Raw genomic sequence first — 40739 nt, forward strand, 5'->3', positions numbered from 1 at the left:
ACGATCGTCCGATTCGGGATAGCGGTTTGCCCCATCTTGTCGAGCACGACATCGGTTTTGTTCAGTGGGCTGAGAAACACGGTGACGATGTCAGCTACGCCACCAGCGAGGATCTGGATAACGGCCGGGTCGACCCGGGCCATTACCGGGCGGTGATTTTCTGCGGCCACGACGAATACTGGACCGTCGCGATGCGGCGGGCCGTGGTGGCGGCCCGGAATGGGGGGACCAGCGTTGTCTTTCTGAGCGCCAACAATTGCTACTGGCGGGTCCGGTACGGAGTCTCGGCGAAGCGGCCCGATGATCGGGTCATCAGCTGCACCAAGGACAGGCCGCGGCCTGGAAAACCCGTTCCGCTGATGACCCAGTGGCGGATGGCGGGGAGCCCCGAGCAGGAGCTGATCGGTGCGCAGTACGTCAGTGTCGTCGACGGTCGCGCCCCGCTGGTGGTGCGGGACAGTGCCCACTGGTTCTGGGCTGGCACGGGTTCGCAGGACGGTGACGAGATTCCCGACGTGGTGTGGGGCGAGGCCGACCAGGTCGTGCCGGATGTCCCGTTGCCGGAAGCGACCCAGAGCGCGATCCTGGCCAGCTCGCCATACCACCGCAAAGGTGAGGTGCGACAGCACCACACCACCCTCTACCAGGCGCCGTCCGGCGCGTGGGTCTTCGCCGCCGGCTCGCTCGGCTGGTCAGCCACACTCCACGCCACGCAGCTGCGCTCTCCCCGCATCCAGCAAGCCACCCGGAATCTCCTCAACCACGTACTCGCCAAGCGGGCTGACCCGCCTAGCCCCGCAGCTCCTTGAGCACCTCGCGGGCGGCCTCCAGGGTGCGGTCGACCTCCTCCTGGGTGTGCGAGCCCGAGATGTGGTTGCGCTTCAGGGCCATCGGGAGCATGAGGAAGCCCCGGTCGGTCATGCCGCGGTGGAAGGCCACGTACGCCTCGTTGTCGTTGCGCAGCAGGTCGCGGTAGCCGAGGGCCGGGCCGGCCAGGAAGTAGACGGCGAACACGCCGCCGAAGCCCACGACCGTGGCCTCGATGCCCAGTTCCGCGACGATGCCCCGCAGGCCGGCGCGCATCCGCTCGCCCAGGGCGTGTGTACGCGTGTAGAAGTCCGGATGCCCGGCCAGGTAGTCGATGGTGGCCAGGGCGGCGGCGCAACCGAGCGCGTTGCCGTTGAACGTGCCGGCCAGCAGCACGTCGCCGGTCTGGCCGTTGAAGTGCTCCATCAGGTTTCGGCGCCCGGCGACGCCGCCGACCGGGAAGCCGTTGGCCATCCCCTTGCCGAACGTGGTCAGGTCCGGGCTCACGCCGATCACCTGCTGGTAGCCGCCCAGAGCGTGCCGGAAGCCCGTGATCACCTCGTCGAAGATGAGCAGCGCGCCCTGCTGCTCGGTCAGCTTGCGCAGGCCCTCGACGAACTCCTGGGTCGGCAGCAGCGCGCCGACGTTGTGCGGGATCGGTTCGAGGATGACGGCGGCGATCCGGTCCCGGTGCGCGTCGAACAGCGCGACGACCGAGTCCAGGTCGTTGAACTCGGCGATCAGGGTGGCGTCGACCGCCTGGTCCAGGATGCCCTTCGAGAGCGGGTCCCGGCCGTACGCGCGCTCGGGGCTGGAGATGACGTTGCGGGCCACCGCGTCGTGCCAGCCGTGGAACCCGCCCTGGAACTTGATGATCAGGTCGCGGTCGGTGACGGCGCGGGCCAGCCGGATCGCCTGCGCGGTCGCCTCCGAGCCGCTCATCGTGGCGATCATCGACTCGGCGGACGGGATGACCTCGACGATCCGCTGCGCCAGCCGCACCTCGCCTTCGGTGACGCCAATGCCGGTCAGGTCGACGCCGTCGAGCGCGCCGCGGATCGCGTCGTTGACGACCGGTGCGTTGTGTCCGAGCAGGATCGCGCCGAACGCGGCGTGGTAATCCAGGTACCGCCGGCCGTCGGCGTCGGTGAGGTAGGCGCCGTCGGCGTCGACGAAGGCGTAGGGCGAGCCGATGTAGCGCGTCGAGGAGTTGACGCCGCCGGGGATGACCGCGGCGGCGGCGTCGGCGATGGCCTTCCCGCGCGGGGATTCGGGGGACGACGGAGCGGTTGGCATGAGCGACCTCGTATCCAGTTGGGCTGGCGGAGCCGACGCTAGAACAACCCTCATCAACATGGCAAGGCGTTCCATGTTTTCCCCGGGCGACCTTGACACGGCTCCACGCCGACCACAGGATGACCGAACATGAAACATCGTTCCGTGCCTGGGGAGGTCACGCCGATGGATCGCACCGGCATCGTGCTCGTGGGCGCCGGGTTCATCGCCGACGCGCACAGCGGTGCGATCGACGCCGACCCGCGGGCCGAACTCGTCGGCATCGTCGACGCCGATCCCGCCCGCGCGTCGTCGTTCGCCCGCAAGCAGGGCGGCATCCGGCACGCGCCCGACCTGGACACCGCGCTCGAATGGCCGGGCGTCGACGCGGTCATCCTCTGCACCCCCAACGACACGCACGCACCGCTCGGCCTCGCGGTCGCCGCCGCCGGCAAGCACCTGCTCGTGGAGAAGCCGCTGGCCACCACGCTGGCCGACGCGCGCCGGCTGGCGGACGCGTTCGACGCGGCCGGCCGGGTGCTGGTCGCGGCGCACACGCACCGCTTCTACGACTACGGCCGGGCGGTCAAACAGACCATCGAGTCCGGCGCGATCGGGCAACCGAAGCTGGTCCGGCTGGCGATCCTCGGCGGCTGGATCTGGCCGGACTGGAGCGCCTGGGTCGGCGACCCGGTCCGCTCCGGCGGGCACGCGCTGCACAACGGCGTACACCTGCTGGATCTGGCCACCTGGTGGCTCGGCGGCGAACCGACCGGCGTGTACGCCCGCGGCCGCAAGCAGACCGCCGCGGAACTGCGCATCTACGACTACCTGGAGATGGTGGTGACCTACGCCGACGGAGCGACGGCGATCTGCGAGATGAGCCGGGCGCACCGGCCCGGCTCGATCGCCCAGCGCGAACTGCTGGTCGCCGGCACCGCCGGGATCGTCGAGCAGGGCTGGGACGGCGAGTCCGCCCTGGTCTTCGGCGAGGCCGGCACGGCGACCCTGCCGGCGGCGGGCGGCAACGGGTTCGCCGCCCAGCTCGGCGCCTGGCTCGACGCGATCGGCGGGGCACCGGCGGCGATGCCGGTGGCCGACGCGGTTCGGGCCGTGGCCCTCGGTGTCGCGGTCGAGGAGTCGATCGCGACCGGTCAGCCGGTGGCGGTGACGGCATGACGCGCGTGGCGCTGGTCGGCAACGGCGGCATCGGCACCCAGGACCACCAGAGCTCCATGTACGCGCCGGCGTTCGCGCGGCACCCGAGGTTCGAGCTGGTCGACGACCCCGACCAGGCCGAGGTGCTGAGCATCGCGGTGCCGCTCGCCGAGCGCGGCAAGGTGATCGCCGACGCGATCCGGGCCGGCAAGCACGTGCTGGCCGACAAGCCGCTCGCGGCGACGCTGGCCGAGGCGACCGAGATCGACCGGCTCGCCGCCGAGCACGGCGTGGTCGTCGTGCCCGCACACCACCAGCGGTTCAACGCGGCCCTGCGGTCGGTGATCGGCGCGGTCCGGGCGGGCCGGGTCGGCCTGCCGTGGAACGTCCAGTGCGACTTCGTCGTCGCGGGCGGCGACCCGGCGCCGACCGGTGAGCTGGTCAACTTCGGCCTCTACCCGGTCGATGTCCTGCACGCCCTGCTGGGCCTGGAGGTCCGCCGGGTGCACGCCACCGGCGCGGCCGACCTGGTCACCCTGCTGCTCGACCACGAGCACGGCGTGACCAGCACGGTGGTCTGCGGTCGGGTGCCGGCGCTGCGCGACCTGCCGCCCGGCGGGTTGGCCGTGCACCGCTACCGGATCAGCGGCTCGCACGGTGTGCTCGCGGTCGACGCGCTCAAGCCGGCGCTGCGGGTCCGCACGACGGACAGCAACGGTCCGGTGTGGACCGGGCCGGGCACCGTCGACGCGCTGCTCGACGTGCTCGCGGCGGGCATCGCGACCGGCCGCGCGGCGCTGGGCCCGGCCGACGCCGTGCGGGCTCAGCGGGTGATCGAGGCCGCGCAGCGGTCGATGGAGACCGGCCAGCCGGTCGAGACAGGGGAGTGAACGGCGATGCGACTCGTCACCTACCGCCGCGCCGGCGCGGTGCGGCACGGCCGGCTGACGCAGGACGACCGGGTGGTCGAGCTCGGCGACAGTGACCTGGAGGGCTACCTCAACGGGCACCGCGGTCCCGAGCGGCTCGAGGTGGCGCTCGCCGACGTCGAGCTGTTGGCACCGCTGCTGCGCCCGGGCAAGCTGCTTGCCGCTGCGGCGAACTACCAGGACCACGTGACCGAGACCGGCGGCGAGCCCTTGGACAAGTCGCGGCTGAGCCCGCGGCTGTTCCTCAAGCCGTCGACCTCGATCGTCGGACCGGACGCCGACATCCCGATGCCGGCGGTCAGCTCCGAGGTCGACTGGGAGGCCGAGCTCGCGGTGGTGATCGGCCGCCGCTGCCGTGACGTCGCCGACGCGGACGCGCTCGACGTCGTCGCGGGTTACATGACCTCCAACGACGTGTCGGCACGGACGGTCGACTACGGCTTCCCGCGCGACACCGAGGACAAGGCGGTCTGGTTCTTCGACTGGCTGGCCGGCAAGTGGCTCGACGGCTTCGCGCCGATCGGCCCCTGGCTGGTCACCGCTGACGAGGTGCCGGATCCGCAGGCCCTTTCCATTCACCTCGACGTCAACGGGGTGACGAAGCAATCCGGATCTACAAAGGACATGATCTTCAGCGTGGCGGAGCTGATCGCGCACTCCTCACGACTGATGACCCTTGAACCCGGTGACGTGATCCTCACCGGTACGCCGTCCGGCGTGGGCGCCGCGACGGGTGATTTCCTGACGGCCGGCGACGTGATCACCGTCGTCGTCGGTCAGCTGGGCCAACTCCGCAACACGGTCGCTTAGCAGGCGACCGCCCCCACTGAGAGGTCCACTATGTTCAGAAACCGGATACGGACGGCGCTCGTCGGGTTGACGGTCGCCACTCTCGCGGTCGCCGGGTGCACGGGGCCGTCGACCGACTCCAGCGGCGGAACCGGCACGGCCGCCAACAAGGCCCTCAACATCTACCTCTACCAGGAGCCCGCCGGGGTGTTCAGCCCCATGGCTCCGATCAGCGGCGCCGACGGCCAGGTCATGTCCTTCATCTACGAGGGCCTGCTGGGCGTCGACCCGAGCTACAAGCTGCAGACCCGGCTGGCCGAGAGCTACGACGTCTCGCCGGACGCGACGACGTTCACCTTCAAGCTCCGCTCGGGTCTCAAGTGGAGTGACGGCACGCCGTTCACGTCCAAGGACGTGCTGTTCACCTACAGTCGGATGGCTGACCCGAAGACGACGAGCTCCACCGCCGGCAACTACGCGGCCGTCGCGGGAGTCAAGGACTTCGTCGACGGCAAGGCCACGAGCATCTCCGGCTTCTCCGCGCCCGACGACAACACGTTCGTCATCAAGGCCGCGAAGCCGAACTTCGGCCTGTTGGCGCTGATCGGCACCGTGTGGATCCTGCCGGAGCACATCCTCGGCAAGGACAGCCCGGAGGCGGTCGCGAAGAACGAGTTCTTCCGCAAGCCGACCGTCGGCATGGGCCCGTACAACTTCGTCGAGTACAAGACGAACCAGTACGTGCACGTCACGGCGAACCCGAACTACCGCAACCCGGCGAAGATCAAGGACGTCTACCTCAAGCCGATGACGTCCGACAACGCCACGGCGCAGCTCGGCAACGGCGGCATCGACATCGCGTCGTACTCGCCGACCGACCTCGAGACCGTCGCGGGCTTCCAGAACGTGACCACGCAGGAGAAGCCGGGCGCCGGCTTCGTGCGGATCGCGCTCAACCAGTCGAAGCCCTACTTCAAGGACGCCAAGGTCCGCCAGGCGTTCCTGTACGCGCTCGACCGCAAGCAGGTCGTGCAGACCGTACTCGCGGGCAAGGCCGAGGTCCGGCTCTCGAACTTCGCCAAGGCCAACGAGCCGGCGGGTCTCAACGAGTACGCCCAGGACGCCAACAAGGCCAAGCAGCTGCTGAGCGAGGCCGGCTGGGACCCGAACCGCGAGGTGCAGCTCCAGTGGGTGCACGGCCAGCGGGACCGGGACGCAACCGCGACCATCGTGCAGAACCAGCTCGGCGCCGTCGGCGTGAAGGTCAAGCTGGTCAACATCCAGGCCGCGGAGATTCCGAAGACGTACGCCGAGAAGACGTACGACATGGTGCTCTACGGCGGCGGCAACTACGCGGTCGACTCGTCGACGATCAACGCCATCACCTCGTGCGCCAACGCGTACCCGGCGGGTGGCAATATCAACTACTTCTGCAACGCGCAGCTCGACAAGCTGATGGCGGACGCCAACTCCACGGCCGACGAGGCGCAGCGCAAGTCGCTCTACGACCAGGCGGCGAAGCTGGAGAACGAGCAGGCCGACCTGATGTGGCTCTACTCGCCGTACGGTCTCTGGGGCGTCAACAAGAAGGTGCAGGGCTTCCAGGCACCGGGTTCGCAGGACACCTTGTTCTGGGACCCGGCTAGCTGGAGCATCACGGGCTGACCCACAGCACCGCGGTCGGGCAGGTCAACGGCGACCGGCCCGACCGCGGTCCGTGCCTACGAAGGGAGTGAGCGTTGGCCGCATTTCTGGTCCGGCGGTTGTCGATCAACGTGTTGGTGTTCTTCCTGATCACCATCGCGATCTTCGCGCTGGTGCACAAGTCGCCCGGCGATCCGATCGCCATGCAGATCCCGGCCGACCAGCTCAACTCCGGCAGCGCGGACTTCATCGCGCAGAAGCGGGCCGAGCTGGGGCTCGACCAGTCGCTGGTCGTGCAGTACTGGCACTGGCTGACCAACGCCCTGCAGGGCAACCTCGGCGTCTCGCTGCTCAACGGGCGCCCGGTGACCGAGGTGCTCGGCGAGCGGATCGGCCCGACCGTCGAGCTGATGGGCGTCGGGCTGCTGATCTCGCTGCTGATCGCGTTCCCGCTCGGCATCCTGGCCGCCCGGCGCCGCAACTCGTGGCTCGACTACGGTGCCGCGGTGGTCAGCCTCGGCTCCGTGTCCATCCCCGTGTTCTTCGTGGCGCTGATCGTGATCTACGTGTTCACGCTGAAGTTCCAGTGGTTCCCCTCGTCGGGCATCTCCGACCCGACGAACCCGAGCCTGCTGAACACCCTGCACCACCTGGTCCTGCCCGCGGTGATCCTCGGCTTCGGCAACTCGGGACCATTCATGCGGTACGTGCGCAGCAGCATGATCACCGAGCTCGGCGCCGACTACGTGCGCACCGCCAACGCGAAGGGCGCGCCACCGCGGCGCGTCGTGCTGCGGCACGCGTTCCGCAACTCGCTGATCCCGGTGCTCACCGTGATCGCCGCCAACCTGCCGCAGTTGCTGGCCGGCGCGGTGGTCATCGAGCAGGTGTTCGCCTGGCCGGGCATGGGCCAGCTCGCGGTCAGCTCGGTCAACCAGCACGACTACTCGGTGATCGTCGGCTTCGCGCTGCTGATCGCGATCCTCGTGCTGATCTCGAACCTGCTGGCCGACGTGCTCTACACCGTCGTCGACCCGAGAGTGAGGCTGCGATGACCGCTGTCGCCGCGCCGGCCGCCGCCGGCCGCTCGCCGGCCCGGGCCGCCCTGCGGCGGTTCCGCCGCCACCCCGCGGCCCTGGTCAGCCTGGTGTTCATCGCCCTGGTTGTGCTCGCCGCCATCTTCGCGCGGCCGCTGTCCGGGCACGACCCGAACGCGATCGACCTGCTCAACGCCCGCTCGGGCCCGTCGGGCGCCCACCTGCTGGGCACGGACTCGACCGGCCGCGACGTCCTCTCGCGGCTGCTGTTCGCGGGCCGCATCTCGCTGGGCGTCGGCATCGCCTCGGCGGCGATCGCGGTGGTCGTCGGCACGCTGCTGGGCAGCATCGCCGGCCTGCTGGGCGGCTGGGTCGACGGCCTGGTGATGCGCCTGGCCGACGTGTTCATGTCGTTCCCTTCGCTGGTCGTGATCGTCGTGGTGGCCGGCATCCTCGGCCCCAGTGTCCTCACGATGGTGATCGCGATCGGGTTGTTCCAGTGGCCGGTCTGCGGCCGGATCGTCCGGGGCGTGACGCTCTCGCTGCGGGAGCAGGAGTTCGTCCTGGCGGCCCGCGCGACCGGCGCGGGTCCACTGTGGCTGATGCGCAAGCACATCATCCCGGCGGCGCTGCCCCCGGTGAGCGTGGTGGCGACGCTGGCGGTGGCACAGGCGATCGCCCTGGAAGCGACGTTGTCGTTCCTTGGCCTGGGCGTGCAACCGCCGGCGGCGAGCTGGGGCAACATGCTGACGGACGCCCAGAGCCTCACGGTGATCCGCAGCGAGCCGTGGCTGTGGCTGTCACCTGGCATCGCGGTCGCCCTGACGGTCCTCGCGGTCAACTTCATCGGCGACGGCCTCCGCGACGCCGTGGACCCGAGGTCGGCGTCGTGACCGCGCGGATGGTGCACGAGCGAGGTGGGTGTCATGACTGAGCGGATGTTGACTCGCGAGCCTGCCGCCGGCGAAGGCGTGGGCCAGGGGCCGTTGTTGCGGATCGAGCGGTTGAGCGTCGACTTTCACACCGACGACGGGGTCGTGCACGCCGTCACCGATGTGAGTCTGGCCGTGCGGACCGGCGAGATTGTCGCGATCGTGGGCGAGTCCGGGTCCGGGAAGACCGTGACCGCGATGTCCGTGTTGCGGCTCCTGCCGACGTCGGCCGAGGTCAAGGCCGAGTCCATCGCGTTCCGCGGCACCGACCTGCAGGCGATGTCCGCCGCCCAGTTGCGCAAGGTCCGGGGCGGGCCGGTCGGGATGATCTTCCAGGATCCGATGACCGCGCTGAACCCCGTGATGACGGTCGGGGCCCAGGTCGCCGAGGCGGTGCTGCTGCATCAGCGCAAGCCTGACAAGAAGGCCGCCTGGGAGCGCGCGGTCGAGCTGCTCCGACTCGTCGGCGTGCCGGACCCGGCGCAGCGGGTCAAGCAGTACCCGCACGAGTTCTCCGGCGGCATGCGGCAGCGCGCGATGATCGCGATGGCCATCGCCAACGACCCCGACCTGATCATCGCGGACGAGCCGACCACGGCCCTGGACGTGACGATCCAGGCCCAGGTACTCGCGCTGCTCAAGAAGGCGCAGGCCGAGACCGGCGCGGCGACCATCCTGATCACGCACGACCTCGGCATCGTCGCCGAGCTGGCGGACCGGGTCGTCGTCATGTACGCCGGCCGCGTCGTCGAGACCGGCCGGGTGGACGAGCTGTTCGCGGTGCCGCGGCACCCGTACACGAAGGGCCTCCTGGCCAGCCTGCCCCGCATGGACGTCGACGTCGACCAGCTCGACCCGATCCCCGGCAACCCGCCCAACATGGCGGACCCGCCTGCGGGGTGCGCGTTCCATCCCCGTTGTCCCCTGGCCCGCGACCGCTGCGAGACGCAGCGCCCCCCGCTGATCGAGATCGGCCCCGGGCGGAGCAGCGCCTGTCACTTCCACGAGGAGCTGGCATGACGAGCCTGTTGAAGGTGGAGGGGCTCCACAAGCACTTCCCGATCCGGCGCGGGGTGTTCCGGCGGCAGGTCGGTGAGATCCGCGCGGTCGACGGCGTCGACCTCGAGCTGGACACCGGCGAGACGCTGAGCCTGGTCGGGGAGTCCGGCTGCGGCAAGTCGACCACCGGGCGGCTGCTGGTCCGACTGCTGGAACCGACTGCCGGGAAGATCCTTTTCGAGGGTGCTGACCTGGCCACGCTCTCCCAGCGCGACCTGCGGGCCAAGCGGCAGTCCTTCCAGATCATGTTCCAGGACCCGTACGCGTCGCTGTCGCCGCGGATGACCGTCCACGAGATCGTCGCGGAACCGCTGCGGGTGCAGGGCCGCTACGGCGACGGGGGCGCCGATCGCGTCCGTGAGCTGCTGGAGCTGGTCGGGTTGCGGCCGGAGCACGCGCGGCGCTACGCCCACGAGTTCTCCGGTGGCCAGCGGCAGCGGATCGGGCTCGCCCGGGCGCTCGCCCTCGACCCCCGGCTGCTGGTGCTCGACGAGCCGGTCAGCGCGCTCGACGTCTCCGTGCAGGCGCAGGTGATCAACCAGCTGCGTGCCCTGCAGGACCGGCTCGGGCTCGCGTACGTGTTCATCTCGCACAACCTCTCGGTCGTGCGGCACATCTCGCACCGGGTCGCGGTGATGTACCTGGGCTCCATCGTGGAGACCGGTACGCGCGCCGACATCTTCACCGCACCCACCCACCCGTACACCCAGGCGCTGCTGTCGGCGATCCCGGTCCCCGATCCGGCCGGCCGGGACGAGCGTGAACGGATCACGCTGGCCGGAGACGTACCCAGTCCGAGTAACCCACCGACCGGTTGTCGGTTCCGCACGCGGTGCTGGAAGGCTCAGGATGTGTGCGCGCAGGAAGCACCCGCGCTGATCGACCGGATCGGCGTCGGGCATGCCAGCGCATGCCACTTTCCCGAGGTTCCAGCCACCGTCGGCGGCGCGTAGGAGAGTCCACAATGCCGAGAGCACCCCGCACCTCCGTCGACGACGCCAAGCCGGCGTCGGCCAACTACCACGCCAACGCGCTCGCCCGCGGCCTCGCGCTGCTGGAGATGCTGGCCGCCGCGCCGGAGCCGCTGACGCTCACCGAGTTCAGCGACGCCACCGCGCTGCCGAAGAGCACACTCGTGCGACTCCTGGCGGTACTGTCCGAGATGGAATACCTCGTCCGGGTTGACGACCGGCCGTCGTACCGGCTCGGCCACAAGGTCCAACGGCTGGCCGCGGCGTACGTGTCCACCCTGGACCTCACCGTGGTGGCCGAGCGCTATCTCCAGCCGGTGGCCACGCGCACCGGGCAGACCGCCAACCTCGGCGTCCTCGACGGCGACCAGGTGCTGCACATCTGCGTCGCCGAGCCGGACCGGCCGCTGCGGTTCACCACGGCGCTCGGCGCCCGGGACCACACGTACGCCACCGGGCTGGGCAAGGTGCTCCTCTCGGAGCTGCCCGACGACCAGGTCCCCGCGACCGTGCCGGCTGAGCCGTTCCCGGCGTTCACCGAGAACACCCTGACCACGCTGGCCGACCTGCGCAAGGACCTGAAGAAGGTGGCCCGGCGGGGCTTCGCGCTCGACGACAACGAGCGCAGCGTCGGCCTGCGCTGCGTCGCGGTGCCGGTGCGGGTCGACGGCGACTGCCTGGCCGCGGTCAGCGTCTCCGGGCCCGCCGGTGAGTTCAGCGCCGCCAAGCAGCAGGCGTACGTGGCCGCCCTCGACGAGGTGGCCAAGGCGGTGACCGACGACCCGGACTTCGTCACGGCGCTGCGGATCGTGCACCGTTCCCTCCGGGTCGCCGGCCGGCCATGAGCCCGCTAGCCCACGTAGGCGATGGCCTCGATCTCGACGCGCACGTCGGGGTGGCCGAACGCGACCACCACGGTCGTACGCGCCGGCGGCGCCGACGGGAAGCGGCGGCGGTAGATCTCGTTGAACGGCGCGAACAGGGTGGCGTTGGACAGGAACGCGCCGATCTTGACGATCTGGTCGGGTCGGGCGCCGGCCGCGGCCAGGCACGCCTCGACGTTGTCCAATGTGTCCTCGACCTCACGGGCGAAGTCGCCGAGGAAGACCTTGCCGTCGCGGTCGGTGGCGACCTGACCGGAGACGAAGACGAAGCCGCCCGCCTTGGTGGCGGAGGAGAGCGGCACGGGCGGAGTGGGGAACCCCTCGGGGTGGAACCTCTCGATCATGCGCACATGGAACCACATTCCATGCGAGCTGCCCATGCCTGACGATCTGCTGCTCGCCGGCGGGCTGGTGGTCGACGGCTCGGGCGCGCCCGGGTTCCGCGCCGACGTGCTCGTGCGTGACGGCGTGATCGCGGCCGTCGGCACCGGCCTGTCCGCGCCGCGGGTGCGCGACGTCGCCGGCCGCGTGGTCTGCCCGGGCTTCGTCGACATCCACACCCACTCCGATCTCACCCTGCTCTCGGACCCGCGCGGGCTGAGCAAGGTGCACCAGGGCGTGACCACCGAGGTCGTCGGCAACTGCGGCCTGGGCGTGGCGCCGCTGGCCGCGGGCGCGCCGGTCGAGCCGATCCGGCAGGCGGTCGCCTACCTCGACCTCGACCCGGGGGTGTCCTGGAGCTGGGCGGACCTGGACGGCTATCTCGCGGCACTGGTCGCGGCGGGGCCAGGCGTCAACGTGGCGACCCTGGTCGGCCACCTGGCGCTGCACGCCTCGGTGGTCGGCTTCACCGACCGGCCGGCCGACTTCGCCGAGGTCGAGCTGATGTGCGGGCTGCTCGGCGACGCGCTCGACGCGGGCGCGGTCGGGCTGTCCACCGGGCTGGTCTACGCGCCGTTGCCGTATGTCCGCGAGGACGAGCTGATCGCGCTCGCCGAGGTGGTCGCCGGCCGGGACCGGATCTTCACCTGGCACGTCCGTAACTACGACGACGAGCTGCTGGACTCCGTGAGCCAGGCGGTCCGGGTGGCCCGGGCGACCGGTGCGCGTACCCAGATCTCCCACCTCGCCGCGGTCGGGCGCCGCAACTGGGGCGCGGTGCGCCGGGCCCTCGACCTGATCGGGGCGGCCAACGCGGACGGCTTCGACGTCGGCGTGGACATCTACCCCTACCTGCACGGCAACGCGCCGCTCTCGCAACTGCTGCCGGCGCACGTCCAGGAGGGCGGGCCCGCGGTCTGGGCGGGCCGGCTGGCCGACCCGGCCGTGCGGGCCGAGGTCCGGAAAGCCTGGGCCGACCGCCCGAACGGCTGGGACGAGATCACGGTGAGCTGGACCAGCCGGCCGGCGCCGGACCCGGTGGTCGGGCAGACGGTCGCCGACCTGGCGGCGGCAGCCGGCGTCGACGGGCCCGAGGTCGTCCTCGACCTGCTGGCCGCGCTCGGCAACGGGGTGCTGATGACCGCGGGCGGCCGCAGCGAGGACGATCTGCGCGCGGTGCTGACCCACCCGGCCGCCGTGGTGGCCTCCGACGGTCTCGCGCTCGACCCGGACGGCGTGACCGGTGCGGGCGTGCCGCATCCGCGCTGCTACGGCACCTTCCCGCGCTATCTGCGGTGGTACGGCGCCGACCTGCCGGACGCCGTGCGCCGCTGCACGTCGGCGCCGGCGGCCCGGGTCGGGCTGCGCGACCGCGGGTTGCTGCGGGTGGGCGCGCCGGCCGACGTCGTGGTCTTCGACCCGGACCGGCTGGCCGACCGGGCTACCTTCACCGCGCCGCACCAGTTCGCCGCGGGGATCGACCTGGTGCTCGTCAACGGCGCGGTCGCCGTCGACGGTGCCACGCACACGGGCGTCCGAGCAGGGCACGTTCTGAGAGGTAGCGCATGATCGACGTACACACCCACTGCCATCTCGCCGAGCACTGGGGCTGCGAGTGGCACCGCAACTGGCAGCCCGTCTACGGCCACGAGTACGCCGACCGCACGCCCGAGCAGTACGACGAGGCGATGGCGGCGGCCGGTGTCGACCTGGCCTTCGTGTTCGGCATGCGGGCCACCCGGGCCGGCGTGATCACGCCCAACGAGTACGTCGAGCGGTTCTGCGCCGAGACGTCGACCCACACGGTCGGCTTCATGGCCCTCGACCTCTCCGACGCCGACGTCATGGACCAGCTCGCCGACGGCATCGCCCGCGGCCTGCGCGGCATCAAGCTCTACCCGGTGCTGGCCCACTTCGACCCGCGGGACGAGGCGCACGACCCGTTCTTCAAGGCGGCGACCGAGGCCGGCCTGATCGTGCTCTGGCACATGGGCACCACCCCGAGCCCCGAAGGGCGGCTGGAGCTGACCAACCCGCTGCTGGTCGACGACGTCGCCCGCCGCCACCCGGAGCTGAAGCAGATCATCGCCCACCTCGGCCATCCGTGGCAGCGCGAGACGATCGTGGTGCTGCGCAAGAGCCGCAACGTGTTCGGTGACGTGTCGGCCTCGTGGGCCCGGCCGCTGGACGGGTTCATGGCGCTCGTCCGGGCGCAGGAGTGGGGCGTCACGCAGAAGCTGCTGTTCGGCTCGGACTTTCCGATGTGGACGCCCGCGGAAGCGGTCGCCGGACTCCGGTCACTGGCCGACATGCGCCCGGAGGGGTTGCCGGCCATCAAGCCCGAGACCATCGAGTGGCTGCTCGACGGCGACCCGCGTACCGCGTTGGGGTTGGCATGATCCCGCTGTCCGAGCTGCCGACCCCCGCGCTGCTGGTCGACCTCGACCGGCTGGAGCGGAACATCGCCGCCATGGCCGGCGCGTTCGCGGCGGCCGGCGTGGCGCTGCGCCCCCACGTGAAGACCTCGAAGTGCTGGGAGGTGGCCCGCCGCCAGCTCGACGCCGGCGCGATCGGCTTCACCTGCTCGACCGCGGCCGAGGTGGCCTGGCTGCAGAGTCACGGCGTCGCGGACCTGCTCTGGGCGCACATCCCGATCGGGCCACGCAAGGTGGCGTTCGTCGTCGACGCGATCGCCCAGCACGGCGGCGGGCTCACGGTCTCGCTCGACTCGGTCGAGGCGGCGCGGCCGCTGTCCGCAGCGGCGGCGGCGGCCGGCGTGACCGTGCCGTTCGTGCTCGAGGTCAACACCGGCCACGCCCGGCTCGGCGTGGAACCGTCGTCGGCGGTCGCCACGGCCGAAGCGATCGCGGCCCTGCCGGGCCTGCGCCTGCGTGGCGTGCTGACCCACGAGGGGCACGTCTCCGGGGAACCCGACCGCCCCGCGCTGGAACGGGCCGGCACCGCGGCGGGCACGCTGCTCGTGTCCGTCGCCGACGAGTTGCGCACCGCGGGCCATCAGGTCGACGTGGTCTCCGTCGGCTCGACCCCGGGTGCCACCTCCACGCCGTTCGTTCCCGGAATCACCGAAGGGCGACCGGGCACCTACGTGTACTTCGACGCCAACCAGACCAGGGTCGGCAGCTGCACTCTCGACCAATGCGCGCAGACCGTGCTCGCGCGGGTCGCGTCGGTGCAGCGGGCCGGGCGGCCGATCATCGACGCCGGCATCAAGGCGATGAGCTCCGACGCGATCGCGCTCGCGGGCTCCGTCGGCCTGGTGCTCGACCGGCCCGGCGTCACCTTCGTGGAGGCCAACGAGGAGCACGGTTTCCTGCACGACCCCGTCGGCGACCTGGCGGTCGGCGATCTCGTGCGGCTCGTGCCCAACCATGCGTGCGGCACCAGCAACATGTGGAGCCACCTGTACGCCGTGCGGGGCGACGTGGCCGTCGAACGGTGGGACATCTCAGCCCGCTACTGATTGACATGGAACGGCATTTCACGTTCGCTTGCTGCCATGAAGGTGATGACCATCTACGCCCACCCGGCGGACACGATCACGAACTGCGGCGGCACCCTGGCCCGGCACGCGGCCGCGGGCGACGAGGTGGTCGCGCTGATCCTCACGCACGGCGGGCGGATGCACGCCAACCGCTATGCGGAGGAATGGCGCAAGGACAACCCTGACGACGCGATTGTCTCCGCCGACCTCGACACGATCGCGGCGCACAAGAAAGGCGAGCTCGAGCGCGCCGCGGAGATCGTCGGCATCTCCCGCGTGATCACGCTCGGGCTCGACGACAACTACGCCGCCCTCCGCGAGGACGTGGTGGACAAGGTCGCGGAGCAGCTCGCGATCGAGCAGCCCGACGTGATCATCTGCGACTACCCGGTCAACCCGGTGATGGCCGCCAACATGCACACGGTCGCGACGGTGAGCGTGCTGGCCGCGCTCGGTCGCGCCGGCATGTTCCTGCGCAACCTCGACGGCCGGTCGGAGTTCCACGTGAAGCAGGTCTTCTTCACGTCGCTGCCGGTGATGGCCGGCGACGGGCTGAGCCTCTACGGCCTGCGCAACGACGTCTACGTCGACATCACTGACGTGGTCGGCAAGAAGGTCGCGGCGATGGACTGCTTCGACAGCCAGGGCTACTCCGGCCTGTTCGCCCGCAAGCTGATCGAGGCCAACAACGGCGAGAGCGGCCGGGTCGCGGGCGTCAACTTCGCCGAGGGCTTCTACCGGCTCAACAACGAGACCCACACGCTGCTGCCGGTCACCGAGGCCGCGCGCAACGAGGACGTGCTGACCCGGCACATCACGTACAGCCGGCTCGACCTGCGGGCGACGTACCCGCTCTAGATCTGTTGGAGGTTGGTGGCCATGGCGGCGCGCTATCTCAAGTCGGCACCCCCGGCGACCCACGACGACGCCCGATCCCAGGGTGTACGCGAGACGGTCGCGGGAGTGATCGCGGACGTCCGCGCCCGCGGCGACGTGGCGGTCCGGGAGTACTCCGAGAAGTTCGACAACTGGTCCCCTGAGTCGTTCCGGCTGTCGGACGAGGACGTCGAGCGGATCGTGGCCGGTGTGCCCGCACAGGTGATCGCCGACATCCGCACGGTGCAGGCCCGCGTGCGCGACTTCGCGCAGCGCCAGAAGGAGTCACTGCACGACTTCGAGGCGGAGGTCTCGCCCGGGGTCTTCCTCGGTCAGAAGAACATCCCGGTAGCGGCGGCCGGCGCTTATGTTCCCGGTGGCCGCTACCCGTTGGTGGCCTCGGCCCACATGACCGTGGTGACGGCGAAGGTGGCCGGCGTCGACCGGGTCGCGTCGTGCACGCCGCCGATCCACGGCGAGATCCCCGCCGCGACGATCGCCGCGCTGCACCTGGCCGGTGCCGACGAGATCTACCTGCTGGGCGGCACGCAGGCGGTGGCCGCGATGGCGCTGGGCACCGAGACGATCGGCAAGGTCGACCTGCTGGCCGGCCCGGGCAACGCCTACGTCGCGGAGGCCAAGCGGCAGCTCTTCGGCGAGGTCGGCATCGACCTGTTCGCGGGCCCGACGGAGATCCTGATCGTGGCGGACGGCGAGGCCGACCCGTTCGTGGTCGCGGTGGACCTGCTCAGCCAGGCGGAACACGGCCCCGACTCGCCGGCCATCCTGATCACGGACTCCGAGCCGCTGGCCCGCCGCGTGCTGGAGTTGGTCGACGAGATCCTCGTCGACATGCCGACCCGCGACTACGCGGGCCCGGCCTGGCGGGATCACGGCGAGGTGGCGGTCGTCGCCGACCTGGCGGAGGCGTACGCGCTGGCGGACTCCTACGCCGCCGAACATGTGCAGGTGCTGACGTCGTCGCCGCGGGACGCCCTGACCGGGATGCGCAACTACGGCGCGCTGTTCCTGGGCGAGGGCACCTGCGTCTCCTACGGCGACAAGGTGATCGGCACGAACCACACGCTGCCGACCCGCGGAGCGGCCCGCTACACGGGCGGCCTGTGGGTGGGCAAGTACCTGAAAACGGTGACGTACCAGGAGGTCACGAGCCGCGAGGCCAGCGTGGAACTGGGCCGGCTGTGCGGCCGCGCGGCCCGGGTGGAGCTGTTCGAGGGCCACGCCCGCTCGGGCGACGTCCGCGCCCACAAGTACGCCGGTGACCCGCTTCCCTGGGCGCCGCCCGGGCTTTAATCGGTTGCCGCCGGGGAGGCGGTCACCGAAGCTTGACGCATGACGTTCTGACGGGCACTACTCAGCCACCGACGCCGATCCGGTGTCGTCCTGTCCCGTCACCCTTCCTGTGGAAGAGAGCGTCGTTGTCTACCGTCACCGTCTTCGCGTCTCCCCGTAGCTGGATCGAGTCCGACGCCGTCGACCAGTGCCACCAGGTGGCCGCCCTCGATGGCATGGCTCATGTCGCCGGGATGCCGGACCTGCATCCCGGCAAGGGCGCCCCGATCGGCGCCGCGATGCTGTCGTCAGTGCTCTATCCGCTGCTGGTCGGTTCCGACATCGGGTGCGGGATCGCCGTGTTCCCGGTCGCCCTCAAGCGGGCGGTGCCCGAGCAGCTCGCCCGGCGTTTCCCCGATCTCGACCGGGTCCCGGACGACGACGACCCGGCCTGGGACCTCGCCGGTCGGGACGTCCCGGAAGGCCACCTCGACGGCATCGGCACGGTCGGGCGCGGCAACCACTTCGTCGAGCTCGCCCGCATCCAGACCGTTTTCGAGCCGGCGCACGCCGAGCGTCTCGGGCTCGCGGCCAAGAGCCTGGTGCTCATCGTCCACAGTGGCTCGCGCGGGCTCGGCGAGAGCATCCTGCGCGCACACACGCAGCGCCACGGTGCCGGGCCGGCGGCCGATCCCGCGGAATATCTCGCGCGGCACGACGCCGCGGTGCGGTGGGGGTCGCTCAACCGGCGGCTGATCGCCGCGCGCACGCTGCGGGCCATCGGGGCACGCTACGCCGAACCCGTCGTCGACCTCAGCCACAACCTGGTCGAGATCCGGGACGGGCGCTACCTGCACCGCAAGGGCGCCGCGCCGGGCGACGACCGGGACGTGCTGATCGCCGGCACCCGGGGCACGCACTCGTACCTCGTCGCCGCGCACGCCGGGCCCGAGGCCAACTGGTCGGTGGCGCACGGCGCGGGCCGCAAGATGTCGCGCGCCGACGCGCTGCGCCGCGGCAAGGCCAAGCACACCGTCGAAGAGCTGCGCCGCACGCCGCTCGGTTCCGTCGTGGTGTGCGCCGACCGCAAGCTGCTGTTCGAGGAGGCGCCGACGGCGTACAAGCGGATCGAGCAGGTCATCGGCGACCTCACCGACCACAAGCTGGCCACGCCGATCGCCGCGACCGCTCCGCTGGTCACCTACAAGACGAGCCGGTCGTGAAGCATCTGCTCATCTCCGCCGGGCGCGGTCCGCAGGAGTGTGCCTGGGCTGTGGCGCAGCTGACCCGCAGGCTGGAGGCGGAGGGGGTCCGCCGGGGGCTGGCCGTCGCGCGGGTCGAGACCGTGGCCGGGGAACGGCCGGGCACCTACCGGTCGGTCCTGCTCCGGATCGCCGGCAACGGTGCGGACCAACTCGCCGCCGCGTGGACCGGCACCCTCTGCTGGCAGGCGCCGAGCCCGTACCGCACCGGCACGAGCCGCAAGAACTGGTACGTCATCGCCCAGACCTGCGAGGTCGACCCGGCGCACACCGCGTTCGCGGAGGCCGACGTGGACGTCGTCGCCTGCCGCACCGGCGGGCCCGGCGGGCAACACCGCAACAAGGCCAGCACGGCGGTACGCGCGACCCACCGCCCGTCCGGCACCGTCGTCGTGGTCGACACCGAGCGCCAGTTCAGCCAGAACCGCCGCATCGCGTTGGAGCTGCTGCGCCAGCGGCTCGCGCACGCCGATGAGGCCGCTGACCGGGCGCTCGACAAGGCCCGCCGGGGCATCCACGACGAGCTGGTCCGCGGCAACCCGGTGCGCACCGAGCGCCCCTAGATCCACAAAGAGTTTTGCCGCGGTGCGTGTCCGGCCGGCATAGGTTGGAGGCATGCGGCTGCGACGGGTGTACGACGAGACCGGGCCCGACGACGGCACCCGCGTGCTGGTCGACCGGATCTGGCCACGCGGCGTGCGCAAGGGGAGCTTCGACGAGTGGCTCAAGAACGTGGCACCGTCCACGGAACTGCGCGACTGGTACGGCCACGACCCGGCGAAGTTCACCGAGTTCCGCCGCCGCTACCTGGCCGAGCTGAAGGAGCCCGAGCAGGCCGAGGCGCTGGCCCAGCTGCGCAAGCTGGCGAAGAGCGGCACGGTCACGGTGCTCACCGCCACCCGGGACGCCGACATCAGCCACGCGAAGGTCCTCGTCGACCTGCTGCACTAGGCGCATGCCCAAGGTCTCTGTCTTCTCGCTCGGCGGCACCATCGCCATGACCACCGGACCCGACGGCGGCGTCGTGCCCGCGTTGGGCGCCGCCGACCTCGTCGCCGCGGTGCCGGGCCTGGCCGCCACCGGCGTCGCGCTCGACATCACCGACTTTCGCCGCGTGCCCGGCGCCGGCCTCGACTTCGCCGACCTCGTCGCCCTGCGCGCCGCGGCGTCGGCCGCCGAGGCCGACGGCGTCGTCGTCACACAGGGCACGGACACCATCGAGGAGACGGCGTACGCGCTGGATCTACTGTGGACGAGGGAGGAGCCGCTCGTGGTGACCGGCGCCATGCGCAACCCGACCCTCGCCGGCGCCGACGGCCCGGCCAACCTGCTCGCCGCGATCCGGGTCGCCGCGGCACCGGCCGCCCGGGGTCTCGGCTGCCTGGTCGTGCTCAACGACGAGATCCACGCGGCACGCTGGGTCCGCAAGACGCACACCACCAGCCCGGCCGCCTTCCGCTCGCCGGACACGGGCCCGGTCGGCCTGGTGGCCGAGGGCAGGCCGCGCATCCTGACGAGGCCGGTCCGGCGCCGGCTCGCGCTCGATCCGACCGGAACACCGCGCACGGCGGTCATCCCGGTCGTCCTCGGCGACGACGGCGAGGTCCTGCGGCGGGCCGGCGCCGCCCTCGACGGGCTGGTCGTCGCCGCCTTCGGCGTGGGCCACGTGCCGGTGCGCACCGTGGACGTGCTGAGCGAGCTCGCCGGCCGGATGCCGGTCGTCCTCGCGTCGAGGATCGGCGCCGGCCCGGTGCTCACCGAAACCTACGGCTACCCGGGCGGCGAGGTCGACCTGCGCAACCGGGGCCTGATCCCGGCCGGCGGGCTCGACGCGTACAAGGCGAGGATCCTGCTGCATCTCCTCCTCGCCGCCGGCAACGACCGCGATCGGATCACCGAGGCGTTCGCCACGATCGGGTAAGCGGCTTTCCCTCGTACCGGCGACAGGTATTTCCGGCAGCCGTCGTGGCTCCCTACTGTCGACCAACGTCCCTTTGACCTGGTGCGGTGACCCGATGACCAGCACGCTTCCGGTGCGCACAGAACCGCCGCCCGTCCTGCGGCCGACCACCGACCGCCAGGTGGCGCCCGTCGGCGGACCCGTGCGCTCCGGCTGGCGGGAGGCGACGCTGACCCGGGCCACCGAGATCGACTCGCTCGCCGAGTGGATCCGAGCCGGTGCGACGGAGCGACCGCCCGGGTGCGAGGTGCTGCTCGACGCGATCCGCGCGCACCTGGCCGCCGCCCGCGGCGCCGCGAACGGGCGGGGTCGCGGCGGCGGTCCGCTCGAACGCGCCCGCACCAACCTGGACGCGGCCGAAGCCCTGCTGCTCGACATCGCGCCGCCCTGGTACCTGCTCGGCATCATGCCCAGCGTGCTCGGCCACGCCCAGCGGCACCTGATCCCGACCGACCCGCGCCGTCGGGCACTCGAACGGGTCGCGCAGGCCCTCGGCATCGCCAACTCGCAGCAGCGGGTGCCGCCCGAGGAGCGGCTGGCCATCGCGGCCCGCGAGCGCGGCACGATCGCGAGCGTGATGCGGGCGGCCAGCTCGGCGGCACACCGCGAGCTGGTGCGGCTGCGCAGCTTCCGCAACGTGGTCGTGGCCACCACGATCGTGCTGGCGACGCTGGTGGTCGTGGTGGCCGTGGCGGGCTTCGTGCGGCCCGCGATGGTGCCGCTCTGCTTCGCACCCGAAGACGGCGGCCAGGCGATCGTCGTCTGCCCGACGCGGCAGTCCGCACCGTTCCCGGCGGCGGCCCGGTCGCCGAGCGCCAGCGTCGCGCAGAACATCGACGCGGCCACGGCCGGCACCGTGCGGCCGTACGACGCGCTGCTGGTCCTGGTGATCGGCCTGATCGCGGCCGCGGTCGCCGCGGCGGCGGCCGTGCGCGGCATCCGGGGCTCGTCCGAACGCTACGGCGTGCCGGTCGCGCTCGCCCTGCTCAAGCTGCCCACCGGGGCGCTGACGGCGTTCCTCGGCCTGCTGCTCATGCGTGGCCAGTTCGTGCCGGGCCTGAGCGCGCTGGACACCTCGGCGCAGATCCTCGCCTGGGCGCTGGTCTTCGGCTACGCCCAGCAGCTGTTCACGCGGCTGGTCGACCAGCAGGGCCACGCGGTGCTGGACTCTGTGCGTGGCGCCAACAGCACGCCGGTGACCCCGCCGTGAGACGGAGCGGGCGGGCGCCCGAAGACGCCCGCCCGCGACCTCACCACTGTGCCGGTGGTGGGGGCACGACGACCGGTGGGCGGTCGTCGCAGGTGATGGTGTTGGGCAGCTCCCACGCCGCCATCCAGGGGCCCGTGGTGCCGCCGCCGTCGTTGCCGCCGAGGTCGGTGACCGTGAACTCGGAGCCGGTGGGCGGGAAGTTGAACGAGCCGCAGTTGTTGATGCCGACCGCGCCCACGTTGCGGGCGTCGACGTTCTCGAACGACGCGCCGCCCTTGACCCGGGCGCTGAGCACCGACGTGCCGGTGCCGTCGACGCGGACGTCCTTGAAGTGCACGTTGGTGATCGAGTAGAGGTCCTTCACCGACCACTCACTGACCAGCATGATCGCGTTGTACGTGCTGTCCAGATAGTGGTCGCCGGTGACCCGGATGTCCGCGTCGATGTTCTTCTCCAGCGCGTAGATCCAGATCGCGCCGAGCCCGATGTTCCAGTTGAGCTCGTACGTGCCGGCCCGCACCACGGTGTTGTCGGTGATCGACAGCTTGCCCGCGAAGGGCTCCGCGCCGAACCGGGAACCCACCTGGATGCCGCTGCCCTCCCGGATCGGGTCGGCGATCAGGTTGCGGGACACGGTGTTGTCGGTGCCACCGTAGATGGCGATGCCGTTGGCCAGGGTCGGCGTCTGCACGGTGTTGCGGTCGAACGTGTTGCCGGCGTTGGCCTGCTTCTCCGACCACATCGCCAGCCCGTCGTCACCGGTGTTGCGGACGAAGTTGTTGCGCACCACCGATCCGGTCACTCCGATGTGGAAGTTGAGCGCGTCGGCGATCTGGTCGACGACGATGTTGTCGGTGACCCGCGTGTTGCGCATCGGCCCGTCGAACCAGAGGCCGACCTTGGTGTGCCGGATGTGCAGCCCGGAGATGGTCGAGTCGCTCATCGCGCCACCGATGCCGTTGACCTGGTCGGTGTCGATCCGCTCGCGCACGTCGCCCTCGATGGCGAAGCCGGACAGGTGCACGTTGCGGCTGCCGCCGTCGGCCGCGTCCTTGCCGTAGAAGCCGACTCCGGTGTGCACGGAGCCGTCCGGCGCGGGCGGGTCGAGCGCGACCTCCTTGCCCTTGATCTTCGTGTACCAGTTGCCCGCGCCCTCGATCGTCACGTCATCGACGATGATGTGGCGGTTGACCTGGTAGGTGCCCGGCGGCACGTACACCTTGAGCCGGGCGAGGCGGGCCAGCGCGATCGCCTTCTCGAACGCTCGCGCCGAGTCCTTCCTGCCGGTCGGGTCCGCGCCGAACAGCAGCACGTTGGCGGCCAGCAGGTTGACGTGCGGCGCGCCGACCAACTCGGAGTCGAGCAGGTCGATCACCGTCCAGGCGGCGGCGGTGCCCTTCGGCGCGGTCAGCCGGACCTTGGCGCCGGCGGCGTAGGTGCGGCCGAGCAGCAGCCGCTCCTCGTCGTAGAAGTGCATGGGCCGGAACGGCTTGGTGATCACCGGGGTCGGGGTGGTCGCCGCCGGCACACAGGCGCACTCGGTGATCCACCAGTCCGGGTGCAGCAGGTCGGCCTGCGGGTCGTTGGTGAACGGGTACTGGTTGTAGAGCCATGCGTACTCGGACGTGAGGTCCATGGTCTTCTTGCCGCCGCCGTTGACGGTCACGTGCAGCGGCGCCCGGATCCCGCCGCCGTTCGGCGCGTCCGGGATGCTGTAGCGCACGGTGATCGCGTTGGCCGCGGCCGGCAGCGTGAACTCGACGTGCTGTCCAGGTTGGAGCTTGACCGCCGTGCGGCCGGACGCCTCCGCCGGCAACGTGTAGGCGGTCCGGTCCGGCCCGATGACGCTGCCGTTGGTGGCCGCGTTCTCGGCCTCCTGCTCGAGGAAGTTGACGGTGGCGCCCCGGCCGGCGACCAGCGCCGGGTCGAGCGCCGCGCGGGTGACGACCGGCGCGGTGCCGGCCTGGGCCGGGCCCGCGATGCCGGCGACACCGAGGCCAACGGCGGCAACGGTGGCGACGGCCAGCAAACGAGATGGTGTCCGCGACATCAAGGACTCGTCTCTGTAGGCGAGGTAGGGAGATGGGACCCTGACCTTAGAGCCATAGATGATGATGACACAAGACTCTGTCTATGATTTGCAGGAACTTGTTTATCCCTTGCAAACCAAACCCGGTTTCTTGCGGGTACGCGTCAGCGCGGCGCGGCCGTCGGCGGTCCCAGCCGCTGGTGGCCGACAACCGTATCCGCCCTTGGTGAAGGGAGATCAGCCCGCGGACGTACACCCGCGGGCCGACGCGCCCCCACCTGCGGATACCTACCATCGACCGCATGAGTGCCGTCGTCGTGCCCCGCCTTCCGTCCTCGGCCGTTTCCTGGGTCGCCCTCGCCGCGTACCCGATCGCCCTGGCCCTCACGATCGTCAGCATGAACGATCCGGAGACCGCGACCGTGCTCCCGGTCCTCGTGCTCGGGCTCCCGGCGATCCTGGTGCCGCGCTGGCCCTTGGCCGGGTTCGTGCTCATGGCGCTCGGGGTCGCCGGGCTCGCGCCGTTCCACCCGACCGGGCTGGTCATCGGCGCGCAGGCCGTGGTCCTCGACTTCGCCGTCGCCTACGTCGCCGCCACCCGATCCCGCCTCGCCGGGGTGGGTGCGGCGGTCCTGGCCCTGCTCGTGCAGGTCGCCGCCGCGACGTTCGAGAACAGCGAGGCGTTCGTCAACGTGGTGATCGCCATGCTGCTCGGCGTCGTGGTCGCCTGGCTGGCCGGCACCGCGGTGCGCCAGCGGAGGGATTACAGCGCGGCCCTGCTGCGCCGGGCGGCGGCGGAAGCGGTCACCAAGGAGCGGCTGGAGATCGCCCGCGACCTGCACGACCAGGTCGCACACAGCATCGGCGTGATCGCGATCCAGGCCGGCGTCGGCCGCAGGGTGATCGACACCCAGCCCGACGAGGCGCGCAAGGCGCTCGACACCATCGAGACCGCGAGCCGGGAGACGCTCGCCGGCCTGCGCCGCACGCTGGTCGCCCTGCGCCGCAGCGACTCGGAGCCCGCCGCGACGGAGACCAGTGGCCTGGCCGACCTCGACCGGCTCGTGACGGCGACCGACGCCGCCGGGGTGCGGGCCGTGGTCCGGACGGAGGGCGAGCCGCGGGTCCTGCCGCCCGACGTCGACCTCGCCGCCTACCGGATCATCCAGGAGGCGCTCACCAACGTCGTGCGGCACGCACACGTCGAAACCTGCGAGATCCTCATCGGGTACGCCCCGGAGGCGCTGCGCATCGAGGTGACCGACGCCGGCCGGGGCGGCGCCGACACCGGCACGGGCTACGGACTGCGCGGGATGCGCGAGCGGGTGGCGCTCTTCGGCGGCGAACTGACCGCCGGCCCCCGCTCCGAGGGCGGCTTCCACGTCACCGCCACCCTCCCGGTGCCAGCATGACCGTGAAAGTGCTGCTCGCGGACGACCAGCCGTTGGTGCGGGCCGGGTTGCGGGTGCTGATCGCCGACAACCCGGACCTCGAGGTCGTCGGTGAGGCCGGGACCGGGGTGCAGGCCGTGCACCTGACCCGGGAGTTGGCGCCGGACGTGGTCGTCATGGACATCCGGATGCCCGTGATGGACGGCATCGCGGCCACCCGCATGATCGTCGAAAGCGGATCGGCGACCCACGTGATCATGTTGACCACGTTCGACGACGACGAGAACGTCTACGGCGCCCTGCGGGCCGGCGCCAGCGGCTTTCTGGTCAAGGACATGGCCCTCGACGACATCCTGGACGCGGTGCGGGTGGTCGCGGCCGGCGACGGGCTGATCGCGCCGAGCGTCACCCGGCGGCTGATCGCCGAGTTCGCCGGCCGCCCGGCGGCCAGACCCGCCGTGCCGGCCGGCGCGGCCGCGGGCATCACCGAACGGGAGCGCGAGGTGCTGACCCTGGTGGGTCAGGGCCTGTCCAACACCGAGATCGCCGAGCGGCTGGTGATCAGCGTGGCCACGGCGAAGACACACGTCGCCCGGCTGTTCACGAAGCTCGACGCGCGCGACCGCGTACACCTGGTGATCATGGCTTATGAAATGGGACTTGTGACGCCATCCCGGTGACGGGTTATCGTGGATGCGCGGGTCGAGAGGCGCTGCGACGGACGACGAGGTCCGCCACGCTCGACCGGCCAGATGATTCCCAAGGGCGCCTCCTGTCACGGGAGGTGCCTAAATGCACGCCCAGACCCGCAATGGTGTCGAGTTCGCCGTGCGCGACCTCGACCTCGCCACCTTCGGCCGGCACCAGATCCGCCTGGCCGAGCACGAGATGCCCGGGCTGATGGCGCTCCGCCGGGAGTTCGCCGACCAGCAGCCCCTGCGCGGCGCCCGGATCGCCGGCTCGCTGCACATGACCGTGCAGACCGCGGTCCTGATCGAGACGCTCGTCGCGCTCGGCGCCGACGTGCGCTGGGTCTCCTGCAACATCTTCTCCACACAGGACGAGGCGGCGGCCGCGGTCGTCGTCGGTCCCCAAGGGACGGTCGACGCGCCGGCCGGCACGCCGGTGTTCGCCTGGAAGGGCGAGACGCTGGCGGAGTACTGGTGGTGCACGATGCGGCTGTTCGACTTCGGCGCCGGGCTCGGCCCGAACCTGATCGTCGACGACGGCGGCGACGCCACGCTGCTGGTGCACAAGGGCGTCGACTTCGAGGCGGCCGGCACGGTGCCGGCGGCGGCCGAGGACGACCACGAGGAGTACCGGCTGATCCTCGAGACGCTGCGGGGCAGCCTGGCCGAGGACCGCCAGCGGTTCACCCGGATCGCGGCCGGCATGCGCGGCGTGTCCGAGGAGACCACCACGGGCGTCACCAGGCTCTACGAGCTGTCCCGGGCCGGCACGCTGCTGTTCCCGGCGATCAACGTGAACGACTCGGTCACGAAGTCGAAGTTCGACAACAAGTACGGCATCCGGCACTCGCTGACCGACGGCCTGAACCGGGCCACCGACGTGATGCTCGGCGGGAAGCTGGCCGTGGTGTGCGGCTACGGCGACGTCGGCAAGGGCGCGGCCGAGGCGCTGCGCGGCCAGGGCGCCCGCGTGGTGGTCACCGAGATCGACCCGATCTGCGCGCTGCAGGCGGCGATGGACGGCCTGCAGGTCGTTCACCTCGACGACGTGGTCGAGACGGCCGACATCTTCATCACCACGACCGGTGGGGTCGACATCATCGGCGCCGACCAGATGGCCCGGATGAAGCACAACGCGATCGTCGGCAACGTCGGGCACTTCGACAACGAGATCGACATGGCGGGCCTCGCCCGCGTGCCGGGAATCGAGAAGACCGAGGTCAAGCCGCAGGTGCACGAGTGGCGGTTCCCGGACGGGCACGCGATCCTGGTGCTCTCCGAGGGCCGGCTGATGAACCTGGGCAACGCGACGGGCCACCCGAGCTTCGTGATGTCGAGCTCGTTCGCCAACCAGGTGCTCGCGCAGCTCGAGCTGTGGCAGGGCGAGTACGCGACCGCCGTGCACACCCTGCCCAAGCATCTCGACGAGAAGGTGGCCCGGCTGCACCTCGACGCGCTCGGGGTGCGGCTGACCGAGCTGAGCAAGAAGCAGGCCGAGTATCTCGGCGTGCACGTAGAAGGCCCGTACAAGCCGGAGCACTACCGCTACTGATCGGCGCCCGGTGACTTGGCCGGGCTGACCAACCGCAACCAGTCGGCCGCCTGGTGCGGCGGGAGCACGGCGTCGAGCCGTACCTCCGGCCGCATCAGCGGGTAGACGCGGCCGATGTTCCACGAGCGCTCGTAGGGCGCCGGGTCGATCACCACGATCCGGCGCCCCGCGACCGGCTCGATGTCGACGGGTCGGCCCTCGTTCCAGATCCACTTGCCGCCGGCGTCGACCAGGTTGAACTGGCCCCGGATCGGGCCGTCGGGTTGCCACGGACCGTCCGTGGCCGCGGCCACCCAGGCGGGCTCCGGGCGCGTCCCGGGCACGTGGCCGCCGCCGATCAGCGTGTCCGCGAGCAGGGTGTGCAGCTGGAAGTTGTCGCCGACGCCGCTGATCGTCAGGGTGAACACGGTGCCGGTGGCGCGGTGCACCACGACCAGCGGCTCGTCGTCGAGCACCAGCAGCAGGCCCAGCAACCAGTGCGCGCTGCCGATCCGGTCGGGTGCCACCGACGCGGCCTCGACCAGCCGCTGCCGTTGCGGCAACGCCGCGCGGCCCGCCTTCTGCTGCAGCGGCAGCAGCAACGCCGGGATCCACTCCTCGACCGTGAACCACGACTGGGTGACCAGCGACGCCTCGTCGACGTCGAGCCCGCCCGCGGCCGCCACCTGCTCGACGACGGCCCGCGCCGACTCCGCGTCCGTCGGTTCGGCCACGTCGGTGCCCGCCAGGGCCGGGAACCGGGCCGCCTGCTCCAGGCCCGCCGCGACCCGCTCCGCCAGCACGTCGAGCGCGGCGACCGGGTCGCCGCCCGCCTCGACCAGGCCGGCGGCCAGCGCGGCCAGGGGCGCGCCGTTGCCGAGCGGCACGTCCGCGAGCGCCGGCCGCAGGGCGACCAACGCCTCCGTCAGCTCGGCGGGTGCGGCCCGCTCGACCGCCTTGACGATGTCTTTGAGGTTCTTGTGCGCGGCCGCCTCGTCGTGCTGGTCGATCGCCTCGCCCAGCGCCGTGCACAGCTCCGCCACGGATCTCTTCCGGTTCCAGCGCATCGGCAGATGGTACGGGGTGGCGATCAACCGCGCTGTGCCTCGGCGACCACCTCGTCGATCCCGAGGGCCGCACCCGACCGGCCCGCCTGCGCGAACCGCGCCGGGTCCAGCGCCACGTGGTCGGGCCACGGCAGGACGTACGACGCCAGCCAGCTCGGCCCGGGCGGCCGGTCGAGCGAACCGGCCGCCGACGCGAAGAACACCGCCCGCTCCGGGTCGCCGAGGCGCGCGGTGAGGTCCGCGAGCGCGATCAGGAACAGCTGCGGCCCGTTGAGGTCGCCGCTGCGGTGTGCGACCGCGAGCCCGTCGCACAGGTATTGTCGCGCCAGCTCGACGTGGTCCAGCCGCAGCGCGTTCATCGCCAGGCTGTAGAGCGCCACGATGCTGGCCAGCGGCACCTCCTTGTGCCCGGCCACCGTGAGGGCGTCGAAGAGCAGGTCCGCGGCTCGCCTGTGGTCACCCTCGGCGATCGAGATCATCGCGAGCCGGCTGTGGTGGAGGCTGACCTGCCAGTCGTGGCCGAGCCGCACGCCGATCTCGCGTACCTCCGCCAGCAGCTCCCGGGCCCGGTCGTAGTCGCGGTCCCGGATCGCCTGCATCGACAGTGGACCGTTGGCGCGGGCCAGGCTGTCCTCGTCGCCCACCTCCCGGGCCGCCGCACGGGCCTCCTCCAGCCGGGCGCGGCCCCGGTCGACGTCGCCGGTCAACAACCAGGTCGACCCCGAGGCGAGCATGGCGTGGACTCGGGCGGCGCCGGAGAACCGGTCCCGCAGCGCGTAGTACCGGTCGGTGATCCGGCGGACCTCCTCCAAGGGGCCGTGCAGCCACCAGTAGACCCAGATGCCCTCGCCCATCGCGAGCGCCGGGGTGGGGTCGTCGTGGTCGAGGTACCACCAGATGGCCATGACCAGGTTGTCGTGGTCGCGGTCGAGGCGGTGCAGCCAGTCGCGCGCCGCGCGCTGTTGCAGCTGCGGCCCCGCGGCGAGGCTGAGCAGCGAGTAGTGCTCGGCATGGGCCCGGCGCGCGGCCGGCTCGTCGCCGCTCGCGCGCAGCCGCCCCAGCCCGTACTCCCGGATGCTGTCGAGGAGGCGGAACCGGCCGCTCCCCGGAACCTGGTCGACCAGGCTGCTCTCCACCAGGCGCTCCAGCGCTTCGAGGGCCTCGACGCCACCGACCGCCTCGGCGGCGGCCAGGTCGAAGCCGGCGAACACCGCCAACCGCGCGAGCAGGGCCTGGTCGGCCGGTGCGAGCAGCTGGTGGCTCCACTCGATGGTGGCCCGCAGGGTGCGCTGCCGCTCGGGCGCGTCCCGCGAACCTCCGGTGAGCAGCAGCAGCCGCTGGTCGAGGCGATCGAGGATCTCGGCCGGCCGCAGCAGCCGGACCCGGGCGGCGGCGAGCTCGATCGCGAGCGGCAGGCCGTCGAGCCGGCGGCAGATCTCCACGACCTGGCGCAGCACGTCGGGCGTGAGCGGCAGGTCCCGGTTCACCGCCAGGGCACGGTCGAGGAACAGCCGGACCGAGCCGTACCCGGTGACCGTCGTCGGGTCGGCCGAGGGGGAGGGGAGGGCCAACGGCGGCACCGCGTACGCGTGCTCGCCGGCGATCCGCAGCGGGGCCCGGCTGGTCGCCAGCACCGCGACGCCCGGCGCCGAGCGGAGCAGCCGGGCGACAACGGGTGCCGCTTCGGCGACCTGCTCGAAGTTGTCGAGCACGAGCAGAAGCTCTCGCGGCCGCAGGTAGGTCACGACCTCGTCGACTGCATCGCCCGCGCCCGACGAGCGCACGCCGAGCGCGCGGGCCAACGCCTCGCCGACCCGGTCCGGCTTGGTGACCGCGGCCAGCTCGACGTAGCGCACCCCGTCGGCGTAGCGGTCACGCAGGCGGTGGGCCAGCTCGATGGCGAGTCGGGTCTTGCCGACGCCGCCGGTGCCGGTGAGCGTGACCAGCGGTACCCGCTCGCCGGTCAGCAGCGCGGTCACGGCGGCCAGCTCCGGCTCCCGGTCGACCAGCCGCGTCGGCGGCGTGGGCAACCCGGCCGACTCGGCGGGCGGGGCGGTCGGCGCCGAGCGGTGGAACCGCTCGGTCAGCAGCACGGCGAGGTCCTGCTCGACAATGCGGCGCAGCTCCGTCGCGTCGGTGAACTCGCGGAACGACACGTCGCCGTCGGCCCGGAGACCGTCGATCAGCGCGGCCAGCCGCGGGTCACGGCCGGGCGCGGGCCGCTTGACGTAGACCAGCCGGGGCAGGCCCGCCGCGCCGGCGAGCGCGAACTCGTCGGCCAGGCCGGAGATCCCGCTGTCCGGCCCGATCCAGCCGTAGCTCTCCCAGTAGACGCCGACGAAGACGTGGCTCTGCTCGACGTACGCCCGGTAGACCTCGCGCGGTGGGTGCGGCCGGGCGCCCTGCTCGAACATCACGGGCGAGAGTCGGAGCTGGTTGATCGCGTCGCGGACGGCGGTGCGCTCGACGGCGAGCTCCTGCAACGTCGAGCTGACGAAAACGCGCAGCCGCTGGTCGGGCGTGATGATCGGCTGGCTCGCCATGGTGCAGCCGCCCCCCGTATGCGGACAAATCCCGCAACTCATCCTACCGGGAAGGCCCCTATTCGGAGCAGGTCGCGAAGCGGATGGGTCGGTGACAGGAAGCCGACTCGCGGCAATCCGGCAGCCCCTCCCGCGCCGAAGTCCTCGCGCAGGCACCCCTGACGGGAGGACAGAGATGACCAGAAAGACCCGCGCGGTCCTCGCGGCACTCGCCGTGAGCGGCATCGCGCTCGCGACCTTCGGGCCGCAGACGTCGGTGGCGTCCAGCCACCGCGAGGCGCCGTTGATCGCCAGCGATCCGGCCGCCGACAACACCGACCTGTACGCCTTCGTGAGTCCCGAGCGGCCGGACTACGTGACGCTCATCGCCAACTGGATTCCGTTCGAGGAGCCCAACGGCGGTCCGAACTTCTACCCGTTCGCGACGGACGCGGCGTACAACATCAACATCGACAACGACGGCGACGCCAAGGCCGACGCGGTGTTCCGGTGGACCTTCAAGAACGTCGACAAGCGTGGCGGCAAGACGTTCCTCTACAACAAGGGGCCCGTCGACTCGTTCAACGACCCCGACCTGCTGTTCAAGCAGACCTACACGCTCGAGTCGTCGTTCAACGGCGGCCCGTTCAAGACCCGGGTCCGCAACGCACCGGTCGCGCCGTCCCGCGTGGGCAACGCCTCGATGCCGGACTACCAGAAGCTGCGCGACGAGGCCACGGTCCAGCTCGACGGCGGCTGGAAGCTGTTCGCCGGCCAGGCCGACGACCCGTTCTACCTGGACCTGCGGGTCTTCGACCTGCTCTACGGCGGCGACCTGAGCGAGACCGGTCAGGACACGCTGGCCGGCTACAACGTCAACACCATCGCGCTGCAGGTGCCGTTCAAGGACGTGGCGCTGCGCGGCGACGCCAACCGCAACCCGGTCGTCGGCGTCTGGACCACCACCGACCGCGCCAAGGTGCGGGTCACCGGCCAGAGCACCGACGGCATCCGCGGTGAGCGGGTGCAGGTCTCCCGGCTCGGCAACCCGCTGGTCAACGAGGTCGTCGTGCCGGCGAACCTCAAGGACGCGTTCAACTCGATCTCACCGGACAAGGACGCCGGCATCCCGGCCGTCGTCAAGCGGGTCACCGACCCCGAGTTGCCGAAGCTGATCGAGGCGATCTACGGCGTGCCCGCGCCGAAGGCCCCGCGCAACGACCTGGTCGAGATCTTCCTGACCGGCATCACCACCAAGGCCAACGGTCCGATCAAGGCCGACCTCAACTCGCAGCTCAACAACAAGGACGTCAACCCCGGGCGGTTCCGGCCCTCCGAGATGCTCCGGCTCAACCTGGGCGTCCCCGTCGCCGACCAGCCCAACCGGCTCGGCGTGCTCGGTGGCGACCTGCAGGGCTTCCCGAACGGCCGCCGGCTGACCGACGACGCGGTGGACATCTCCATCCAGGCGGTCGAGGGCGCGGCGCAGACCGGCCAGCTCGTCGACGCGCTCGCCGCGGGCGACAAGGTGGACGCGAACGACAACCAGTTCGGCGACCAGTTCCCGTACGTGGCCCTGCCGAACGTGGGTGCCGTCAACGGTGGCCAGAACGGTGCGGCGGCCGCCGCACCCAACGACAACAACAACGCCGACCCGAGCGCGACCGACGACCCGGGCGCGATCGTGGAGCCGGGTGACGACGAGTCGCCGGCACCGGACCTCTCGCCGGCCGCCGGCGCGGCGTCCGACGACATGGGCACCGGCTCCGTCCTGTCCATCGCCGTGATCGGCACGCTCCTGCTCGCACTGGTCCTGGTGACCTGGTGGTACCGGCGTCGCCGGCCGGAACCGGCTGGTTCGGACGACACCGTAAAGCTCTGACAGGTGGTCGGGGCGCGTCCCGCCCGGGACGCGCCCCGCCTTTCCGGAAGGAACCCCGCCATGCGTACTCCCCTTCGGACAGTCGTGGTGGTCGCCGTGGCCGCCGTCGCCCTGCTCGGTATCGGTGCGGTGTTCGGCCTTCCCACGCCGGCCCCACGACCCGTGGCCGCACCCGTCGCGCCGGCGCCCGCCGACCGGCTGGCGGCCAGCATCGCCCGGGCCCAGGACCGGCTGCGCGAGCTGCCCCGCGACCACGAGACCTGGGCGGCGCTCGGTCTCGCCTACGTCGAGCAGGCCCGGGTGACGGCCGACCCCAGCCTCTATCCCAAGGCCGAAGGGGCGCTGCGGCGGTCGCTCGACGTGCGGCCCGCCGAGAACGCCACCGCACTGATCGGGCTCGGCGCCCTCGCCAACGCGCGCCACGAGTTCGCGGCCGCGCGGAAGTACGCGACCGACGCGCTGCGGGTCAACGGCTATGCCGCCGACGCGTACGGCGTGCTGGCCGACGCGCAGACCCAGCTCGGCGAGCCGGCCGCGGCGACGGCGGCGATCCAGAAGATGCTCGACCTGCGGCCCGGGCTCGCCGCGTACGCCCGCGCCTCCTACGACCTCGAACAGCGCGGCTCGGTGACCGAGGCCACCGACCTGATGCGGCGGGCTCTCGAGGCGGCCGCCGATCCGGCCGACATCGCCTTCTGCCGTAACCAGCTCGGTGACCTGGCGTGGTCCACAGGGGACGTTGCCGGTGCTACCCGGGAGTACGCCGCCGGCATGGCCGCGAATCCTTCCTATCTCTCCTTGCTGCGCGGGCGGGCCCGGGTGGCGGCGGCGCGCGGCGACCTGACCGCCGCGGACATCGACGCCGGCGCGGTCGCGTCCAGGACGCCGACACCCGACACCCTGCTGGAGTACGCGACGCTGCTGCGACTGGCGGGCAACACCGACGAGGCGGCGCGGCAGCTCGGCCTGGCCGACGCGGCGCACAAGCTGTTCGTCGCCAACGGCGGGCGCGACGACCTGACTGGCGCACAGCTCGCACTGGCCCGCGGCGACGCCGCCGGTGCCGTGCGACTCGCCCAGGCGGAGTGGCGCCGCCGGCCGTTCGCGGACGTGGCCGACGTGCTCGGCTGGTCGCTGCACACCGCCGGGCGCGACGACTCCGCCGTCCCACTGCTGCGGCGCGCGGTGGCGGCGTCGCCCCGGAACGCCGTCTACGCGTACCACCTCGGCATGACGCTCCTGTCGATCGGCGACACCGCCGGCGCGCGTGCCGCCCTGCGGCAGGTGCGCGCGATCAACCCCTACTTCTCGCCCGTCGACGGGCCGACGGCCGCCCGGGAACTGTCCGCATTGGAGGCACGGCCGTGAGACGCTGGCTGGTTCTCGCTGTTCTGGCGATCGTCGGGTTCCTCGCGCTGCCGTCCGCTCCGGCGGCCGCGCATCCGCTTGGCAACTTCTCGGTCAACCGGTACGCGGGCTTGACGTTCTACCCGGATCGGGTGGAGGCGGTCGTGGTGGCGGACGTGGCGGAGCTGCCGACGTTGCAGGACCCGGCGCCGTCGTGCGCCGAGGCCGCCTCGGCGTTGGCTCTGCGTGTTTCGGGTGTTGCTCTTTCGTGGAGTGTCGTCGGATCCGGGTTGACGCTCGCGGACGGGGCCGGTGGGCTGAAGACCAGTCGGTTGGACTGTCGGTTTTCGGCGCCGGTGGCGCTCTCCGGGTCTCCTGCCCCGGTCGTCGTCGACAACGGGTTCCGGGCGGATCGGATCGGGTGGCGGGAGCTGACCGCGACCGGGTCAGGTGTGCGGCTCATTGACTCCGCCCTGCCGGCGGCGACGATCAGCGACGAGCTGCGCCGGTATCCGGATGATCTGCTGTCGTCGCCGCCGGACGTGCGTACGGCGTCGTTCTCGGTGGTCCTGGACGCGGCGGCTTCTTCCGGCGCGGCGCCGGTGCGGGGCGGGTCGGGGGCCACGCCGCTCGGGCTGAGCGGTCCGTTGGCTGGGGCCGAGCGGTGGCTGGACTCCGTGGTCGGTGGGGCCCGGTTGACGCCGTTGGTGGGGTTGCTGGCCGTTCTGCTGGCGTTGGTGCTCGGTGCGGCGCATGCCGCTCTGCCGGGGCATGGCAAGACGGTGATGGCGGCTTATCTGGCCGGGCGGGCCGGGCGGCCGCGCGATGCGGTGGCCGTGGGTGCGACCGTGACGCTGACCCATACCGGCGGGGTTCTCGCGCTGGGGTTGCTGTTGACGACGTTCGCCGGGGTTGCGGGGGAGTCGGTGTTGGGTTGGCTCGGCGTCGCCAGCGGGGGGATCGTGGCGGTTATTGGGGTGGGTGCGCTGGTGTCGGCACTGCGGCGCCGACGGTCGGCGGAGCAGGCGCACTCGCACGGCCACGAGCATGGGCCTGGCCACGAGCATGGACTCGGCCACGAGCATGGACTCGGCCACGGCCATGGACCTGGCCACGAGCATGGACCTGGCCACGAGCACGGGCCTGGCCACGGTCACGGGCCTGGCCACGAGCATGGACCTGGCCACGAGCATGGACCTGGCCACGAGCATGGACCTGGCCACGAGCATGGACCTGGCCACCAGCACGGAACTGGCCACCAGCACGGAACTGGCCACCAGCACGGACCTGGCCACGAATACGGACCCGGCAACGGACACGGACCTGGCCACGGGCACGGACACGAGCACGGACCTGGCCACGAGCACGGAACTGGCCACGGGCACGGAACTGGCCACGGGCACGGGCCTGGCCGCGGCCCTGGTCTCGATCCCGGTCATGACCACACGCACGGCCCGGGCCACCGGCATCCGCATTCGGGATCGCACTCGCACTCGCATGGGCCTGGGAAGTGGGGCATCGCCGGCATCGGTGTTGCCGGTGGGCTCGTGCCCAGCCCGTCCGCGCTCATCGTGCTGCTGGGTGCGATCGCGTTGGGGCGTACCGCGTTCGGAATCCTGCTCGTCTTCGCTTATGGCCTGGGCATGGCGGCCACGTTGACCGCCGCGGGCCTGCTGTTGATCCGGGTTCGCGACCGGTTCGCCGGGCGGCTGGCGCGGCTCGAGCGGTGGCGGCGCGCGGCGCCGTCGGCCACCGCCGCCCTCATCGTCGTCGTGGGGCTCGGCCTGGCCGGGCGCGCGTTTTCCACAATCGTCTGAGCGGGGTGGCGACCATGACGGCGGGCGCGGAATCATTCCCTCTCAGAGCGCGACATCGGCACCGGCGAGGAGTCTTCATGCGCGAGCAGAGCCACGGCGACCCGCCGCGCGACCACCTGTCCGCGGTGCCGGCCGCGGTCGACGACCGTTCGGCCGCCGACCGGCTGCTCGTCGCGGTCGGGCGGGGTGACGAGGCCGCGTTCCGGCAGCTCTACGAGCTGGTCGCGGCCCGCGTGTTCGGCCTCGCCCGCCAGGTCCTACGCGACCCGGCCCAGGCCGAAGAGGTCGCGCAGGAGGTGCTGGTCGAGGTCTGGCGCACGGCGGCCCGGTTCGAGCCGGCCCGTGGCTCGGCGACGGCGTGGGTGTTCACGATCGCCCACCGGCGGGCGGTCGACCGGGTGCGCAGCGAGCAGGCGGCCGCCGACCGCGTCCAGAAGGCGGGCTCCTGGTCGGCGCAGACGCCCTACGACGAGGTGTCCGGGGAGGTCGAGGAGCGGCTCGAGCGCCAGCAGGTGCGCCGCTGCCTCGACGACCTCACCTCGCTGCAGCGCGAGTCCATCACGCTGGCCTACTACGGCGGCCGCAGCTACCGCGAGGTGGCGCAGCTGCTCGACGTGAGCCTGCCAACCATCAAGACCCGCATGCGCGACGGCCTGATCCGGCTACGCGACTGCCTGGGCGTGGAGGTGCCGTCATGAACGGCGACGTGCACGCGCTGTCCGGGGCCTACGTGCTCGACGCGCTGACCGACATCGAGCGCGCCGCGTTCAAGCGGCACCTGGCGAGCTGCGCGACCTGCTCGATCGAGGTCGCCGAGCTGCAGGAGACCGCCGCCCGGCTCGCCGACGGCGCGTGGTCGGTGCCACCGCCCGCGCTGCGCGACAAAGTGTTCGCCGAGGTGTCCCGCACCCGCCAGGACGCGCCCGTCCCGGCCAAGCCGGTGCGCCCGCAGCGCAACCGCCGGCTGTTCACGGTGGCCGCGGCGGTGGTGCTGGCCGCGGTGGCGGCGACGGGCACGTTCGCGGTCCAGGAGCGCCGCCTCGACGACCAGCGCACGGTCGCGCAGGCCGAGGCCGCCCGGGTGACGGAGGTGCTGTCCGCACCGGACGCAGCCCTCCGCTCGGCGACGTCGGCCAACGGCATCCGGCTGACGGTGGTGACCTCCGCGGCCCGCGACGAGGCCGTCCTGACGATGGCCGCCGACCGCCCGGCCGGCGCGGACCGCACCTACCAGCTCTGGATGCTCGACGGCACGACGGCGATCAACGCGGGCGTCCTACCGGTCGGCACGACGTCGGCCACGCGCCTGGTCCAGGGCGCGGCCGCCGCGGACGCGTTCGCGGTGACGGTCGAGCCACCCAGCGGCTCGCCGACACCCACGCTGCCGATCGTGGGCCAGGTGGCCGTGGCCTGACCCGCACCGACCAATGGTCGGGCCACGAGCCGCAGGCTCCTGTTAGCGTCCCGATCATGGAAGAGCTGGGCGATCGTGTGTACGTGGGCAGGGCCGACGAGGACGCGGCCGGTGATCGCGGCTGGCTGCTGGGCCACTTCAAGCCGCCCGGCGACGTCCGGCACAGCGACGCGGTCGAAATCAAGTGGGGCGTCCACCCGCGCGGCGACGAACGCGCCCAGTGGGTCACCGGCGAACGCCGCACGGCGCTCCTCATGCTGATCAGCGGCCGCTTCCGGGTGGAACTCCCGGGCCGCAGCGTCCTACTGGCCGCCCGGGGTGACTACGTCGTTTGGGGCGAGGGAGTGGATCACTCCTGGTACGCGGAGGAGGAGTCCGTCGTCCTGACGGTCCGCTGGCCCTCGGTCCCCGGCTACGCGGTCGCCTAGGCGGGTGTCTCGCGGACCGCTGCAGCACCAAGACGAAGTCGGACCGCAGGCGGCGGTGTGATGCCCAGGCCCGGAGGCCGCGTGGACCACGTCCGGGTGTGGCATCGAGACGACGATTGACGAGCGGCGTGTGGCGTCGTTTGCGCCTGGAAGACGACGGCCGACCGCCGCGCGCGGACGCCGCCCCTAGGCCGCGAGCACCCGAATCCGGGTCGACGGGGGTTCGGGGCTGGCGTAATCATGCTCGGCATGCGCAGCATCTCCTGGCAGGCGGTTCGCGATGACCCGGCGTGAGCGGGCCGTGCTCGTCGACGTCGACGGCACCCTCGCCATCCGCGGGAAGCGGTCCCCCTATGACTGGAGCCGGGTCGGTGAAGACCAGCCCAACCCCGCCGTCGTCGAGCTCGTGCAGACCATCGCCGCCGCTGGGCGTCATCAAATTGTTGTCATGTCCGGGCGCAAGGAGCAGTCCCGTCGCCAGACCGAGTTGTGGCTCGACGCCCAGGGCATCGAGTTCGTCGCGCTGATCATGCGGGCCGACCAGGACGACCGGCCCGATCACCGGACCAAGGCCGACCTCTACCGCCGCTTCGTCGCGCCCCGGTACGAGGTCGCCTTCGTCATCGACGATCGCGACAGTGTCGTGCGCATGTGGCGTGACGTCTTCAAGCTCACCGTCTGCCAGGTCGCCGACGGCGACTTCTGAGCGGCAGCGACGAGCGCAACAGCCTTGCAATCGGTTTCGCACAGGCTGCACAGGGCTTCGCAGCCCGCGTGAACGGCATGTTACCGGCCTGTTGACGAAATCGATTACATCGTGTCTACTACGAGCCAACCTCGCTTCCGGAACGGAAAGTGCTGGACGACATGACGGCTGGATCATCGATGTTTCGCCAGCTCGGCCGGCTTCGCCCACCCGGCCTGTCCACTGTGGATCGAACCCTTTCGCGACAACTCTCGGCACACGGCTGACCCCTGCGCGACAGCGCCGGTCGGCCCGGTTTCAGGGCACGACATCGAGGAGGAACGGTGAGCAAAAGGCATATCACGTCGGCCATCGTGTCGACGGCGCTCGTCGCGTCGTTGGCCCTGGCGGGCTGCGGCAGCGGTGGCGGCGACGCGCCGACCACGTCCGGTGGCAAGACGGTCGTCACGTTCTGGCAGCAGCAGTTCGAGGACTACCAGCAGGCCTGGTTCAAGAAGCAGGTCGACGCCTACAACAAGAGCCAGGACAAGGTGAAGGTCGAGATCCAGGTGGTGCCGGCCGACACCTGGGCGCAGAAGCTCAAGGCCGCCCAGGCGGCGGGCAAGGCGCCCGACGTGGCCACCACCAGCTACGGCAACATCCCGGCCGGCGCGGCGAACGGCGAGCTGGCGGAGCTCGACGACCTCATGCCGGCGGAAGCCTTCAGCGACATCAAGGACAACGTCAAGGACTTCGTCACCATCAAGGGCAAGCACTACGCGTACCCGATGCTGGTCGAGCCGTCGACGGTCCTCTACTACCGCAAGGACCTCGTGCAGGCCGCCGGCCTCGACCCGGCCAGCCCGCCGAAGACCTGGGACGAGCTGAAGACCTGGGCCACCAAGCTGACCCAGGGCAAGGTCAAGGGCATGACGATCGCCTCGATCCCGGCCGACCTCGGCTGGTCGAGCTGGGGCCTGCAGTACAACGCCTGCGGCCACCTACCCGTCGCGGACGACTGGTCGAAGTCGGTCGCCACCGACTCGTGCTTCGCCCAACTGCTCGACTTCTACCGCGGCCTCTACCAGAGCGGCGTGATGCCCAAGCAGCCCAAGGTGGGGTACGCGGACGGCGCGCCGTACGGCCAGGGTGAGGTCGCGATGATGGCCGGCGGTTCCTGGGTCGTGGGCCAGCTGAAGAACGACTTCCCCAAGATGATCGAGAAGACCGCGGTCGCGCCGTTCCCCTCGATCGACGGCGACCAGACCAAGACCACCGCCACCCTCGGTGGTTGGACGCTCACCGTCGACGGCAAGACGAAGGCGCGGGAGCAGGCGGCCGATTTCATCAAGTGGCTGCTGGCCGGTGACCCGGCCATCATGGCGGACTTCTTCAAGGCGAGCGGCTTCTCCAAGTACACCGTGCGCGCCTCGGTCGACCGGGCGCTGGAGACCAACCCCGACGCCACCGCCGACCCGTTCATGAAGACCATCTCCGAGAAGGTCGTCCCCTTCGGCAAGGCCGAGCCGGCGTACCCGTGGGAGATCGCGCTCGCCTTCGGCACCGCGATCGAGTCCGCGATGAAGGGCAACGCCGACGTCGCGGCGGCCCTGAAGAAGGCCGACTCCGAGATCAACGACATCATCAAGAAGCAGTCCCTCGCCGGGACCGCACCGCAACGCTGATCTCCCGCTGCCGGGACCGCCCGGGGACGCACATGGCCGGCGTCCCCGGGCCTGACCTTTCAAGGGATTCGCCGTGGCCCTGACACCCACCCTCGCGCCTTCAGCCCGATCCGCGGACGCCGCCGGATCGGCCGGCCGGCGTGGCCGCGCCAAGCGGGCCCGCCGCCAGGACAACCGCACCGCGTACCTCTCCCTGCTGGTCCTGGCCGTCGTGACGGTGGCGTTCGCCCTGCAGACGGTGCTGCGCCTGGAGCCGTCGGTCATCGCGATGGTCGGCGGCCTG

36 protein-coding genes, 2 pseudogenes and 1 riboswitch are annotated in these 40739 nt (G+C 71.5%); of the genes and pseudogenes, 32 read left to right on the forward strand and 6 right to left on the reverse strand.

Annotated features, from left to right (window positions below; all coding sequences use genetic code 11):
- Positions 1 to 809, forward strand: an 809-nt coding sequence (locus tag AB0H87_RS05880; protein WP_360140295.1) for a N,N-dimethylformamidase beta subunit family domain-containing protein, incomplete at its 5' end; no start/stop codon positions are given.
- Here AB0H87_RS05880 and AB0H87_RS05885 read toward each other — a convergent pair.
- Positions 790 to 2103: an aspartate aminotransferase family protein gene (locus tag AB0H87_RS05885; protein WP_360140298.1), complete on the reverse strand. Its 1314-nt coding sequence runs from the start codon at positions 2101 to 2103 to the stop codon at positions 790 to 792. The genes AB0H87_RS05880 and AB0H87_RS05885 overlap by 20 nt on opposite strands.
- Positions 2104 to 2268: 165 nt before the next feature.
- Here AB0H87_RS05885 and AB0H87_RS05890 point away from each other — a divergent pair, with 165 nt between their 5' ends.
- The 9 genes from AB0H87_RS05890 to AB0H87_RS05930 all read left to right on the forward strand — a co-directional run bounded on the left by AB0H87_RS05890 (position 2269) and on the right by AB0H87_RS05930 (position 11446).
- Positions 2269 to 3261 carry a Gfo/Idh/MocA family oxidoreductase gene (locus AB0H87_RS05890; RefSeq protein ID WP_360140301.1) on the forward strand — a complete coding sequence of 331 codons (993 nt, stop codon included), beginning with the start codon at positions 2269 to 2271 and terminating at the stop codon, positions 3259 to 3261.
- Positions 3258 to 4130, forward strand: coding sequence for a Gfo/Idh/MocA family oxidoreductase (locus AB0H87_RS05895; RefSeq protein ID WP_360140304.1), 873 nt, complete (start codon positions 3258 to 3260; stop codon positions 4128 to 4130). Before AB0H87_RS05890 ends, AB0H87_RS05895 begins: the two co-directional genes overlap by 4 nt.
- Before the next feature lie 6 nt (positions 4131 to 4136).
- Positions 4137 to 4979, forward strand: a complete 843-nt coding sequence (locus AB0H87_RS05900) for a fumarylacetoacetate hydrolase family protein (protein WP_360140307.1) — start codon at positions 4137 to 4139, stop codon at positions 4977 to 4979.
- Positions 4980 to 5009: 30 nt separating this feature from the next.
- Positions 5010 to 6623, forward strand: coding sequence for an ABC transporter substrate-binding protein (locus tag AB0H87_RS05905; RefSeq protein ID WP_360140310.1), 1614 nt, complete (start codon positions 5010 to 5012; stop codon positions 6621 to 6623).
- A 74-nt stretch (positions 6624 to 6697) separates the two neighbouring features.
- Complete coding sequence (locus AB0H87_RS05910; RefSeq protein WP_360140313.1) at positions 6698 to 7657, forward strand: ABC transporter permease; 960 nt, start codon at positions 6698 to 6700, stop codon at positions 7655 to 7657.
- Positions 7654 to 8532, forward strand: coding sequence for an ABC transporter permease (locus AB0H87_RS05915; protein ID WP_360140316.1), 879 nt, complete (start codon positions 7654 to 7656; stop codon positions 8530 to 8532). Before AB0H87_RS05910 ends, AB0H87_RS05915 begins: the two co-directional genes overlap by 4 nt.
- Before the next feature lie 33 nt (positions 8533 to 8565).
- The gene (locus tag AB0H87_RS05920; protein WP_360140319.1) at positions 8566 to 9591 is read left to right on the forward strand and encodes an ABC transporter ATP-binding protein; all 1026 of its coding nucleotides are present in this window, start codon (positions 8566 to 8568) and stop codon (positions 9589 to 9591) included.
- On the forward strand, positions 9588 to 10583 hold the full coding sequence (locus tag AB0H87_RS05925) for an oligopeptide/dipeptide ABC transporter ATP-binding protein (protein ID WP_360140322.1): 996 nt from the start codon (positions 9588 to 9590) through the stop codon (positions 10581 to 10583). Before AB0H87_RS05920 ends, AB0H87_RS05925 begins: the two co-directional genes overlap by 4 nt.
- 11 nt (positions 10584 to 10594) lie before the next feature.
- Positions 10595 to 11446 (forward strand): IclR family transcriptional regulator, encoded by an 852-nt coding sequence (locus AB0H87_RS05930; RefSeq protein WP_360140325.1) that lies wholly within the window; start codon positions 10595 to 10597, stop codon positions 11444 to 11446.
- Between the two features lie 5 nt (positions 11447 to 11451).
- Here AB0H87_RS05930 and AB0H87_RS05935 read toward each other — a convergent pair whose 3' ends face one another.
- Positions 11452 to 11829, reverse strand: a complete 378-nt coding sequence (locus AB0H87_RS05935) for a RidA family protein (protein WP_360140328.1) — start codon at positions 11827 to 11829, stop codon at positions 11452 to 11454.
- Between the two features lie 34 nt (positions 11830 to 11863).
- On the opposite strand from AB0H87_RS05935, the gene AB0H87_RS05940 reads away from it, so the two are divergent.
- The 10 genes from AB0H87_RS05940 (at position 11864) to AB0H87_RS05985 (ending at position 21969) form a co-directional block, all read left to right on the forward strand.
- Positions 11864 to 13435, forward strand: a complete 1572-nt coding sequence (locus AB0H87_RS05940; RefSeq protein WP_360140331.1) for a D-aminoacylase — start codon at positions 11864 to 11866, stop codon at positions 13433 to 13435.
- Positions 13432 to 14265: an amidohydrolase family protein gene (locus AB0H87_RS05945; protein ID WP_360140334.1), complete on the forward strand. Its 834-nt coding sequence runs from the start codon at positions 13432 to 13434 to the stop codon at positions 14263 to 14265. Before AB0H87_RS05940 ends, AB0H87_RS05945 begins: the two co-directional genes overlap by 4 nt.
- Positions 14262 to 15347, forward strand: a complete 1086-nt coding sequence (locus tag AB0H87_RS05950; RefSeq protein WP_360140337.1) for an alanine racemase — start codon at positions 14262 to 14264, stop codon at positions 15345 to 15347. The genes AB0H87_RS05945 and AB0H87_RS05950 overlap by 4 nt, the downstream gene beginning before the upstream one ends.
- A gap of 36 nt (positions 15348 to 15383) precedes the next feature.
- The gene (locus tag AB0H87_RS05955) at positions 15384 to 16226 is read left to right on the forward strand and encodes a PIG-L deacetylase family protein (protein WP_360140340.1); all 843 of its coding nucleotides are present in this window, start codon (positions 15384 to 15386) and stop codon (positions 16224 to 16226) included.
- A gap of 21 nt (positions 16227 to 16247) precedes the next feature.
- On the forward strand, positions 16248 to 17558 hold the full coding sequence (hisD, locus tag AB0H87_RS05960; RefSeq protein WP_360140343.1) for a histidinol dehydrogenase: 1311 nt from the start codon (positions 16248 to 16250) through the stop codon (positions 17556 to 17558).
- A gap of 125 nt (positions 17559 to 17683) precedes the next feature.
- A complete protein-coding gene (locus AB0H87_RS05965) occupies positions 17684 to 18760 on the forward strand; it encodes an RNA ligase RtcB family protein (RefSeq protein WP_360140346.1) in 1077 nt (358 codons plus the stop codon).
- A complete protein-coding gene (gene prfH / locus AB0H87_RS05970; protein WP_360140349.1) occupies positions 18757 to 19362 on the forward strand; it encodes a peptide chain release factor H in 606 nt (201 codons plus the stop codon). Before AB0H87_RS05965 ends, prfH begins: the two co-directional genes overlap by 4 nt.
- Positions 19363 to 19414: 52 nt before the next feature.
- The gene (locus AB0H87_RS05975; protein WP_360140352.1) at positions 19415 to 19750 is read left to right on the forward strand and encodes a DUF488 family protein; all 336 of its coding nucleotides are present in this window, start codon (positions 19415 to 19417) and stop codon (positions 19748 to 19750) included.
- A gap of 4 nt (positions 19751 to 19754) precedes the next feature.
- Positions 19755 to 20720 (forward strand): asparaginase, encoded by a 966-nt coding sequence (locus AB0H87_RS05980; protein ID WP_360140355.1) that lies wholly within the window; start codon positions 19755 to 19757, stop codon positions 20718 to 20720.
- Between the two features lie 94 nt (positions 20721 to 20814).
- Complete coding sequence (locus AB0H87_RS05985; protein WP_360140358.1) at positions 20815 to 21969, forward strand: hypothetical protein; 1155 nt, start codon at positions 20815 to 20817, stop codon at positions 21967 to 21969.
- Between the two features lie 40 nt (positions 21970 to 22009).
- Here AB0H87_RS05985 and AB0H87_RS05990 read toward each other — a convergent pair whose 3' ends face one another.
- Positions 22010 to 24019, reverse strand: a complete 2010-nt coding sequence (locus AB0H87_RS05990) for a glycosyl hydrolase family 28-related protein (protein ID WP_360140361.1) — start codon at positions 24017 to 24019, stop codon at positions 22010 to 22012.
- 281 nt (positions 24020 to 24300) lie between these two features.
- On the opposite strand from AB0H87_RS05990, the gene AB0H87_RS05995 reads away from it, so the two are divergent.
- The 3 genes from AB0H87_RS05995 to ahcY all read left to right on the forward strand — a co-directional run bounded on the left by AB0H87_RS05995 (position 24301) and on the right by ahcY (position 27630).
- Positions 24301 to 25410: a sensor histidine kinase gene (locus tag AB0H87_RS05995; protein WP_360140364.1), complete on the forward strand. Its 1110-nt coding sequence runs from the start codon at positions 24301 to 24303 to the stop codon at positions 25408 to 25410.
- On the forward strand, positions 25407 to 26069 hold the full coding sequence (locus AB0H87_RS06000) for a response regulator transcription factor (protein WP_360140367.1): 663 nt from the start codon (positions 25407 to 25409) through the stop codon (positions 26067 to 26069). The genes AB0H87_RS05995 and AB0H87_RS06000 overlap by 4 nt, the downstream gene beginning before the upstream one ends.
- A gap of 18 nt (positions 26070 to 26087) precedes the next feature.
- Positions 26088 to 26167, forward strand: a riboswitch (S-adenosyl-L-homocysteine riboswitch).
- A gap of 14 nt (positions 26168 to 26181) precedes the next feature.
- Positions 26182 to 27630, forward strand: coding sequence for an adenosylhomocysteinase (gene ahcY / locus AB0H87_RS06005; protein ID WP_360140370.1), 1449 nt, complete (start codon positions 26182 to 26184; stop codon positions 27628 to 27630).
- Here the strand turns inward: ahcY and AB0H87_RS06010 are convergent.
- The gene (locus tag AB0H87_RS06010; protein ID WP_360140373.1) at positions 27624 to 28676 is read right to left on the reverse strand and encodes a hypothetical protein; all 1053 of its coding nucleotides are present in this window, start codon (positions 28674 to 28676) and stop codon (positions 27624 to 27626) included. The two genes, ahcY and AB0H87_RS06010, sit on opposite strands and share 7 nt — an antisense overlap.
- A gap of 23 nt (positions 28677 to 28699) precedes the next feature.
- Positions 28700 to 31219, reverse strand: coding sequence for a DUF4062 domain-containing protein (locus tag AB0H87_RS06015; protein WP_360140376.1), 2520 nt, complete (start codon positions 31217 to 31219; stop codon positions 28700 to 28702).
- Positions 31220 to 31394: 175 nt separating this feature from the next.
- Here AB0H87_RS06015 and AB0H87_RS06020 point away from each other — a divergent pair, with 175 nt between their 5' ends.
- Together AB0H87_RS06020 and AB0H87_RS06025 are read left to right on the forward strand one after the other, a co-directional pair.
- Complete coding sequence (locus AB0H87_RS06020) at positions 31395 to 33080, forward strand: DUF4331 domain-containing protein (RefSeq protein ID WP_360140379.1); 1686 nt, start codon at positions 31395 to 31397, stop codon at positions 33078 to 33080.
- 60 nt (positions 33081 to 33140) lie between these two features.
- The gene (locus AB0H87_RS06025; protein ID WP_360140382.1) at positions 33141 to 34448 is read left to right on the forward strand and encodes a tetratricopeptide repeat protein; all 1308 of its coding nucleotides are present in this window, start codon (positions 33141 to 33143) and stop codon (positions 34446 to 34448) included.
- 948 nt (positions 34449 to 35396) lie between these two features.
- Here the strand turns inward: AB0H87_RS06025 and AB0H87_RS06030 are convergent.
- On the reverse strand, positions 35397 to 35909 hold the full coding sequence (locus AB0H87_RS06030) for a polymer-forming cytoskeletal protein (RefSeq protein WP_360140397.1): 513 nt from the start codon (positions 35907 to 35909) through the stop codon (positions 35397 to 35399).
- Positions 35910 to 35941: 32 nt separating this feature from the next.
- Between AB0H87_RS06030 and AB0H87_RS06035 the strand changes: the two are divergent.
- The 7 genes and pseudogenes from AB0H87_RS06035 to AB0H87_RS06065 all read left to right on the forward strand — a co-directional run.
- Positions 35942 to 36244: pseudogene (locus AB0H87_RS06035) on the forward strand (hypothetical protein); the annotation flags it as partial.
- A gap of 77 nt (positions 36245 to 36321) precedes the next feature.
- The gene (gene sigK / locus AB0H87_RS06040; RefSeq protein ID WP_360140385.1) at positions 36322 to 36942 is read left to right on the forward strand and encodes an ECF RNA polymerase sigma factor SigK; all 621 of its coding nucleotides are present in this window, start codon (positions 36322 to 36324) and stop codon (positions 36940 to 36942) included.
- A complete protein-coding gene (locus AB0H87_RS06045) occupies positions 36939 to 37658 on the forward strand; it encodes an anti-sigma factor (protein ID WP_360140388.1) in 720 nt (239 codons plus the stop codon). The genes sigK and AB0H87_RS06045 overlap by 4 nt, the downstream gene beginning before the upstream one ends.
- A gap of 65 nt (positions 37659 to 37723) precedes the next feature.
- Entirely contained in the window at positions 37724 to 38086 is a 363-nt protein-coding gene (locus tag AB0H87_RS06050; protein WP_360140400.1) for a signal peptidase I, read from the forward strand.
- Positions 38087 to 38366: 280 nt separating this feature from the next.
- Complete coding sequence (locus AB0H87_RS06055) at positions 38367 to 38792, forward strand: hypothetical protein (protein ID WP_360140391.1); 426 nt, start codon at positions 38367 to 38369, stop codon at positions 38790 to 38792.
- A gap of 323 nt (positions 38793 to 39115) precedes the next feature.
- Positions 39116 to 40456 carry an extracellular solute-binding protein gene (locus tag AB0H87_RS06060; protein WP_360140394.1) on the forward strand — a complete coding sequence of 447 codons (1341 nt, stop codon included), beginning with the start codon at positions 39116 to 39118 and terminating at the stop codon, positions 40454 to 40456.
- Positions 40457 to 40529: 73 nt separating this feature from the next.
- Positions 40530 to 40739: pseudogene (locus AB0H87_RS06065) on the forward strand (hypothetical protein); the annotation flags it as partial.

The organism is Asanoa sp. NPDC050611, from assembly GCF_040654855.1.
Lineage (GTDB): Bacteria > Actinomycetota > Actinomycetes > Mycobacteriales > Micromonosporaceae > Asanoa.

What these genes read in the sequence shown, in the direction of transcription:
- AB0H87_RS05885 (WP_360140298.1), bottom strand. Translation starts at nt 2,103, where the DNA reads ATGCCAACCGCTCCGTCGTCCCCCGAATCCCCGCGCGGGAAGGCCATC.
- AB0H87_RS05890 (WP_360140301.1), top strand. Translation starts at nt 2,269, where the DNA reads ATGGATCGCACCGGCATCGTGCTCGTGGGCGCCGGGTTCATCGCCGAC.
- AB0H87_RS05895 (WP_360140304.1), top strand. Translation starts at nt 3,258, where the DNA reads ATGACGCGCGTGGCGCTGGTCGGCAACGGCGGCATCGGCACCCAGGAC.
- AB0H87_RS05900 (WP_360140307.1), top strand. Translation starts at nt 4,137, where the DNA reads ATGCGACTCGTCACCTACCGCCGCGCCGGCGCGGTGCGGCACGGCCGG.
- AB0H87_RS05905 (WP_360140310.1), top strand. Translation starts at nt 5,010, where the DNA reads ATGTTCAGAAACCGGATACGGACGGCGCTCGTCGGGTTGACGGTCGCC.
- AB0H87_RS05915 (WP_360140316.1), top strand. Translation starts at nt 7,654, where the DNA reads ATGACCGCTGTCGCCGCGCCGGCCGCCGCCGGCCGCTCGCCGGCCCGG.
- AB0H87_RS05920 (WP_360140319.1), top strand. Translation starts at nt 8,566, where the DNA reads ATGACTGAGCGGATGTTGACTCGCGAGCCTGCCGCCGGCGAAGGCGTG.
- AB0H87_RS05925 (WP_360140322.1), top strand. Translation starts at nt 9,588, where the DNA reads ATGACGAGCCTGTTGAAGGTGGAGGGGCTCCACAAGCACTTCCCGATC.
- AB0H87_RS05930 (WP_360140325.1), top strand. Translation starts at nt 10,595, where the DNA reads ATGCCGAGAGCACCCCGCACCTCCGTCGACGACGCCAAGCCGGCGTCG.
- AB0H87_RS05935 (WP_360140328.1), bottom strand. Translation starts at nt 11,829, where the DNA reads ATGATCGAGAGGTTCCACCCCGAGGGGTTCCCCACTCCGCCCGTGCCG.
- AB0H87_RS05940 (WP_360140331.1), top strand. Translation starts at nt 11,864, where the DNA reads ATGCCTGACGATCTGCTGCTCGCCGGCGGGCTGGTGGTCGACGGCTCG.
- AB0H87_RS05945 (WP_360140334.1), top strand. Translation starts at nt 13,432, where the DNA reads ATGATCGACGTACACACCCACTGCCATCTCGCCGAGCACTGGGGCTGC.
- AB0H87_RS05950 (WP_360140337.1), top strand. Translation starts at nt 14,262, where the DNA reads ATGATCCCGCTGTCCGAGCTGCCGACCCCCGCGCTGCTGGTCGACCTC.
- AB0H87_RS05955 (WP_360140340.1), top strand. Translation starts at nt 15,384, where the DNA reads ATGAAGGTGATGACCATCTACGCCCACCCGGCGGACACGATCACGAAC.
- hisD (WP_360140343.1), top strand. Translation starts at nt 16,248, where the DNA reads ATGGCGGCGCGCTATCTCAAGTCGGCACCCCCGGCGACCCACGACGAC.
- AB0H87_RS05975 (WP_360140352.1), top strand. Translation starts at nt 19,415, where the DNA reads ATGCGGCTGCGACGGGTGTACGACGAGACCGGGCCCGACGACGGCACC.
- AB0H87_RS05980 (WP_360140355.1), top strand. Translation starts at nt 19,755, where the DNA reads ATGCCCAAGGTCTCTGTCTTCTCGCTCGGCGGCACCATCGCCATGACC.
- AB0H87_RS05985 (WP_360140358.1), top strand. Translation starts at nt 20,815, where the DNA reads ATGACCAGCACGCTTCCGGTGCGCACAGAACCGCCGCCCGTCCTGCGG.
- AB0H87_RS05990 (WP_360140361.1), bottom strand. Translation starts at nt 24,019, where the DNA reads ATGTCGCGGACACCATCTCGTTTGCTGGCCGTCGCCACCGTTGCCGCC.
- AB0H87_RS05995 (WP_360140364.1), top strand. Translation starts at nt 24,301, where the DNA reads ATGAGTGCCGTCGTCGTGCCCCGCCTTCCGTCCTCGGCCGTTTCCTGG.
- AB0H87_RS06000 (WP_360140367.1), top strand. Translation starts at nt 25,407, where the DNA reads ATGACCGTGAAAGTGCTGCTCGCGGACGACCAGCCGTTGGTGCGGGCC.
- ahcY (WP_360140370.1), top strand. Translation starts at nt 26,182, where the DNA reads ATGCACGCCCAGACCCGCAATGGTGTCGAGTTCGCCGTGCGCGACCTC.
- AB0H87_RS06010 (WP_360140373.1), bottom strand. Translation starts at nt 28,676, where the DNA reads ATGCGCTGGAACCGGAAGAGATCCGTGGCGGAGCTGTGCACGGCGCTG.
- AB0H87_RS06015 (WP_360140376.1), bottom strand. Translation starts at nt 31,219, where the DNA reads ATGGCGAGCCAGCCGATCATCACGCCCGACCAGCGGCTGCGCGTTTTC.
- AB0H87_RS06020 (WP_360140379.1), top strand. Translation starts at nt 31,395, where the DNA reads ATGACCAGAAAGACCCGCGCGGTCCTCGCGGCACTCGCCGTGAGCGGC.
- AB0H87_RS06025 (WP_360140382.1), top strand. Translation starts at nt 33,141, where the DNA reads ATGCGTACTCCCCTTCGGACAGTCGTGGTGGTCGCCGTGGCCGCCGTC.
- sigK (WP_360140385.1), top strand. Translation starts at nt 36,322, where the DNA reads ATGCGCGAGCAGAGCCACGGCGACCCGCCGCGCGACCACCTGTCCGCG.
- AB0H87_RS06045 (WP_360140388.1), top strand. Translation starts at nt 36,939, where the DNA reads ATGAACGGCGACGTGCACGCGCTGTCCGGGGCCTACGTGCTCGACGCG.
- AB0H87_RS06055 (WP_360140391.1), top strand. Translation starts at nt 38,367, where the DNA reads ATGACCCGGCGTGAGCGGGCCGTGCTCGTCGACGTCGACGGCACCCTC.